This is a genomic window from Paenibacillus sp. CR_12 (assembly GCF_041953985.1).
In the GTDB taxonomy this organism is placed as follows: Bacteria; Bacillota; Bacilli; order Paenibacillales; family Paenibacillaceae; genus Paenibacillus_AQ; species Paenibacillus_AQ lautus_A.
In genome coordinates, this window is sequence record NZ_JAVFHO010000008.1 from 57672 (window position 1) to 115342 (window position 57671).

Consider the following 57671-nt stretch of genomic DNA (forward strand, 5'->3'; position numbering starts at 1 on the left):
ATAAACGTATTCTTGACGGCCGTAAGGAAGGTGGTATCGCTGAACAGGCGAATATAGTTGTCTATTCCGACAAACTGAAGATTGCTGCCCCTGCCCGATTTGAAGGATAGGATTAACGCTTGAACCATCGGATAGAAATAAAAAATACCAATCATGACGACCGGCACAAGGACGAAGAACCAGCCTGTCAAACGTATCCGTCTTTGACTGTTAAGGCCTTTGTGAATTTGCGGGCTTAGCCTGGCTTTTTCTGCATTCACACCACTCCACACCCTTCTGTTGGTCACAATTCTTACGGATAGAGATAATAAAACCCTTGCTCCCCTTCCTTCAGCAGATGTCCACTTTACAGGAGAAGAAGGAGCAAGGGCATAGATCGTACTGCCTAAGTGTGTTTAACGGATTTGCGTATCGGCTTGTGCCTGCGCATCTTTCAGAACGGTTTCCACGTCTTTACCGCCGAGATACGCCTGCATGGCAACGACCATAATGTCCTCGATGGCGTAAGTGTTCATGCCGTAGTTCACGTTAGGAATTTGTTCGGTCCAAGCGGCAAAGTCCGAAACGACTTTCTGCCCTTGGAAATACTCATCCGCTGCCGCGTAAGCTTCTCCGCTTGCGGCCGCTTTCAGGGTGCCGATGACCCCGACTTTTGTATTCAATGTCTGATACAGCTCAGCATCGGAAGCAAATGTCTTCGCGAGGAACTCCGCAGCTGCTTCTTTGCCTTCAACGTTCATCACATACCAGGAGCTGCCGCCCAGGTTGGATGCATGGACAGAGCCTTCTGTTGCCGCAAGCTTAGGCAGCGGGGCTACCGCCCATTTACCGGATTGGGAAGCTTCGGCTTTGATCGAAGGGGTGATCCAGTTTCCGGTCGGCACGGTAGCCACTTCACCGCTGTTGAATGCTCCGACGAATTGGCTCCAGTCCGAGTTCACCTTCACGATGCCGGAATCCATCATTTCTTTGTACAATTCAAAGGCTTCCTTCAATGGAGCATTGTCTGCAATCGTCGGCGTATTGCCGTCTTCCGCCGTATACCACGCCCCCGCGGATTGGATCATCATGCGAATAAGTCCCAGATCATTAGGATCCAACGTAATCATGCTTTTGCCGGTTTTCTCTTTGACGGCTTTGCCAATCTCGATGTACTGCTTCCAGTCGATGTCCTGCAGGTCGTCCAGACTGTAGCCTGCCTGCTCGAGATAATCCGTACGTACGTACATTCCCGTCACGCCGGAGTCAAACGGAACGCCGTACTGCTTGCCGTCGACGCTGGTCGGGCCAATCTTGTAATCCGCAAAATCGTCCACTTTCACGATGTCCGTCAATTCGTAGAAAGAATCCGGATACGCTTGCAAGAAGCTCTGTGCACGGTAATCCTCAATGAGCACGATGTTAGGCAACCCTTTCGTGGAACCGGAATTGAGCCCTGTGTTCAGCTTTTGGACGATATCGGCCTGTGCATTCTCTACCACATTAATCGTGACATCCGGATTCACTTGAGCGTAGGCTTCCTTGGCAACATTCATGGCCGCAATGTTAAATGCCGGGTCCCAAGCCCAAACCGTAATCTCTTTTGCCCCGGCACTGCCTTCATTGCCGGAATTGCCGGTGCTGTCCGATCCGCCTTCCGTACCGCCCGAAGAACATGCCGACAAGAGTACAACGCCAGCCAGTAGTAAGCTGATTAATTTTTTCAATGCGTAAACCCCCTTTTTAATCTAAAAAACAATAAAAGATGGAAGCGTTTTCTCTGTTACGCATCCATCTTATCACTTTGTATTCGTTTTCATTGGCACTATCTTTGTCAGCTTTGGTGCTATTATTGGATCCTGTTTTCGCTTTCATACTGGCTCTGGTACTATCTTTAGATTCTTGTAATATCTTTAGCTTTGGTCAATGGAAGCGTAAGGATGATTTTTGTTCCTTCACCGCGTTTGCTTGTAATGTGGACCCCGTATTTCTCGCCGTACATCAATTTAATTCGATCATCCACATTGCGTATCCCAATGCCGGAGAACAATTGGCGTTTGCTCATCGGTGCAGGCAACGAGTCTTCTATGGGCGGGTTCTGCTCAAGATTCATACCGTCCCCGTCATCTACGACTTCACACACAAGCTGGTCTTCCTGAACGGCAATCATGATCAAAATCCTCCCCTCTCCTTTGATGTTGAATGCGTGGAAGAATGCATTCTCAATAAATGGCTGAAGAATGAGCTTGGGCATATGATAATCCAGGCTATCCGGCTCCACGAAGTAATGGACGCGGATTTTCTCTCCGTAACGCACATGATTAATATACACATAATGCTTGAGCGTCTCGAGTTCCTGCCGCACAGGAATGGTGGAGTGAATATCGCTGACCGTATTTTGCAGGAGCGATATGAGCGCGTTAATCGTACCCGCCGCTTTTTCCTTGTTGCCCTGCTGCACCAGAAATTTGACCGAAGCCAGCGTGTTATACAAAAAATGCGGATTGATCTGCATTTGAAGCGCGGCCAGCTCCGCATTTCGCTGCTGCTTCTGGGTTTCCATCAATCGGTCTACATAATCATGCAGCGCATCCAGCATAAAGTTGAAGGCGTTCCCCAGTTCCTTCACTTCATAACTGCTGTTTGCAACATCGACATGATGATCGAACCCGCTAGTCGGAATGCTCGACATCTGTTCGACGAGTACGCGGAGCGACTGCGTCATTCGCCGGGTGATCAGAAAAACAATGACAAGCGATATCGCAACGATAGCCATGATCGTCAACGTGACAGCTTTTGCATTCACCATCTGTCCGGTCACGGCTTTCTTGTCGATCATATTCACCAAATAAAATTCGAATTCGGGCAAATATTCCGAGAACACAATTCGTTCGTTCCCCATTACATAGGCAGACTGATCGTCTTCTCCCTCGTCCTGATCCGTTACGACTTCCTGAAGCAGTCCCTCATCCGACATCCCGATCAATTCGGTCCTGTTGCTGGAAACAATGACCCCTTCCTTGTTCAACAGCACGACGTCATTGCCTTCGCTTGTAAAATTCGCATAGAAGGGCTTGAAATTCCGGTCGCGGATGACCACGTACAAGGTGCCGTAAATTCTGCCGGTAGACTGGTCAAAGAGAGCTTTGGAGGCGACGAGCATGGGCTCCTGTGCGTTAGCTTTAGGATCATCGCCACGATAGAGCTGGTACAGGATTTGTGCAGGATGGGCCATCGTTGTCTTGGTAATCGGGTGATCCTTCAGTTCCTCGGCCGAGACCGACCAATACCAAGGATCAGTAGAATAACTTCTGCCATTCGCTCCAACGATCATGATGCCGACGTCATAGGCGCTAAAGTTGGACTGAATCGACTTCATGCCCTCTGTCATCCGATACGTTTTCATCGCAAGAGCCACGGCCTCCGTTTCTCCGCCCGATAAATAGCTTCGGATCGCCGCATTCTGGGCGATCATGGTGGCACCGGTTGCTATAGCGTTATTATAGGACTCCAGGTTTGACTTCATCTGGTTCAACAGCTTGCCGTTCGTGATGCTGAAGGTCTGCAGAAACAACTTCTCCGACATGCTGATGGTAATGGACAGCGTCAGGAGGGAAACGGTAACGATGCTGATGAGGGTCACAAGAAACAGCTTAAGGAATAAGCCTTGTTTTCGCAGCTTGGTTATGACATTTCCGATCATGATTCCCGTATCTCCCGCGCGTCTTGCCTCCGAAACTGACTCGGAGAGATGCCTGTCTGCTTCTTGAACACCTTAGTGAAGTAACTCTGATCGGAGTACCCTACGCTGGCGCTGATTTCGGAAATCGTAAGTTCCGTTGTCAGAAGCAGCTCCATGGCTTTTTCCAAACGGATTTTATTGAGGTATTCACTGAATCCCTCCCCATTATACGAAGCAAAATAACTCGACAGATAAGAAGCATTAAAGTGAAACTGCCTGGCCACTCCGGTTAGTGTGATGGGGTCGGCATAATGGTCCTGAATATATTCAAGCAGCCGGTCCATATTGGGATTAACGGATGTATTCGTCTCGCCTATCGCACGTTCCGCTTCGCGGATGAACGCTTCGACAACGGCGATAGCTTCGCCGGCATACCTGGCTTCGTCTATTTTTCGGAAATAGTCGTATTTGGCATTCTCCAGGCTTCCGGTCTCGACCTTCATTTTTCCAAGCGTGGTCGCCACGTTAAATATGAAATTCCCCAACGACGATTTGAATTCGAAAATATCGGTACGATAATCCATCGAGCGCAGGCAGGCGTATTCCAAAAAGCCGGTGAAGGCCTTCCGGTACTGCTTGCGTTTCAACTGTTCCATGAGCTCACCCATGTCGTATTCGAGATGCGAATCCGGAAGGCCCGGCAAATGTTCGTATTCAATCAGCGTCCGATCCTTAAGGAAGAAGCCGTATCGCATGAGTTTCAGATAATTGTCATGGTAAACCTCGCCGAGACTTTTAAAGTCGGCGAAGCACTGGCTGATGACAAAATGCGTCTCACTCGTATCATGAGCCAGTTTGGGGATCAGTTGCCGGAGTTCAATGACAAGTTCGTTCCTCCGTTCGGGATTCACGTTCAGCAAAAAAAGAGCCGTATCGTTGACAAACTTCAACCGCATAAACACCAAGTCGGCCATCGCTATCTTTTGGAGTTCGCTTTCCAATTCGTTCCCGAAACCCCATCTGTCCCCGGACTCTTTCATATGCTTCATATCCGCACCGAAAAACAAATACTGTCCGAAAGGAAACCTCGAATGCAGCAGCAAGGGATCCAGCGAAGACTCATAACCCGTCATGAGTTTCTCGATGGCTTGCAGGATCTGCGCTTCCCCTTGATCCGCACGTGGATCGGCGTCCGGCTTCATGGCGACCATTTTGGCCGTAACCTTATTAAGGATGGACAACAGATAATCGGCTTCCAGCTTCGGCTTCAGGATATAGTCCGCTACGCCGCTCTGAAAAGTAGACCGAACATAATCGAATTCGCTGAAACTGCTAAGAACGATGATTTCAATGTGGGGATACTTCTCCTTAACGACCTTGACCAGTTTCTCCCCTCCCATGACGGGCATTACGATGTCGGTAAGAATGACATGAGGGCTCACCTCATTCATCAAATTCAGTGCTTCCTGACCGTTAGAAGCCTCGCCTACGATTCGGTACCCCTCCTGTTCCCAATCCAGAAGGTGCTTAATCCCCTGCCTGACAAGCATTTCGTCGTCTACGATCATGATCTTGAATACGGGTTTCATGTCGGCTCCCCCCTTGCAGCTTGCAACCTTCCGCAGTCATACACGGTATGAATACAATTTAAAAAAAGCCCTGAATTACCAGGGCACACCCCTTCTATCCCAGCCTTGGTTCCTAATGTAACCGTTTACGAATTCCCGAATATGACTTAACCTCATCCGACAATGGAATCCGCGTGGAAGAAATTAAGACATACTGTTATCATACACTGCAAAATAAAATTAAGAAATATGCTGTCCATTTCCATCGGCCGTTTGACCTTCCATTATCCTCTTTCATCTGAAACCATGTTCAACCAATTCAAGAGGATGGTTCAAAGTTCCACCATCGCCTTAATGACCTTGGCGGAAGGACGGAGCCAGCCCTGAAATTCTTGGATCAAATCGTCAAACCGGCATCGATGGGTGATGTACGTATCTACATCAATGCCGCCTTCCGAGATCCGCTGCATCACATCATGGAAATCATCCCTGGTCGCGTTACGGCTGCCCATCAGCGTCAATTCCCGCTTATGGAATTCGGGATCCTGAAATGAAATGTCCCCCTGAATCAGGCCTACATACACCAAGGTCCCCCCGTGTGCAACCATGTTAAAAGCGTTGATCATGGAGGGTTGGTTTCCCGTTGCGTCCAAAACGATGGAAGGAAATTCTCCATCCGTTAGCGCCGAAAGATCAGACAGTTCATCTCCAACCTGGATGGCATGATCCACCTTCGCCCTGGTTTTGCAGAAGGCCAACCGATCGGCGTTCATATCCATGGCGATAACGGTTGCCCCCAGCGCTTTGGCAAAAACCATGATCCCGAGTCCTATCGGACCGGCTCCGATGACTAAAACCGTATCCTTCGGGGTCACATTCGCTCGTTTAACGCCATGCGCGCCAATGGCAAGCGGTTCTACCAAGGCAGCCTGATCCAAGGTCAGCCCTTCCGCCCGCATCAAATGGCGAGTCGGAACGGAGATGCGCTCGCGCATGCCGCCGTCGATATGCACCCCCATCACCTTCAACGATCTGCAACAGTTTGTTTTGCCTCTAAGGCAAGGCATGCATTCCCCGCAGTGAATGTAAGGAATGACGCAGACGGTGTCTCCGGGCTTCAATCCCTCTTCGTTAGCTCCGACTTTTTCAATGATGCCGGATAGCTCATGGCCGAGAATACGCGGGTACGTAAAAAAGGGCTGATTCCCGCGAAAGGCATGCAGATCCGTACCGCAAATCCCGATCCGCTTGATGTTGACGATGGCTTCTCCTTCGAGCAATGGAGGCTCGGGCAAATCCTCCCGGTATTGAAATTTCCCGATCTCTTGACATACGATACCCTTCATCCCAGCTGCCTCCTCTTCTTCATCGGATGCCTTCATTGTATTCCGGGCGTCCACTTGTCCAAGTCCGTCCTTGTACGGGCTCCAAAATCTTCAATACTTCCGCTAAAAGGGTCTGATCCAGCGGCTCTTCGCTCCAAGCGGCATTACGTTGTATATTGTCGGGATTGGCCGTACTGACCAGCGTCGTCGGGATCTGTTCATTCGAAGTCGAGAATTGCACGGCTAACTTCGCGATATCCGTTCCGGCTTTAGCGCAATACTCGGCCGCACGTCTGCAGGCTTCCCTGATTTCCGTTGAAGCCGGATGCCAAGACGGCGCTCCTCGGGAACCGAGAAGGCCCATGGATAAGGGAGAGGCGTTAATAAGCCCAATTCCCTCCTCGTCAAGCAGCGGCAGCAAACCGGTAAGCGTCTGATCGTTCAAAGAATAATGGCAGTAAGAAATGATGGCGTCCACTTCGATTTGGGGCAGCAATTTTTCGAACAGCTGCAGAGGCAGACCGCAAATCCCTCCAAAACGGATTTTCCCCTTTTCCTTTAAGAGCTGGAGTGCAGGAAGGGCTTCCTCCATTACAACGGATGCGGGAACGAACTCAATATCATGCAAAAAGAGAATGTCCACATAATCGGTTTGGAGTCGCTTCAAGCTCTCATCGATACTGGCGATAATCCGCTTGGACGTGAAATCAAAATCATTCTCGCCATAACGGCCTGCTTTCGTAGACAGGATGAATTGGTCCCGGGGTAATTGTCGGATCGCTTCGCCCAGCACGGTTTCCGCCTTCGTCAATCCGTAATAAGGGGATACATCGATCAAATTGATGCCCGCATCCATGGCTGCGTGCACGGTACGGATTCCCTCGCTATCGTCGGTTTCCCGAAAGACGGAGCCTAGGGAAGACGCTCCGAAGCCTAATACCGAAACATCCAGACCGGTTCGGCCTAACTTACGGTATTTCATGATGAACACCATCCTTATCCAACTTATAGAACGCCTTGGCGTTCAGACCGAACAAACGCGCATGTTCCCGTTCTCCCCAATGCTTCGGCAGCGCTTCCGCCAATACGTCAACCACTTGGTCATATTCTGCCGATAGCAGGCACACGGGCCAATCGCTGCCGAATATGACCCGATCGGGACCGAACATCGCGACCACTTTATGTACATACTCATTAAAGTCTTCCTGGCTCCACCGGCGATGCTCCGCCTCGGTCACCATACCGGATAGCTTGCAGTAGATGCGCGGAAAACGGGCGATTTGCTTCATCAAGCTCTCCCAAGGTTCCATCTGTCCGCTTCGGATCGGCGGCTTGCCCAGATGATCGATGACGCCGCGGATGCCGGGGACCATCTCAATCAGCTTCAACAGCGTCTCCAGCTGATGACTCCGGACAAGAAGATCGATCGGAACGTCTTCCTTGACATATTCGTTCAATGCTTGGATAAAAGTCGGCTCCAGGATCACATTGGCTTCCGGCATATCCTGAATCATGATGCGAAAGCCGATAAATTTCGGATGTTTCCGAAATCGCTCATAATGCCGGCGGTGCTCCGGATCGAACAGGTCGATCCATCCTACTACTCCGACAATGGTAGCATCGCGATCCGCCAATGATAACAGATAATCCGTCTCTTCCAAGGTCGGTGCTGCCTGAACCGTTATGCTGCCGTCCAATTGATGCGAATCCAAATGCGGCTTAAGATCGGAGGGCAGGAAGTTTCGATAAAGCTCCGGAACCTCCGGCGTGATCCATTCATAATCTCCTCGCTCAATCAGCCAATAATGCTGGTGGGCATCCAATCTCATATACATCCCTGCCTTTTAGGTGTAGTGTTCGCTATCTTTATTGTACGTTCATAATCAGTGTACAAAAATAGCCAAGGATTGCATTTTTATAACCTATTTTGATATTGTTGTCCTTAATAGAGGATAAGGAGTGGTGTTCATGACTCCCCTGCGCAAGCCATTTCAAGGAGATCCCCTGTTTCCGATGGAATTGGTTTATCGGACTAAAAAAAGCCCTCAACTGGAGCTGCCTCATCACTTGCATGATCTTTACGAATTGGTATACGTGTACCAGGGAAAAGGCACGTTTTTTATTGAAAACAAGCTGATGGAGAAAAAAGAAGGCGACCTTTTCATCATACCCGGTAACACGATTCACAGCTCTTTCCCTGACCCGGACCAGCCCATTGTTTCGAGTGCTTTATTCTTTGCGCCTTCGCTTGTACTCGGCGCGAACGGAAGCGATTTGCAATACTCCGTCCTCAGCTGTTTTGAATATGCCCATAGAACAGGTTCCTATCGTCATCAATTACCCGAGTCGAACCAAGCCTATATCGAGGACATGCTGAAAGGAATCTCGGAAGAAATCCGGCTTGCCCAGCTAGGATTCCGCGAGGCGCTCGTGCTTCAGCTGCGCTCCTTGCTGCTGCATATCAATCGCTATATCAGCACCCTGTCCGCAGAACAGACGGCCCACTCCCAGATCGGCCCGGCCTGGCTGATGGATTCCATCCAATGGATTCACGAACATCTGGATCAGCCTATCGGACTAGCTGCTCTGTCGGCCAAAGCTGCGGTGGACCCCGCCCATTTTTCCCGCATGTTCAAGAAGTACACCGGTTTGCATGTGACGGGTTACATCCAGGCAAAACGGATCGCCCGTGCCAAAGAACTCCTGCGAAACCATGAGGAGTCTGTCGGGCAAATCGCTGAAATCTGCGGGTATGCCACGCTGACGCACTTTCATCGCAATTTCAAAAAATTGACGGGCATGACCCCGGGAGCATACAGGAAGCAGGCTGCTTCCCATCGTTAAGACACGCCAGCAAGCCCTTGCGTAGCCGTCCAACTAACGATTCAATATTCCCGCTTCATTTCAGTACTGTGCAGATGGCGTATCCAATATAATCTAGAAAGAAACACGGAATACGAAGCTTCTTCTATTTTAAGGTAGGAGGCAGGAATATGCCGATACGTCCGCCAATACTACAGAGAGGCGATACCGTTGGAATCGTTACCTTGGGCAGCCCGCTCGCGGCCAGCATCATTGATGCACGGATCGAATATTTGAGAGCAATGGGGTTCAATATCGTATTGGGTCAATATGTATATGCGCAAAACGGGTTTCTGGCCGGCACGGACGAACAGCGGGCATCCGATTTAATGATGATGTTCCAAAACGAGCAGGTTAAAATGATACTGCCTACCAGAGGCGGCACAGGCGTAGCCGGAATCCTCCCGTACCTGGATTATCAGGTTATCCGAAATCACCCGAAAATCTTGACTGGCTACAGCGATATCACGGTTCTATTAAACGCCCTGCATCAACTGGTCGATTTAATTACATTCCATAGTCTATTGCTTATTGACTTCAAACCCGAAACGCCAGCCTATAATTTCGATCAGTTTTTTGCGGCAACGTCCCTGTATTCATTAACGCGCCCCATCCTGAACCCGCCTGGTATGCCCCTGATCGGCCGGGTTCCGGGAAACGTTACGGGGCCGCTTGTAGGCGGTAATTTAACGTCATTCGTTGATACGCTGGGGACTCCCTTCGAAATCGATACACGGGGGAAAATCATCGTTCTTGAAGAAACGCATGAACCTACCAATACCGTCTACAGATACTTCAACGATTTGAAGCTCGCCGGAAAATTTCGTGACTGCATCGGCATCATCATGGGGGAATGTACAGGCTGTCAGACGGCTTACGGCAAAGCCTATGAGGATGTCATCAACGAGTTCATCGTGCCTCTCGGCAAGCCGTTGATCACGAACCTTGCCACGGGCCATGGTGTGTATAAAGCAGCCCTGCCGATTGGCGCAACCGTTAATCTCGATTCCATCCGTAATGCCATAACGGTGGTCGAACCCACGGTCAGCGTATAAAGTTCGTTTCCTAATGCCAGATGAATCAGCTGGAGCGGCTCCTGGCGGCCTAGCCTAAACATGATTGGAGGATATGGCGATGACTACTTTTCCAACGATCCCGGCAAGCCAATTGGTGCAGCGTCTGGAGCATCCGGGACGTAAAATCCGCCTGGTGCTGGATACCGACGCATTCAATGAAATCGACGATCAGTTTGCGATCGCTTACGCGCTGAAATCCGCGGACAACATGACCGTAGAGGCATTATATGCAGCGCCTTTCTTCAATGAGCTATCTTCAGGTCCTGCGGACGGAATGGAAAAAAGCTACCAGGAAATATGGAACATCCGCCGCATTCTGGGACGTGAAGACATCCCTGTCTATCGCGGCTCCACGGGTTACCTTCCTGCTTCCGACCAGCCGGTCGAAAGCGAAGCCGCGCGTAATCTCGTTGAGCGGGCCATGGCAAGCGATCCTGCCGATCCTTTGTATGTCGTTGCGATCGGTGCCATCACGAATGTTGCATCCGCCCTGCTCATGGAACCCCGGATCCTCGAACGGATCGTGCTGGTATGGTTAGGCGGGCATGCCCTGCATTGGAGCGATACGAAGGAGTTTAACCTTTTTCAGGATTTGCACGCATCCAGGCTGGTCTTGGACTGCGGCGTCCCGCTCATTCTCGTTCCTTGCCTCGGCGTGGCATCTCATTTGCAAACCTCGTTATCCGAACTGCGGGACTTCGTCAAAGGCCAAGGCGAGATCGGGGATTATTTATTCGAAACATATTTAAGTTGTTCCGACGATCATTTTGCTTATTCCCGGGTCATCTGGGACATTGGCGTTATTGCCTGGCTCAACAACCCGGAATGGTGTCCGAGCGCTCTGGTTCACAGTCCGCGCATATCCGAGGATTTCCGATGGATGCATGATCCGTTCCGGCACATGATTCGCTCCGTTCATTTCATTCGGCGTGACGAGGTGTTCCGGGATCTTTTCTTGAGGATTGCCCGATAGACATGGATAACTTATAAAAACGCCCTCATAAAGGATACATCCCCAAAAAACAGCCCCTTCTACTTGATATAGAAGGGGCTGCCGGCGCTCTTAGGAAGCTATATGCAAAACACATACAAATACCGATGATTTGGATTGACAACCGTTTGGGTTATCACCACTCCGCGATGCTTCCATCCGTATGCCGCCAAACGGGGTTTCTCCAATTGTGTCCGATATCGGCCATTTTTCGCACATGGTCTTCGTTGATTTCAATTCCCAAGCCAGGACCCTCCGGTATTTTCACGTAACCGTTCTCATACTCGAACACAAGATTATCCACAATGTAATCGAGTAAATCGCTCCCCTGATTATAATGAATGCCAAGGCTCTGTTCTTGAATAAATGCATTGTGGCAAGTCGCATCGACTTGAAGGCAAGAAGCCAACGCAATCGGTCCTAATGGACAATGCGGAGCTGCCGCCACATCAAACGCTTCAGCCATGGAGATGATTTTTTTGCATTCCGTAATACCGCCTGCATGGGATAGATCCGGCTGAATAATATCAACATATCCATCCATCAATATACGTTTAAACTCCCATTTGGAAAACATTCGTTCACCGGTTGCAATAGGGATGGCTACATGATTAGCGATGTCGCGCAGCGCTTCATTATTTTCGGGCAAAACCGGTTCTTCAATAAACATCGGGCGAAAAGGCTCCAGCTCTTTGGCTAAGATTTTGGCCATTGGCTTATGCACGCGACCGTGAAAATCAATGCCGATTCCAACATACGGACCCACCGCGTCCCTGACAGCTGCAATGCGTTCAATGACCTGGTCTATTTTCTCATAGGAATCGACATATTGAAGTTCTTCCGTACCGTTCATTTTTACGGCTGTAAATCCTCGGGAGACCACTTCTTTCGCCGATTTCCCGACATCTGAAGGACGATCTCCCCCAATCCATGAATAGACCTTGATGGACTCCCTTGCTTTTCCCCCAAGCAATTGATGAACGGGCGCGTTATAATATTTCCCTTTGATGTCCCATAAGGCTTGATCAATGCCCGAAATCGCACTCATTAAGATGGGGCCGCCCCGATAAAAGCCTGATCGATACATGAGATTCCAATGGTCCTCTATTCTTAATGGGTCTTTCCCTATTAAATTCTCCATTAACTCTTCTACTGCGGTTCCTACCGTTCTCGCCTTTCCTTCAATGACAGGTTCGCCCCAGCCGATAATGCCTTCATCCGTCTCCATCTTTAAAAACAACCAGCGGGGCGGTACCAGGAATAATTCGTAACCCGTAATTTTCATTATGAATCCACTCCTTAATCCTCGTTAGATTGTACAGCTGAAGCAAATTGTCTCGCTTTTTCTGTTAATTGCACGAAATACTCATCTGTTATCTCCAGCTGCGTATTCACGAGTGCGCTTCCAATACCACAACCAATAGCGCCCGCTTTCATAAATTCCTGAATATTGTTTAAACCTATGCCGCCAGTTGGCAGCAACGGAATTTGCGGAAGCGGTCCGCGTATATCTTTAATGAAGCCTGGTCCCAACGTCGCAGGAAACACTTTGATAATATCGCCGCCATTTTCATAGGCTGATAGAATTTCAGTCGGAGTAAAGGCACCCGGGATGCTTACTGCTCCGTATCGTTTTGCCATTTGTATCGTTTCTATGTCAACCGTAGGAGACAGAATGAATTTGGCGCCTGCTAAGATAGCGGCTCGCGCAGTTTCAGAGTCCAGAACGGTACCCGCCCCCACCACCACTCGATCTCCAAGTTCAACGGTTATCTCTTCAATGGCAGACAATGCGTTTGGTGAATTCATGGTGATTTCTAGAATGTTCACCCCGCCTTCGTGCAGCGCCTTTGCCATGTTCAAAACGTCTTTTGAATTGGCGCCGCGGATAATCGCTATTATTTTGTTATCTAGAATGCTGGACATGGTATTCATGAAGTTTATGCTCCCTCCTTACATTTAAAAGTATTTCGTATTCGCAATAAAAGAACTGATAGTGGAATGTTATATTTTGCAAGAAAAGAAGGCAGCCGATCGCCTGATCAGCTGTCTTCTCTTGTTAATTATGTTGCAGAAGGCTTATTCCCTCAAATGATTCACTTCACGTAAAATGTCGCATCCTTCTGATCCAATGTAGTCGTGATCGGCGAGATCTCCAACACGCCGTCCCGGTGCCTGATAAATGTTCCGGATATGTTATAAGACTCGAAGGAGGCCGCCCATGGACTTGAAAATCCGGTACGCAACTTCCATGTCGCATCCTGTTTAAACAGAGCGGTATCATTATTGGACTCCAGCCAAATCTTGCCGTCACGATGTCTGAGATATTGACCTGGAAAGGACACCGATTCGATGGAGACGGCGGATGGATCGGCCAATCCCGGAACCATTCTCCACTGCGATTCAGCGCTGTACTGCCCCCCGTCAATCTTCCCTCGGCCATCATGATAACGAACAAAACTGTTTGCGATGTTATAGCTTTCCAGCTGGTTGACCGGAATTTCCGCATCCACTCGCACCGCTTTCCAATTCTGCGTATCCAAACCATTGGCCGTCCATTGAATGACCTTGGTACCGGCCGGAGAACCGGCACCCGCATTGTCCAGCATCAATCCGCTGCGCTCGTTCATGCTGGTGTAGTATCCGTTGCCCTTGTGCGTAAATTTCCACCTCTGAGTATCCAATTCATTATTCGTCCACATGATCACGTTTGTACCCGGTGTCGTGGCTCCGTTGGGATTATCCAGGATCAGGCTGTTGTTTACATTCATTGCCCGGAAGAAGCCGCCGTTTCTGTAATCCAACCGCCACCACTGGGTATCTGCCCCGAGATCGTTCCACTGGATGACGTTTGTCCCGGCCGGCGAACCGCCGCCGGCATTATCCAGCAGAAGCTGGTTATTCTGATTGACCAGCTTATAGGTCCCCCCGGATACAATGGAGAATTCCTTATCCACCTGGGCTACATTGGCACGGATTTCATTTCGGCTCCCCACTTTTACGGTGTTGACCTCCAGGAGCAATGACGGGCCCAGCGGCAGCAGCGTTCCGCTCCAGGCTGCCGGCGTGCTCTGATTTGACCCTTTTACGGTCAGCGGCGCGTCCATTTGCGTCCAAGTCGCTCCGTAATCGGCGCTCGTAAACATTTTGTTAGCGGAAGAAACCACATCCGTCATGCCCCGAACGTAAAAGCGGCCATTCGCGGTTCCATCATCGATGTAAGCAACCTCCGGTGTCTGGGATGCGCGATATATTCCTGTTCCTACAACCTCGCCAAGATCCGTCGGACTTCCCCAATTGATACCATCAGGTGAGGTTTTGAACCGGACCGCAAAGTTAGGGGCTGCCCCCAGCATCTCGAAAAACATGAAATAGCTTCCGTTCTTCGCTTGTATTACCCGCGGCATCCCCGGACGCCAATTCCAATCTGCCTGATTACCCACAATGATGCTGTAATTTCCCCAGGTCAGTCCACCGTCACTGGAAATCTCCTGCGCGATTGCCTGGTTATACCCCGGTTTCCGCTCATCCGAGTAATAGCAGATCAACCGGCCATCGGCCGTGATCGCAAACTCCGGCTCCCATGTACGCTTTGTCCCCTCGGTTCCCCTTGCAGCCAGGTTGCTGTGAAACTGCCAAGTGGCGCCGTTGTCCGTGCTTCTCCAGATATGAATCGTATACGGTGCCGAGTTGTCCCAATCCGTGGATGCAAACAATAAGGTTCCTGCCGGATAATCCCCAACCTGCTGAGGCAGTACATACAGCGTTGTCATGCCTTGCTGATTCCGGTTCAGTCCGTAATCATTCGGATCAATTTCACTGAATAAGGACCAGGTTGCCCCGTTGTCCGTGCTCTTGTAAAAGGGAAAGGGCTGCATGCCGCTCCATCCTGCGTTGCCGGGAAACCGAGGGGTGAAGGTGGTCAGAATATCTCCATTATCAAGCTTGACCGCCCTTACATAATAAGGCTCCGGTTCAGCCGGATTACTATAAACAACCGTTCCGATAGCAGCCGCCTGCGCCGTTGGCACGGCTAAGGTTGACATGAACAGCATAACGATGACTGCAAGCAGCCCAAAACGTTTCAGCCTAGTATTCATCTCGATCCCTCCATAATAGATAATAGATAATGGATCATTTCATATGCAAACCTGTTTAAAGGCGTTCATTGATTACTCCCCCGATGGCACGGGCAGATGATGCGCATCGCTCCAAGGAACCCCGAAATCAGGCGTACCATCAAGTTTCCAGCCGAATTTCTGTATGCGCGTCGAGCGGATGCTCGCATCGGCGTCGGCTGAAGGAAGCGCATGGAAGACGATCCAGTCCTCTTGATCATCCGGAGACCTCGTAAAGCTGTTGTGGCCGGTCGCATAGACTCCGTTCTCTATACTTTTGCGAAATACAGGCTCCAACGACTTTTGCCATGAAGCCGGATCCATCGGATCGGCATCTTCATCCATCGTCAACATTCCCAGGGCATAATCCTCGGACCAGGTCGTGCTGGCGGAATAAACCAGAAAAATGCGGCCGTTCCTATGCAGCGTGACGGGACCTTCATTAATGGCCATTCCGCCTTGTTTTTCCCACGTAAGCGTTGGAGCCGTTAGCAAGCGGTGTTCCCCGGTCAATGTCCAAGGATTAGCCATTTGCGCAATATAAATAGCAGATCCGTATTCGGGAAAATGTCCGTATCCGGCATATAGAAAATAAAGCCGATTCCGTACCGTCATCACGGTGCCGTCCAAGCCCGGAACGGGAGTCTTCATCGCCCCTTTCCAAACCCATTCGCCCTCGAGCGGATCGCTATGTTCGTTCTCCAGCACGCATAGCCCCCGCGATTCGTCTCCTCCGCCATCGTTAGCCGTATAGTAGATGTACCATTTGTCATTCAGATCGTGTATTTCCGGTGCCCACAAGTTATAGCTGTAGGGGCCTCCCGGTTCCGGAGACCATATGGTCTTCCTTCGGCCCTCTGCAAGTCCGGTCAAGGTGGAGGATCGGGTAAGTTCCAGGCGACCCGGCTGCGTGGACATAAAGTAATAATAGCCATCCGTGTGCTTCAGCACCCAAGGATCGGCTGCGTTTGCTACGATTGGATTGCTAAACGTCGTTGTGCGATTTGGCATGCTCTCTCTCCTTTTATCCCTTCATTCCAGTCAAGGTAAAGCCTTCAGCGAAGTCCCCCCTTCGGTTTATTTCTTACTTCCATCTTTCAATTATCAGGGACGAATTCTGGGCAAACAATTATGAAAACGCTTTAGTATATATGCAAAATAAAGCAATACCGAATCGTTTTCGACGGTCGAAAAAGAAGAGGGCCGCCCTGACGGACGGTCCTCATAAACGATTCGATTCATGGATTCTGCTTACGCCATTCAAGCGGTGTGGCTCCATTCGATTTCGTAAAGAACTCATAAAACCGACTGGAAGAGGTAAAGCCCACCTCGGCGGAGATCGATTCGATCGCCTTATCGGTTTGTCGCAACAGCCGTTTAGCCTCCATCAAACGAAGGTTGATGATATACTGCTTTGGCGAGACGCCGAAGGATTCCGAGAACTTCCTGCGGAGATTGCTTTCGGAAATAAAATGGCGAGCTGCGAGCTCGTTAACCGTAATTTGTGTATGATAGCTGCTATGAATTTCTTTTAATATCGCTTCCAATACGACTTGATCGGTACCTGCCGTCGGCATCGACGTTTCCCTGTTACGCTGGAATATCAGCAAGGTTGTCTCAAAGGCAATCCGCATCATGTTGTAGGCATCGATGTCTTGCCTCTTGGAATTCCATTCTTTCTCCAGCTGAAAAAAACTGATTTCCGCCCACCGCATATCATCTTCGTGAAGATGGGCGCTCCGGATCCGATGTGGTTTGGACTCTATTTCATGAAAGAGGTATTGGCAATGGACCGGAAGCCTATCGTGGAAGAAATGAACGGATATCCCCTGCCAAGGCCTCGTACAAACGAAGCCGTGATGAAGCCGGGCAGGTATCAGGATAAGATCGCCGGCAGCTACCTTGATATTCTGTTCAGAAGAGCTGTAGTACCCTTCCCCATCCAATACCAGCGTCAGCTCATCGTATTCATGGGCATGTGACTGGAAGAGGCCCTCTCCCTGCTCGGCCTGAAAGGTGTGGGGCTTAAAGCGCTCCATACTGATCACAAAGCTCTTTTCACTGTTTTCCATGTTCCATCCTCTTTCTATGAGGCTTCTAATAGGCAGTCCTTCTCTATTCATTCTATGAAGTCCTCCGAACCTGGTCAATACATATCGAGGTACCCTGGTTCTTCTGACATGGCTTGGTGTGAAACATTGAAATAAATAAGACTAAAAACCCTTGATGATTCATCAAGGGTTTTCTTCTTGCGGAGCCGCGAACGAAATCGCTTCGCTATGAAATTCTCGAAGACGAATCAGCAGGGAATCTTAGCGCTGCAAAATGCCTCCAGCTCCTGACGAACGGCTTGGGGCGTGTCCAGGCGAAGAATGCGCTCCGCCAGATCGCGGCATTCCGCTCGCTCCAATCCTTCGAGCCTTTCCTTGATCGGGCTGAGTCTGCCAGCCTCCATGCTCCATTCGTCAAGTCCCAGACCGAGCAAGAGCGGCGCGGCCAACGGGTCGCCCGCCATGCTGCCGCACATGCCGGTCCATTTACCGGCCTTATGGGAAGCATCGATCACCGTTCGGATGAGCTGAAGCACGGCGGGATGGAAATAATCGTACAGGTGCGCTACGTGTTCGTTCATGCGATCCGCGGCAACCGTGTACTGAACGAGATCATTCGTACCGATGCTGAAGAAATCGACTTCGTCCGCGAAAAGTCCTGCCAACACGGCCGTGGAGGGAATCTCGACCATAATGCCGACTTCCATCTTCTCGTCGAACGGTACGCCCTCCTCCCTCAATTCACCCTGCACTTCCGCCAGGATGGATCTCGCCTGCCTCCATTCTTGCAAACCGGAGATCATCGGGAACATGACCTTCACGGTACCGAAGGCGCTGGCCCGCAGCACGGCCCGCAGCTGCGTGCGCAGCAGCTCCTGGCGGACAAGCCCTACCCGTATTGCACGGTAACCCAGGAAGGGATTCGTTTCCTTTGGCAGCTGCAGGTACGGAAGCTCCTTATCTCCGCCGATGTCCATCGTGCGGATGATCACGGGGCGGCCCTCCATCTGCCGGGCCGCTTCCTGGTACGCACGGAACTGCTCCTCCTCGCCCGGCATGGCCGTGGCGTTCATGAACAGGAACTCCGTGCGGAACAGACCCACGCCGTCCGCGCCCTGCCGGACGGCGGCCTCGGCTTCCGCGGCGCTGCCGATGTTCGCCGCGAGCTCCACGCGCGTACCGTCGGCGGTCACCGCCGGACGGTCAATGTATTCCTCGAGCGATTGCCTGCGCTCGAGGTCCTGCTGCATGCGGAGCCGATGCTGCTCCGCCTCCGCCGCTTCCGGCCGGGCGAGGCACAGCCCGGCTGATCCGTCGAGGACGAGCAGATCGCCGTCCTCGATGCCGTCGATCCCGTCTCCCGCGCCGACGACAGCGGCAATGCCGAGCGACCGCGCGAGAATCGCAGTATGCGAGGTTGCTCCTCCGGTACGGGTGATAAAGCCGACCACCAAGGCAGGGTCCAGCTGCACCGTATCCGAAGGCGTCAAATCGTCGGCAACGAGAATCACCGGCTCGGTGATTCCGGCAAGTCCCTGCGATTGCCCAGGCGACAGACAGGCGAGAAGACGGCCGCCGATATCGCGGATGTCGGTCGCGCGCTCTTTCATATAATCATTGCTCATGCCTTCAAACATGGAAGCGACTTGGTTGACAACCTCGGCAACGGCCCTTGGGGCCGTCTCCAATTTCTCCCGGATCCGCGCCTCCATCTTCGGGTAGAAAGCCGGATCGTCCAGCAGCTTTCGGTGTCCCGCAAGAATGCCGGCTTGCTCTTCGCCTACCGCTTCCTTCGCTTTCTCAATCAGCTTCTCCATTTGCTCGGCGCAGCCCGCTTTGGCTTCGCGAAGCTTATGAAGCTCGTCTTGGACCGCAGCCGAGGTATCGGGAATATAATTCCCTTCGGGGCTGCTTTGGCCGCTGGCCCCCGCCGAAGATTCGTAGATATAGGCCTTTGCAATCCGGATACCCTCCGATACGCCGATTCCTTGAATATCCAGCCTATTCATCAGGCTTCACCAAACTTGCTTTCGACGAGCTGTATCAGGGCTTCGACGACTTCTTGCTCACCGTCTCCGTTGGCTTCGATAGTCACGACGGCTCCTTGTTCAACGCCGAGCGTCATCAGCTCCAGCATGCTTTTGCCATCCGCCGAGCGTCCTTCGTTTGTCTTCAGACGAACCTCTGCTCCAAATTGTCCTGCTTTTTCCGAGAATAGCTGAGCCGGACGTACATGAAAGCCCTGCTCATTCTGTATGGTTACCGTTTGTGCGAACATGTCTTTCCTCCTCATCCTGTAACCGCCAGCCCGGGGCTGTTACTTACTGTAAAGTTGCGGTTTCTCTGTTGTTTCCTGCCGTTTATTCTTTCGACCCTTGTCAGGCAAGTAAAGCTATCCGGCCTTTATACGCCTCGACCAGCGCTTGGTTGTGCTCATCGGAGCCGTCGATATTTCCGCTAAGAAATACAGGGGGGTTAAAGCCTTGTTCAATCATAATCTCAATGGATTCGGCGAACAGGGCGTTCAAAATCAAGGCTCCGATCACTGTCGAGCTCGGGGTAAAGGGGACCTGAAGGCCGGGATGGCTCAATACCGCATCGCCCTTGACCGAGAAATTGTCGATCACCAGATCCACGGCATCCGCCAGATGCTTGCCGCTGCTGTGCCGGGACGGCATGCTTTTGGAATATTCCAGTGAGGTAATGCCTACGGTGAAGGCCCCCTTCTCCTTCGCCATCAAAGCGACATCCACGGGAACCGGATTGCGGCCCGAGGTGGACAGGACGAATACGACCTCTCCCTTGCGGATGTCCTGCTTGCTCATGAATTCGACGGCAAGATCGTTTTGTCTTTCCAGCTCGGACGAACGTACCGCGCCTTCATGCAGCATCAGCTTCTCTATGAGAATCGGACGGATCGGTACGAGTCCGCCTGCCCGGTAGAAGACTTCCTCGGTCAATATATGCGAATGCCCGCAGCCGAACAGATGAATAATGCCGCCCTGCTGAATACAGGCCGCCACCTTTTCCGCCGCTTCACGGATCGACTTGGCCTGCTCCGCTCGTACTTTGTCAAACAACCCGCCAATCACATCAAAATAGGTGTCCATCATCATCGCTTTCACCTCGTGGTTCCTGTATTTGTATAGATTTCTGTTTTTCTTCCGCGAGTGAACGGGTTCATATCGCTTTTTTCGCCCGGAGTACCATGTCGGCCATGACTTCCAAGCTTCGCTCAATAATCCGCTCTCCCTTTTCCCTCGTTGCCAACGTTGCATCCCCAAGCACCGCGGTAGCCGTCATTTCCTCCCAGGGTGTAGGCGTGAAGTCCGCTTCAATCGGGATGTGCGGAGCGCCGTCGATCGCCTTGCTCATGTCCACGTATTCGCCTGCAAGATACAGCATGTAGGAGGTCTCGATTTCATCGGCATGCATGTAACTGCCGTGAGCGGCCGAAGCCTCGCGTACTTCCGCCGTGATTTCCTTCGTGCCTGGATAAAAGAAGTAGAACACTTTCAATTCGGGTACCCGTTCGTATAAAATTCTCGCCGCTTCCTTCAGCGCAACCGCATTGCCGAGATGGCCGTTGACCATGATGAATAGGCGGAATCCCTGATGATATATACTCTCGCCGATATCGGCAAGCAGCCGGATGAGCGCTTCGTTCGACACGTTGATGCTTCCCGGAAAATTGCGCAGGCTCCACACTTGACCATAAGGAAGGGTCGGCAGAACGAAGCTGTCCGTCCGTTCCGCCAGTTTGTCCGCGAGCCTGGACGCAAGCAGGTTATCCGTGCCCAGCGGCAGATGGGGACCATGCGCTTCAACGGCCCCGATTGGAAGTATGGCCGCGCCGAGTTTGCGGATTTTCTCCTCCACCTCAACCGAATTCTCGAGTTCGAATTTCATGACGCTAAGCACCCCTTACTTTTTGAATGAGAAGCAGTCGGCCGGATTGCTTACGAAAAATTTCTCCACCAGCTTCCGGCCGTCAAAGCCGCTGCGATTCGCCTCGTCTACAAAGCGCGGCACCCATTTGGAAATAATGTACTCCAGCCCGAGACCGTAATCGTAATGCTTGTAGTAGGTTTTACGGGCGGTATCTCCGCTGATGAGAATCTGATCCTCGTAGCCTTTACGGACAAGCTCCAGAATCAGCGAGATGCGGGTGCTTTCCGGCGCATACTTGATTTTGCCGATACCGTCAAAGCTCATGTAGGCTCCGGTTGCGGCGATTTGCTCATGGTAATACGGGTCGGGGTTCCGGTCCATATGCCCTAAACTCAAGTAGGATAGATCCACGCCTTCGCTTTTTAGGAGTTCGATTTGCTCCAGCGCCATGGTGCCGACTTCCGTATGGGAGTGGATGGGGGCTTTTGTCTCGTGATGAGCGCGGGCTACAGCGCGCAGCGTCTTCTCCTCCAGCGGCGAGATGCGGTTATAGCCTGTCCCGAACTTAACCTGGCCTGCTTTGAATGGCGTGCCTTCCAGCCCTTCTTCCACCTCCCGGATGACGAAATCCGCCAGCTCGTTGATGCTTTTGGCCTCGATCCACTGCGCATAACTCTCATAATCGCCGATCAGCGGCTTCAGCTCCTCTTTGATTTTGGCATCCCACAGGAAGCTTTTATTGAAGCCCGCCGTTCCTACAATGCGAATGCCGGTTTCAAGCGCGATTTCCTGCACCGCTTGAACATCCCGTCCATAATCGACGGCTGTAGCATCCACGATGGAGCATCCGCCGTGTTGTTTGAAATCCAGAACGTCGCGCTTGGACTTCTCTTTATCATCCAGCAGCAAATCGTCCACTCCCCGTTCCTGCCAGTAGGCCGGACGGCATACGATATGTTCATGGGAATACGTAAAGCCCAATTCCTCTTTGCTGATATCTCCATGCAAGGTACGGATAAAGCCCATATCGTTTCTCCTCCACTCTCTATAGAATAAGAACCTGACCGTTTCATAAAAGTGCATGTTCAAAAAGCCGGCTTCTCTCAACGCCTTAGACCGCTTTCTGATCTATCTCGTGATCCAAAGCCGACTTTTTTGTTTAACCTCTAAAAGAACAGTTTCGCCAGGAAGTGCAGAATCGGTCCGATGATGAACATGTCGGAATCGGCTGCCCACATGGCCGTATCCGGCACCGTCGAGGCGATAAAGAAGCGGACCATCAGGAACTGACCCCAAGCGACTACGGTTGACGTGATGAAGCCGCCGATCACGGCGCCGCGGACACCGCCTGTCGAGTTCCCGAACACCCCTGCCGTAGCGCCGTGGAAGAATAGAACGATCATCGTCGGCACAAAGATGTAAGAAACGGTGTTGCCCAGTACGAGCAGCCAGATAATCGCGCCACCGAAAGCTCCCAGGAAGCCAAGCACCACCGCATTCGGCGCGTAAGGGTATACGACTGGCGCATCCAGAGCCGGTTTGGCGCCTGGCACGAGTTTGGTAGCAATCCCGTTGAAGGCCGGCACCAGCTCGCCGACAAACATCCGGACCCCCATAAGAACGATGGCGATTCCGCCTGCGAACGTGAACGATTGGATAATGGAATAGATGATAAAGTTCTGGTCACCCGATTGTTTCATCAGTTCTGCCGCAGCCGGCGTGCCCTTCGTCGAGAGAATAATGGCCCCGATCAGGAATAACACGCCCATGCTGAGCGCCGTGATGACGTTGGAATCGCGAAGAAATTCGAAGCCTTTCGGTACTTTGATTTTCTCGGAATCGTTGTTTTTGTTGCCGAGCAATTTGCCGAACAAGGCAGCCAATAGCGCAACCGAAGCCGACGTGTGTCCAAGCGCAATGTTATCGTTGCCCGTGATTTTACGCAGGAACGGCTGAACCAGCGCCGGCTGGAACGTCCAGTACACCCCAAGAACCACGGCGATCATCAGTACCAGCTTCCAGATCGGAATTCCGCTGGACGCATGGACGATGACGCCCGCAAAAACGGTCGACGTCCAGAACATCATGTGCCCGGTCAGATAAATAAATTTAAACCGGGTAAAGCGTGCCAGCAGAACGTTGATAAGAAAGCCGATGAGCATGGCAAGCGTAACGGCGCTGCCGAATTTGGAATTGAATGCCTCCTGCCCCATAAAGGTACCGAGGGATCCGCTTTCCAATCCGAAGACTTCTTTCCACATCGGCTCGAATACGTTCAAGGCTTTTACGATAACGTCGGAGCCTGCGCCGATGATGAGGAAGCCGATGATCGCTTTAAAGGTGCCGCTTACGAGCTGACTCGTTGATTTCTTCTGCAGCAGCAGGCCGATCAGAACGATAAACCCGAGCAGAATGGCCGGCGTTCCAAAAATGTTGGTAGCGATCCAAAAAAGTACGTCCATAAGCCCTCTTCCTTTCTAATGGTTTACAGCACTTCTTCCAGCTTCTGTTTGATCTCGTCGTTGTCAAAATAGTTGTTGACGATAACGACCTTGGCTTCATGCCCTTGCAGGCTTTGTGCCAGCTCGTTGCTTGTAATGATATAATCGGCTGCGGTTCCCGATGCCGTCGAAACGTCCGTGTGCTCCACGTCGGCGTTTACTCCCATGCCGTTCAGCACATTCTCCACATTCATTCTCAGAATCAAGCTGGTTCCTTGTCCTAAACCGCATACGCATAAAATTTTCATTGTTCGTTCCCCCTAATTAGTTGTTGGATTGACTCTACATCAGATGCCTGCTTGAATAGCTCCACGTTGTCCGGATTGCTGAGCAATGTCGTCAGCTTGCGCAGCATGGCGATGTGCTCCGAGCTTGAGGAGCCGCCGAGCGCGAATACAAGCTGGACCGGGTCATTGGCGGCATGGCCAAAAACGACGGGTGTCTTCAATCGAAGCAGCGAGACGGAGGCTTCCCTCACCCCGTCCTCCGCACGGGCATGCGGTAGGGCGATGTGCGGCGCAAGAACAAAGTACGGCCCTTTGTCACGATACGATTCCACCATGGCATCGGCATAACGTTCTTCCGCCGCTCCGGCATTCGCCAGCAGCGCCCCTGCCAAACGGATCGCTTCTTCCGCCGTCTCGGCCTCAACATCCAAGGCAATTAGTGACGGTTCCAAAAATTTCATTCTCATCTCTCCCAAATCCGGTATTCTGTTCGGTGCTAAGGACCGGTTTGTAATTGTTGAAGTATCTGTTCTTTCGTCCTGGCCTCTTTCAGTCGGATCAGGTTTTCCTTATCTCTCAGCAGGAGCGTCAGCTCCGACAGTGCTTTCAGGTGGGATTCGCCGTCAATCGCCGCCAAGACCAGAATGATCTGCACCTGGTGGCGCGCTTCCTCCGAGAAGGCGACGGGCTGCTCCAGCCGGAGCAGACTGATCCCAAGCCGCCGGACTCCATCCTGCGGCTTGCCGTGCGCGATGGCGATGCCAGGTGCTACGACAATGTAAGGGCCGAGCGCTTCCACTTTGGAGATCATCGCATCAATGTAAGCCTCTTCGATGCGTCCATCCTTCAGCAGCGGTTCGGAGGCTTCGCGTATGGCGCTCCGCCAATCTGCCGCTTCTCTGTTCATCCGAATCATTTGCCCGGTGAGCAGATCCGTCAGAGATGGCTTCCGAGCCTCGCTGAGCCAAGTTTTCCCTAAGGACATGTAGCGGTTAAGCTCCTCCGCAAGTCCGGCTTCATCCCTTACCGCCGCGTATTTATGGACGATGTCCAGCAGCGCTTGTACCGTGTTGGCCTGGGTTCTTGATTTGCGTCCGGAAACCATGTTGATTTGGTTCAGCAAATGCTCCTTATCCTTATCGCTCAGAATCGGATTCACCAGGAGAACGGGCACTTTGCTGTCCGGGAGCGGTACCGTCGAGAATATAAAATCGACATCTTCTTCGCGAAACGACTCATAATCGCGGAGCGACAATACGGCTGTGATGTCCACTGCCGAGAACAGGTTCTCCAGCTGCGATTTCAGCATCCGCGATGCGGAAATGCCGTTCACGCAGACGATGGCGGCCTGCCGCCTTACGGCCGGCTTCGTATTCTCTCTGCGCAGCCAACCGCCGAAGTGCATGGCGAGGTATCCGATCTCGTGATCGTCAAGTTTACGTCCAACCAACTGCTCGAACGGTGCGGCGGAACGGCGGGTAAGCTCGAATACTTCCCCGTACTTGGAACGGATATTTTCGAGCAGCGGATTTTCCAGGCTGAGACCATACAAGATCCGGTAATAAGCCGGTTTCAAGTGGACCAGCAGATTCTCCTCCATGGCTTCCCGGTTCGGCAGAAATACGCAGGCATACCGTTGAAAATGGTCGGTCATCTCCGTCGTCACGTTCCGAAGCTGCTTCAGCACTTCTTCGGAACCCGTCATCTGTTCCATCCGATTGACTCTCGCCCCCAGCAGATGCATCGCGAAGTAGCAGACTTCATCATCCGGAACGGAAACGCCGAACATTTGCCCGAGACCTTCCGCAATACGCGCGGCAGCTTCACACTCTGGCGTCCTCCGCAGAACGCTTCGTTCATCATCGTCGATCGAGACCCATTGCGCGGTTTGAATCCGTCTTACATACAACAGGAAGCGGGCGGTCAGATGAAACAGCATCTCATCCGTCAAATCTACGCCCAGCGTGATCTCGCTATCCGAGATCAGGCGATAGACTTGCTCCAAACCTCCCTCTTCCATAGGCGGAAACAGGAGTGGGGCAAGATCGGGAATTCCCGATTCCGGGTTCAGGTTGAATGCCTGTTCCCAGCCCGCATGACCGAAAATCTGCCCGAAGTAATGGCTCAGCGTCTTCCGCTTGTCCCGCTCCTCCCCGTGTACGCCGTACCCCCGCTTACGGTCGTAGGTTACCTTGAGTTTTACGGACTTCATCTCCGAGCGGACCATGTTCAAATCCTTGAGCACGGTGCCGCGGCTAACCTGCAGAAGTTCGGTCAGATGGTGAACGAAGAGCGGACTCTCCGCCGACAGCAGGTAGAGCGACATCCAGGCCAGTCTTTCGCGCGGAGACAAATAATACTGCTGTGCATGGGGCTTTTCATTCAACTGCGGAAGCCCCGCCCGGCTTTCTTCAGGCAAATAGTAGCCTGCTGTCCTGACATATTGGACCGATGGAAGTTGAACCGCTTTCAACCAGTCGTTTATTTTGTCCATATCATAGTAAACGGTTCGTCTGGAGATGCCGAGCTTCTGCATCAGTTCTTCCAGCGATACATAATCGGCTGCCTCATGGAGCAGCGTCAACATCTTGGTACTGCGTTCATCCAGAATACGGCATCAACTCCTTTGCCGTTAGTTTCGTGCTTTTTGCAATTTGATTATACCTATAGGCAATTGTTCAAGGACAGTTCAATTCATGGAGCCCGAATTGTGCAAAAATGTACTCTAGTGAAATGGGCAAAAAAAACAGGCCCCATGGCCTGTATAAGATATGGTTCAACTTTGCGACTGCCCTGTTCATCGTGTCTTGGCAAAATCGCATCCTTTCATTCGGCACGGTCAGTTTTCACGAACCGGTCATCATCGGTGTTTGCGGATCGATCCCCGTAGAATCTAACTAATTCGCCGGCGTCATGATTGGCAGGGTGACGATGAAGGTCGCTCCTTGGCCAGGTTCGCTTTCCACTCGGATATCGCCTTGATGAAGCGATACGATCTGCTTAACAATGGCGAGTCCCATGCCGCTGCCCTCATATTTACGACTGCGGGAACGGTCGGATTTAAAGAAACGTTCGAATATGCGCTTCTGATCCTCAAGGGAAATACCGATGCCCGTATCGGATATTCGGACGGTCACGTTATTCATGTCTTGTTTGATGCTGACGTTAATCACGCCGCCATCCTTTGAGAATTTGATGCTGTTGCCAATGATGTTCGTCCATACCTGGTTTAATTGATCATGATCGGCCGTAACTCTAACGGGCTGCAAATCAAGCTCAAACTGAATGCTGCGGGCAGCCCATTGCGGCTGGAGCGCCACGATGACCCGTCTGATCTGTTCATCCAGGCTGAGCGTGCTGAGCCCCAGCTGCTGTGACTGGGATTCAAGCAAACTCAGCTTGAGCAGGCTGTCGCTCATTTTGGACATCCGCTTCGCCTCAGCGATGATAATATCCAGATAACGTCTTCGCTCGTCATCCGAGAGATTTACCTGCTTCAGCGCTTGAGCATACCCAGAAATCGAGGTGAGCGGCGATTGCACCTCGTGCGACACGTTCGTTACGAATTCCCTGCGCAGCTGCTCCAACTGCTGGAGCTCGTGCATCATGTCTTCAAAGCTGCGAGCCAGCGTACCCAGCTCGCTTGTTTGCTTAATATTCAGCTTGACGCTGAAATCTCCGGCTGCAATGCGTCGGGTCGCTTTTGTCAGCTTTTTGATCGGCCTTACCAAGTAGATGGAGGCAATCAGGATCAATAAACTCCCTGTAATCAACGAACTGGTAGCAAAGATCGATCCCCATTTGACGACAAAAGAGGCAGAAGGAGGGGTGAGCATTTCCAGGAACATCGCTTTCGTTCCCGTTTCCGTTTTCAACGGCAGCCCTAAAAGCACCGTAGCAATGCCTTTCTGCGTGTCTTGAACAACGCCTCCTCCGATTACTTGCTGTAGTTTATCCATCGTTACTTCAGCAGGCTTGTGTCCGTTAAGCTTGCCGTAAGCCTGGAACTGGCCCGCCGCTTCGTAGATGCGGATATAATAGGAATCGAGCTGCTTCATTTCACTAACGTACAAGTCGGCTTCGCGTAACGGCAGTGTCTTGTATATCCGGACGACGTCTTGACCGAAGTTGCGTAAGTTGATTTGCGCGTTCTCGTTCAATTGTTCCTTGAACATCCAAGTAGACATAAAAAACGAAAGGATCGTGCCCCCGATGACGGACACTAGAAACGTCAGGACTACTCGAATATATAAGGATCTGATCATTCATAGACCTCAAGCCGGTACCCCAGCCCGCGCACCGTTTCGATCCGGAAATCCGGCGTCGTTGCGAACCTTTCGCGAAGACGTTTAATATGCACATCCACCGTTCGATCATCTCCTGCGTAGTCGATTCCCCAAATCTGATCGATCAGCTGCTCGCGTGTATAGACTTGTCCGGGTGTTCCAGCCAGCTTGTACAGCAATTCGAACTCTTTGAGCGGCAGCGTGAACGTCTCCGGCCCGCTGCTCACCTTATAGGTCTGCCTGTCGAGAATGACGTTGCCGAACTGGATCGTCTGCGTGGAGCCGATCCGATATCGTTTCAGCAATGCCTTAACGCGGACCGTCAACTCCAACGGATCGAATGGTTTCGTTAAATAATCGTCCGTCCCAAGCTCGAAACCCTTTACTTTTTCCCAGGTTTCGCCTCTCGCCGTCAGCATAAGCAGCGGCAAATCCGGATTGGCTCTTCGAAGCTCCTTGCATAACGTCCAGCCATCCATCATCGGCATCATAATATCAAGCACGACAAGATCGACGGGCGTCGAGCCATAGACGCTGAGCGCTTCCTTGCCGTCAGCCGCCTCGACTGTGGTGAATCCGTCATTGCGTAGAAATAAACAGACGAGTTCGCGAATGTTCGCGTCGTCGTCAGCAACCAGTATAGTAGGCATAGGTTCCCTCTTTCTTTCATTTCCATCCCATATTGTGTAATAACTATATACTATTCTATATACAAGGGTTATGGGGATTGGTTCAAAGGTGCGGCAATTGTGCGTCTAATTTGCATTCTAGCCTACGCTAAAAATGGCCGCGCATTCCGCGGCTTTTTGTTCGTCCAATCCCTTGTCTTCAGCCCTTATTCTTAGCCAGCAAATGAAATCTCGAGCCTCGAACCGGCCGCATCATCTCCAGTCTTTTCCATTGAATGGGAAAGCTATCGAGTGATGCTTAACCAAGTTTAATCAAGGAAGATGAACTGCCAGTGACATCAATATGAACGGAACATGAACAAACCATGTGCATAGCCCCCTCTACGGCATACCAAAAAAGTCGGCCAATTCAGGCCGACTTTTTCTACCAATTCGTTTTGCGATGTTTTTGGTTGGCATCCGATTCGCTGCAGGACGATTTCAAAACACGCATTCCGTGGCGATCGACGGACGCTTAAGCAATTCCCAACCAGTCTTGGCGGATATAAAAGAGGCAAGCTCCAAGCCCATTCGGTAATGCGTCTGATAGCCGGGATGATATCGGCCGCCCCATCCTTCCACCTCCGGATGTATCAACCCCAGATCAACCACGAATACCTTCCCGTTTCCGCTTTGACTGAAATAGGACACGACCTTATTCACGCTGGCAAGATAGTTGTTATTCATAGTTCCAACACAGCAAAAGACATAGGGATCGTTATACTTTTCCAGGATAACCTGGATGAATTCAATATAAGCGGCAATATACGCCTCATCATCAATTGGCGTAGAATAATCGTTCTGCCCCAAATTAATGACGATTCCATCAGGAATATAGCTGGAAAAGTTCCATGATGCCGTCCCTTTGCCGAGCGACCCCGAAAAATGTTCCGGCAATCCTTGCTTGTTCCCTACCGCATCCTGCCAAACGCCGATCCCGCAAATGGCCATCGTATGATATTCCGCATTCAACATTCTGGCGCTGATTCCGACATAGGACATGTATCCGTCGTCAAGATGCGGAGCTTCAGCGAGCACATGCGGATGGCCGATCCCTGCTCCATCCGTGATGGAATCCCCGAAGTACTCAAGCCGGAGTGGTTTAGCCGCGGGCGGGGCAAGGAAACTTCCGCCGTCAGGCAGTGAAAACTGATGAAATGCTATACTTCCGGTCAGGATCCCCGTTCGCTTGTGGATCTCTAAAGTGTGTTCACCCTCCGGCAGTCCCTGTTCGATTATGTATTGATGAACCCCCTTCTTCAAGTTGATCCAATTACGGGCGACACCGTCCACTACGATTTCAACGTAATCCTGGCCGTCGGAATCCTCAGCCGTCATCGAGACGGCCGTACCTCGGAAGGCAAGAAAAACCGCGCTGTTGACCCAGGCGCATTTCGGCTTCTCTCTCTCGGTCAGATCAAATCTCCCCATCAGCCTGGCAAATTCGGCAAAGCTAAACTCCAACATAATTCCTCCCTTCAGCTTTTGCATTGACTGTCAAAATTGAACTAGCGAATAATAAAGTATACTTTATCTTATCAATAAATCTATATTTATATTATCAATTCATATGAATTCAGTCAATTATAAGGCAATTCTCTACTATGAATATATATATATATAACATAATCATAGATTGCAGGCTTGATTTTAATATAGTTAATAAAGTATACTTTTACATAATCATTTAACATGCCAAACTTATCATCAGTTTGTAAAAAGAGGAGAATGATTGTGAACGAGCCGAAGTACATGACGGTTAAACAAGCGCTGCTGCATCAGATTCAAGTCGGCAAGCTTCGACCCGGCGATAAACTGCCGAATGAAGAAGACCTGATGAAACAATTTCATGTAAGCGGAATAACGATTCGAAAAGCGATGACGGAGCTGGCCAACGAAGGCGCAATCACCCGAATCAAAAGAAAAGGCTCTTTTGTAAACGGAGCTCAAGCCGCGGACCATTCGAGTCACTTGATCGCGTTTATCTTATCGGCAGAGGACAATTACGATGTATCGTATATGAAAATCATCAAGGGCGCGCAGCAAGTGGCAGCCGAGTTCAATTACTCCTTAATCGTGGAATGGAGCAATGAAAATTTGGCCATTGAACAATCATCCATTCAGAAAATGCTGGACCGGAAAGTCGACGGCTTCTTGATTTATCCGTTCGATCCGATCCAGAGCAAGGATAACTACCTATTCATCGAACAAAACAACATCCCCTATCTGTTGGTAGACCGGTACAATGTGGATCATCCCAGCTATTTTTCCGGATGCAACAATTACGACGGGGCGATCCTGGCTACCCGGGAGCTGATCCGTCTGAAGCACACCAAAATAAAGTTTGCTAGCTACCACTTTTTTCTCCACTCCGAGCAGGAGCGGTTCGCCGGCTACTGCAGCGCCATGCGTCAGGCAGGGTTACCGATAACCGACGATAACTTGCTGACCCGCGTGGACTATGACGCACTAGCCGACAGTATTTTGAAGCGGAATGTTACCGCTTTGTTTTGCTGCAATGACAAGCTTGCCATCGAAATGATCGAGAAGCTGACCGACCGCGGCGTTAGAATTCCGCAGGATGTTTCCATTATGGGATTCGACGATTGGGACCATTCCAGCAACTTATCGATCGGACTGTCTACCGTCCGGCAAGATTTCGAGGAAATCGGCAGAAACGCTGCGAATTTACTTCACCAGGTTATTCTAGGCAAAACTCATGGACGCAACACGAAAATATTGTCGGGTGTTTCTTTGGTGATCCGGGAGTCTACTTGCGAGAACCCTTATGCCTAACGTTGTCAGCTCAAATAGATCAATGAAAGGAAGGAATGCGTTATGAAATTCGACTTTTCGACTTCCAGTCTGAGACACGGGCTCTTTCATCAAGAGCCGGATGGCATCTCTTGTTTTCTTCCCGGCAGTGCGATAACCGTGCGCTTTCATGGACGGGAAATAACGGCCGAGATCGAGGATGTCAACGGAGAGGGGAATAGCTGGCTTAACGTCTATATCGACGATCTTCCGGTAAGGGTGATGAGAATCGATCCGGATAACCGGCTGTACCAGCTTGCGGATGACCTTGAAGACGCGCCCCATACCTTAACGCTGCAGAAGCGTACGGAAGCGGCATTCGGCAGCATTAAATTTACCGATTTGACGACGGAGAACGGAGCTTTTCTGAGCCCGCCAGCCCCTCTTCCCCATCGTCTGCTCGTCATCGGCGATTCGATCACCTGCGGCTTCGGCAACGAAGCGCAGATTCCCTGCGACTGCGATGCTTCTCGCGAAAATATCGCGCTTGCTTACAGCTCGCTGACCGGTCAACTTCTGAATGCCGAAACATTGATTGTGGGCGCGTCCGGTACGGGATGCTATCAGAATTTCGGCGGTGGCAAGGAAGGCCGCATGTCGGATTATTTCATGAAAACCATCTGTCCTGATCTCGATCAAGAAGCCATGGACCCGTTTCATCCTGAGTTCGTTGTCGTAAATCTCGGGACCAATGATTGGTCCGCGCCCATCGAGCCTGCGGATTACCTTGAACAATATCGCAAAATGACGGGTTTTATTCGCAATAGATATCCGTCCGTCCCATTGTTCTGCGCAATCGGTCCGATGACCCTCGGCCCCGCCCCCCATTTGAAGGCTCTCGTCAAAAGCCTTAACGAAGAAGGCGACAACAATATTCATTTCGTCGAATTCCCGCTCATTAAACGGCCGGAAGACGGCATGGGAGGCTGCGGACACCCCTCCGTCAAGAAGCATCGGCAAATGGCCGAACACTTGGCTGCGACGATCCGTCAGGTTTGTTCCCTGTCCCCTCCCAACTGCTAGAACATAACGAAAAGGACCGCTCCGTATAGGAAGCGGTCCTTTTTTTCGTATCGCCGTTCTCAATGGACAGGGAACCCTTTTATTTTGCCAAGAAGGCGTCTACCTGATTCTGTAGTTCAGTCTGGATTTGCTTCAGCACCGCTTCGCCTTCCGTTTTGAATCTGGCGAAGTATTCGTCCGGATCAAGCGCGCCGTTAAACAATCCGCTATAATATTTGGCCTGAATGGTCGCGAACTGGGCCACTTCGTTCTTCACCGGCGTCGGATCGAAAGTGAAGCCGGTCATGATATCCTTCGTGAAGTTGTCGGCTTGCGTAATGAATTGACTATACTCTCGGGTCTCTTCGTCGATACCGGCCCACTCCCGCTCTAACGTTGGATTCAACATGAGCTGGAACGAGACAATGCCGCCATCGTTGTTCAGCGTGTCGTATTGATGCTCGCCGACCGCTTTCCAGTTCACGCCTTCGATGCCGTGCTCCAACAAATCATAATTCTCCTGCCGGTTGGCCCAATCGAGGAACATCATCGCACGGTCTTTATGTTTGCTCGTCTTCACAATACAGATGAAATTATCCATTTTGTAATTGGATAGGTTCTTTCCAGGCGTCAGATCGAATAGACGGACGGCTTCCAGCTCTCCATCGGGCACGACCTGCTTCAACTGGTCGTTGTACGTTTTGGGAATGCCAAAGGCCATTTGGGGCGTGGCCGCAACTTTGTTCTGGAGCTGCATGTCTCCCGGGCTGCTTTTATTCGTCAAAACGTCCTGCGACATGACTTTGTCAACGAACAGCTGGCGGACATCCTGGATGCCGGACCAAATCTTTGGTTCCTGGGTTTCAAAGAAGTTATAGACCTTGCCATCGTTGCCCTTGTAATACAGCATCAAGCTGGCGCCAGCAAAATTCGTTGGACGAATGTTGACGCCGGTATCGTCCCGTATCAGCCAGTTGACCCAGCTGTAGGTGACGTCGTCAGCGCCCGCGAGGAGCGGCGTGATGCCGGAGTTACTGTCACGAACGGCGTAGAGATAAGCTTTTAGATCTTCATACGTCTTTACGGGCGGCAAGTTTAACTGCTCCCTCAGGTCCTTTCGTATGAAAATCGATCTCTGTTGGGTATAGGCGCTTCCCAAGGGAACACCGTAGATGTTACCGTTAATTTTGTTCGCGTCCCACATTTGTTGCGGCCTCGTCTTTTTCACATTAGGGCCGTATTGCTCCAGCAGTTCACTTAATTCTTCGTAATAGCCCTGGGAAGCCATCGTGTCCAAATGCAGCCACGGGGCATCAAACATCAAATCCACGCTCTCTCCCGAAGCCAGCATGACGTTGGTCTTCTGATTTAGATCGGCAAAGTCGACAAATGTAAATTTAACCTGCGTATTGATTTCGGCTTTTAATCGCTTGTTGACTTCGGTCAGCACCTCGTCATAGTTAGCTCCCTTTGCCCCCGGAATGACAACCTCCAAAGTGACCGGTTCAAGGGACGGATCGCCAGTTTCCCCTGCATCGCCCGGCGCGGAGGCATCCCCGCCGGATCCGGAGCATCCGGACAAAGCGATGGCTAGTCCGAGCAGCGCCGTCACCAAGAATTTGCGTTTTGATTTGGCCATGTAAATGACTCCCTTCAACTAATCAACTTATGTATACGCGGCTGGGCCAATCTATAACGCGCTCAGCCATTTGCGTAGAGCCCCAATCTTAACCTTTCACCGAGCCGAGGGTCAGACCTTTGACGAAATATTTCTGAACCATCGGATAGACGAGTATAATCGGGCCGATCGTCAGGCATACCGTTGCCAACTTGACCCCTTCCGCCGGCGGCAGCGTCAGCACATTCCCGTGATTGAGCGACGTGAGCTGCATCTGCGACATGAGCTGCCGAAGAAGCAGCTGCAGCGGGTACATATCGCTGTTGTCGATAAACAGAAGCGACAGCCACCAATCGTTCCAATATTGCAGCGCGTAGAACAAGCTGATCGTCGCAATAACCGGCGTTGAGATCGGCCGGATAATTTTGAAGAAGATCGTCCACTCTCCGGCGCCGTCCATGTTAGCCGATTCGTTCAGCTCATAAGGCAACGAGCGATAGAACGAGACTAAGATAAACGCAAAGAACGGATTCATGACGTAAGGGAGCACAAGCGCCCACAACGTATCTTTCAGATGCAGCCATTGAACGACCAGAAGATAGAAGCCGACGAGCCCCGAGCCGAAGACCATCGGCACGTAGGTCATGAACGAGAGGAAGCCGCCGTACCGGTTCTTCGGATGGGCCAGCACGTATGCAAACAACGCGGTGACAACGAGGCCGATTACGGTTCCGATGGCTGTTACCGCAATGGTGACGCCATAGCTGGTAAACATTTGCTTGCCCTGGAGGAGGAAACGATACGACTCCAGCGTAAATTCATCCGGCCATACGGAGTATCCGTTCACCGCCAAGCTTCGGGTGCTGGAGAACGAATTGATGACCATCAGCCAAAAAGGAAACAAACAAACCAGCGCAAATAGAATCAAAAACAGCCCGAACAAGAACACCGCCATTTTATCGGAGAATCCGTTTGTCCGTCGGACTCGTGGGGGCGGGATCAGAGCAACCGGACGATTCATTCGGAATTCACCTCCCTTTGAATTTCGCTAAATTAATGCGGTGAGTTCAAAAAATCAGTTCAAGATTCGATGTCGAGTCCACTTTCATGATTCGCTTCGTCTTGGAAAGATGACCTTTTGAGCAACCTCTTAAAATAATCTGGAGTCTTTATCGATTCTCCGAACCAGCGCATTAAACGAAACGACGGCGATAAGCCCCATAATGGACTGATAGAACACGATAGCCGATGACATGCTGAAATTACCAAGCTGCCTTAACGCCCGATAGGAATATGTATCGATGACATCGGTCGTCGGAAATAGAATCCCGTTGTCCCCGATAATTCCGTAGATCATGCCGAAATCCCCGTAGAAAATCCGTCCGACTCCCAAGAGGACGAGAATGATGATTTGCGGCTTCAGCAAAGGCAGCGTAATGTATTTCATCTGCTGCAGCCTCGTGGCTCCGTCCAGGCGGGCGCTCTCATAATAGTCGGAGGAGAAACCGGTTATGGCAGCGAGCAGAATAATCGAGTAGTAACCGGCACTCTTCCAGATTCGCGTTATGGTTAGAATAATCGGCCACACCCACGGGGTCTGGTACCAATCGACGGCTTGAAGTCCGCTCATGCTCAGCACACGGTTAATCAGACCGTCCGTATTGTTGAATAGAATGAATGTCATATACCCAACGACGACCCAGGAAATGAAATAAGGAAGGAAGACGACGGATTGGATCGTACGTTTAAACCATTTCAAGCGAATCTCGTTCAAGAACAGCGCAATGAGAAGCGCAAAGACCATTTCGAAAATAATGAACAGCGCATTTAAATAAACCGTATTGACCGTAACTTGAATCCAATCCCGATTGGAGAAAAAGAAGCGGAAGTTGTCCAGCCCCACCCAATCACTGCCCCATATGCCTTTGCTGATCTGAAAGTCCTTGAACGCTAGCAGATGTCCGGACAGAGGAATATAGGAGAAGACAACGAGAAAGATGATTCCCGGTATCGCCATCGTATACAAGCCCCGGTTCTTTACAAGATCCCTGAACATTCTCAAATTATAGTATCCCTCCATTCGAGCTGGTCTGTCCGATGTGGCCATATCCTGACAGTGTTTATTATGTACGGAAGGAGGCATTCGGAATAGTCCTCATTGTGTCACAAAGGGTACTCAACCTAAGGATTGTGCGGCAATCGGACGTCCGGTATCATCTTAATTTCTACTTTGTCAAAATGAGGACTTCACACAAGGGTCAGGATATGATTGAGTAAGGAGGTCCCGGTTCGTTTCTTCTATGGAACCGTTACGTTATGCCCTTAAACCGTCAATCCATCAGCAAGGGGTGCTGGCATTATATGAAGATCAAACCCATTTTACAGAAGACCTATTTTCGAACCTTTCTTTTACTGACCACCGTTCTGATCTGTTCCATTATTCCTTTCGTCTATTTACTGTCTGCGGAATTCGCAAAATATACCATGCTGGAGGTTCGCAGCAATTCGCAGAACGAAGTCAACAACCTGGCTTCGAAGGCCGAAATGATTCTCGGCAATTTGAAAGCCAACGGGCTCAGCATGTACGCCGATCAGAATATTCAGAACTGGTTCTTCAATACAAGCAACGATCCGCTCATCAACCATGCTGCGCTCGTCGCCCAATCCAATTTCATGTCCACCGAACCGCTCATCCAGCGATCCTATCTGATTAATTTGAAGCACGATCTTGTCGTCGATTCCAAAGCCGGAATCGTCCGCAATGAATCCTTCGCCGACCAACGCATGCTGGAGCGCGTGGAGTCATTCCACCCCCAATATTTGCGCTTCTTTAATCATTCGCTGGATGGCTCGGACTCCCTGGCTCTTATTCTGCCTGCAACCCCCGAGAAGCCGTCCGACTACTATCTCGTGCTGCTCGTTGATAAACCGCTGCTGTCGAAGCTTCTGTTCGGCCAAACAGTCTCTTCGGAGCAAGACATTCGGATACTCGACGAGCAAGGGCAACTTCTATTGGGCGCGTCCAATCCCGCGCTGAGCGGACTGCTTTATCAAGCGAGCCGAGAGCAGCAGGTTAGCGATTTCCAAGTTCGGCTCCCCCATCAGAGATGGTTCGTCAATACAGCCAAGCTGACTACTGAAAATTGGTCGGTATACTATTCGAACGAGTATCATATTTTGACACGCCATATCTCCTTATTCCAACAAAAATTGATAACGTATACATTGCTGCTACTGGCACTCCTCTCCTTGTTGTTCTTCTGGAGTTCTCGCCGTTCCTTGCACTCCATCACCTTCTTGTCGGAAAAGCTGAAGGGAAAGGTTGCGTTCGCAAACTCCACGTCTGATGCCAAGCCGGATATCCAATGGATCCACGACGGCATCGATATGCTGCTGAACAATGTGGAACAGCTTCATGAATCCATGAGAAACCAATCCGAGCTCGTTCGAACGGAGCTTCTCGCCCAGTGGATGCTCCACGGGACGCCGGGTACCAAGAGCTATGAATATATTCAGACCAAGACCAAACTGGCCTCCTGTGAATCTCTGTTTTTGGCCGTCCTTCGGATCGAAGCCTATACCGTCTTTTGCGAACGTTACGATTTCCCCTCCCGGAAATTGATCAAGTACGCCATACGCAATATTAGCGAAGAAGTGATTGGAGCAGGTTCTTATGCGGCCGAAGGCTTGGATATGGGCGGCGACCATATCATTCTGGTCATTGGGGGCCATGCATCCGGTGAGCTTCAACTACAACGTCTTCTGGAGGAGACCCAGAATCAGGTAGCATGCATCCTAAACGTTGATACAACCGCCGCAGTCAGCAATGCCTATGACTTTGGCGCCAATATCCGAAATATCTATGACCATATCTACGAATTGACGAAGCTGCGATTTCTTAACGGAGAGAAGCAAATTTTTCTGGAGAGCGATTATGAAGAGTTCATGGCAGGGTATCCTACTGCATCTGAGGCGCTGGCGACAGCCGAGATCATTAAGGCGATTCGCCGCGGCCGCCCGGAGACCGCGCTCGTTCTGCTGCGTCAGCAGATGAAGCATGTCCATGAGATGCCTTATCGCGACTGTAAGCTTAACCTGACCTACTTTACCTACGATCTGCTCAAGAACTTCAACAAGTCCAGCGTCCTGCACGAAATCAGCAGCATCCAACAATTGCTGGAGCGGTACAGCACGCTGTCCGAGTTTCAAGCATGGCTGGAGAGCATCGTCACGATGCTCGCATCCGAGACCGAAGTTCCGAAATCCTCGAGCCGCAAGGAAGAGATCGTCTTGGAGATCAAAGAGTATGTGGACAACCACTTGCAGGATGCGCAATTGTCGATCGAACAGGTAGCCGACAATTTTTCCTTCTCCGTGAGCTATATCCGGCAGCTTTTCAAAGAGATCATGAACGTGTCATTGTCCGAGTACATCCTTCAGGAACGAATCGGGAGAGTGAAGGAGAAACTGATATCCAGCCAGCTCTCGGTGCTGGAGATCGCAGATCAATGCGGCTTCATATCCAAAGGGCATTTTTTCTCCGCATTCAAGAAGTTCACAAATCTCACTCCGAAACAGTATCGGGAAATCCACGGAGACTCCGCCGGTAAAGATGTCGCTTCTCCCAGCTTATCATGGAGAAGCGGCAGCTAAGTATGCTTGTTCCGCAGAAACAAGCTCAAGTCGAAAAGGACCTCTCCGGTAGAGCTCCACGGCGCATACGGAAAGGTCCTTATTCGTTTATCCAAAAAGCTCCGGCGCTATTTACCGGTCGCTTCTTGAACCGGCTCCAGTCCTAGCTTCGGATTCGCCAAGTCCAGTTTATACATGACTTGATTGTAGTTATACCGCGGCGTTGGGACATGATTCGTGAATGTATTCGTGTAGGTTCCTTCAAAGTAGATGATTCGGCCGCCGTCCTTGTTGAATTGTTTATGCTGGGCTACGTTATAAAAAGTATAGTCGTTATGCGTAACGATATGCTTGGCATTGGTCCAAGGACCTTGAGGCGATGGCGCTTCCGCGTACCAGACTTCCCCAAGTACCGATGTCTTGCCTAGTACCTGCTGCGCGATCATCACGTAACGCTGCCGATATTCATTCCATTCAATGGAGCTTTGGGCGATTTGAACGTCTTCACCAGTATCGATATCCTTCAATTGATAATAACGCGGGTCGTCAGCTTTGATCAGGCCTAATTGGATCAGCTCTTTCTCTTGTTCTTGGTTGAGCGGCTGAGTGTCCTTTTTCCAGCCCCATACGAGCTTGCCGTCCGCGTCGCGTTCCAGCGACGTTTGAGCCCCGTTGTATGTCGTTCCCGGCGTCAGGCAAGTAAACGCTTCGTACTCGGTATAGTCGATGATGGCGTCATAGCTGGCAGCAACGCGCAAATTGGGAATTCGGTGTTCGGTAAAGAGCCAATATCCCTCCCCGCCCTCCTCGTAGTAGGTCGCCTGTCCGCCCGGATGGCGCCAATCGTCTTTGGAAGGGAACTGGACGACCTGCTCAAACTCCTTCGTGGTGTCGTTAAAGACGAGAATACCGAAGGCGGTGGGTTCAGGATTGTGCGTGCTGTAGCCGGCGAGCAGACGCTCCTGTCCGGTGCTATCTTTGGCAGTCATCAGACCGAATACCCAGGCTATGCCTGCACCGTCAGGCAGTGGCGGCACCAAACTTTTGACGAAACCGTCTTGATTCGTAAAATAGTCCAGATTCACGCCGACATCCGGGTCCAGCCCCCCTTTACTCGGAAGCTTGGAAGTCGCACCCGTCACGCGGAAGTTCCCCAGTGGATAGGCCGGTCTGTCGGTATCGCCCCAAAACCAGTACAGCTTATTGTTGTACTCAATCGTCTGAACGGAATCCTGTCCCATGACCAGACCGTTGATCAGCGGCTCCTTAATGGGCGGCTTCTGCCCAACGAGTAAGCTGTCGCGATAAATGCCTTGGCCTGTCAGCCGGTACAGCCGCTCTGCAATGTTGATCCGATTCATCTCGAGCGTTACACTGCCGTTGGGCTTAACCTCTACAGCCTGCCCCCGGTTGCCAAACATATCGGCAGGAATGTCGTAGCCGTCGCTCGACATATGGAAGAAGACCGTCTGATCCATCAGACCCGGCTCGTCGAATGCCACAATTCCGGCACTGTCCGTATAATACAGCACACTGTTCGTCGTCTTCAGTTGGACATGAGGAATGCCCCTGCCCGTCTCGGCATCCACGACCTTGATCATGAATGGAACCTGGACTTTCATCTTCTCACTGCTCACATTCTGCTCGGCGCTGCTTCCGGCCGCCTGCGCTGCGATCGCGGCGCCCGGCGCCGTCGTGGCCATCAACAGGATGCAAGTCCATATCCCCGCACGTTTCCACTGTTTCAGTTTCATTTCTCTTACCTCCAGGTCTTTGTCGTTTTAATAGAAAAAATCATTGCACTGTCCCGATACCGTCTGTTCAAACCCTATTTCTACAGCCATGGTTACGAAATACCTCTGGATGCGATTGATCTATCGCGGCCAAGCGATCGAAGCGACGCTGAGTCTCATCGCTTCTCCGTTGTTGGACTCCTCACTAACCACCTCCTTTCGCAGTAAGGAGAGCAATACAAAAACGTAGGGAATCGAGCAATAAAAAGCGTCTATCGACGTGCTTATTCAATGAAGCCAGATTATATAGCACCGGAACTTTTCTTGCGGTATGAGGAAGCCTCGTCTCGAAGCCTATAATGTAAGCGAATACATAATTCTTTATGTGTAACAGCCGCTCAAGCTGCGCGGCTGTTCTCTGTGAAGAAACGTCTTTTGAACCCATAAATCTGCTTATGAATATCGCGCGAAGCGGCTCAGGCGAATAGGGCAGGTCCGCTTCGAAGAACTTCGCAGAACTTTGCATAGATCTCGGAATGCATATTGCGGATAACCTGCCCATGCTGATGAAGGAAGCACCGGTTCCCTTTTCCCCCAATAATATAGTAGAAACTCTACCAGCTAAGGACAGTTGACGTGAGGATCCCATTCGCATGCGCGACCAATCGAACCCGATCGCCTCCCGTATGGATACTTACGCTCACAGACCGTGATCGAGTCGCCGATCATGACCAGGGGCTGCCCTTCGTTCAGCCTCATCCCCTATTCCTCCCCTACGGCCGGAGCCTGATCGTCTTCACCTCGAACGGACGGAACTGAAGCGATACCTCTTCGCCCTCGTGCGGCAAATCAGCCAACTTCGCCTCCAGCATATCGGTCTCATAAACCGCCGCAACGGACAGCCCGAAGTGAAGCCCGCACGCTACGGAAGCTCCCTTGCTCTCGTACAGACGCACGATCCAATCGCCCGATCCGTCTTCGGCAAGCTTGACCGTCTCCGCGATCACATTGGCTTGATCGATGGAGAGCAACGATTGCGCCTCCCGGCCTCCTCCGGACACGAGGCTGACAGGATAGTTCAGCTCGTAAGCTTCCCGCACGACAGGACTATCCAGGAACGCGTCGTTCCAGAACGTAAATCCATATGTAAAATGGTGCTTCCCTTGATCGGACGTCTCATCCGGCCACGTCGGAGCCCGAAGCAGCGTTAGGCTCATCGTGTTGTCGTTGACGGAAATCCCGTATTTGCAATCGTTCAGCAGCGCAAAGCCGCGGTTCGCCTCCGCAAGCGCCGACCATTTATGCTGAACCACTTCGTAACGATCCGCATCATGCGGACGCGAAGCATGATTCGGCCGCTTGACGTAACCGAACTGAATTTCCTGCAGCGACTCGTTTGTGTGAACGCGAACAGGGAAATCGACTTTTAGCAGCTTATTCTTCTCGCGCCAGTGAATCGTCGTATGGAATTCCACGCGGCGGCTGCCGGCACTTAGCCGGATATCCTGGATCAGGGTCGATTGGTTCAGTTCGCGCTCGACCCGAATATTCGCGAAGAGCGGGCCGTTCGCGGTAACGGATACTTTGGCGCTCGCATTCAGCTCGACGGGTGCCAAGCGGTAGCGCCGATCGATCTCCCAAGCATCGAAATCCGAATTTTGATCCCGATACATCCGCATGACGTTGCAGCGATCCGCGGCCCATTCCGTGCCGGTCTCCTTGTCAAAAATAGTCGTTAACTCGCCCCGTTCGTTTATTTCGAGCGCAATCCATTCGTTCTCCAGACGCGATTCCGTCGCAAGGACCGCCGACGCTGCTGGAGCACCCGTCGTTTCCGCTTCTTCAGCCCTGTACGTCGACCAGCCCATGGAAGGCACCTCTACCTCGGCATAGCGAACGCCTTCGTGCAGTTGCACCGGCAGAATCGCTCCGTTCTCCTCCGCAATGCCATGAATGCCGACAGGCAACGCGACCAGTTCCTTTCTCGGCCAGGACAGCGAATTAAAGACGGTAACCCGGGAGGCATCGCCGTCCGTGAGCGCATCCAATGTATCCGAAGCCAAGTCGTACACGTTCTCATTCAATTTCTTCAGCTCCATCTGTGCCTCTTCATGGACGCGATGGATGGAGGAGCCAGGCAGGATATCGTGGAACTGATGCAGCAGCAGGGTCTTCCACAACCGTTCCAAGTCCTCGTAAGGGTAAGCCCGGTTATTAAGCAGCTCCGCCGCAGCCCCCCATAGCTCCGCCTCGCGGAAACCGATTTCCGCCCTCCGGTTCAGCTTTTTGATGATCGCTTGCGTCGTATACGTCCCGCGGTGAGCGGGATAATAGAGCTCTCCTACATATTTGGCTTCAGGAATACCTCTTTCGATCTGATCCTCAAAAAATTCGATCGGCGAGCCATGTTTCGTCTTGGGGACGCCTTCCAAATTGCTAAGCCTGCGCATAAATTCGAGATCATCCCGATTGGAGCCGCCGCCTCCGTCGCCGTGTCCGAACTGCGTGAGCCGCGTGGAAATTCCTTCAAGCTGGACGCGATCGCTCCACTGATGGATCAAGAACGACGGGGTGATCCGAATTGGATAGTAATCGCCGTAGTTCATCAGATGCGTCAAAATTTGCGAACCGTCGATCCCTTCCCACAGGAACGTATTATGCGGGAACGGGTCCGCTACATTATCATAAGTACCGAACAATTTTGTAGACGCGAAATAATGGATCCCGCAGCCCTTCATAATTTGCGGCAGGTTCCCGGAATAGCCGAATACGTCAGGCAGCCACAGCATCTCGTTGTCCACGCCGAATTCGTCCTTGAAGAACCGCTTGCCGTGCAGCGCCTGACGGATCAGGCTCTCGCCGCTGGGCAGATTCGTATCGGGCTCCACCCACATGGAGCCTTCGGGAATGATCCTCCCTTTCTTTACCGCCTGTTTGATGCGCGCATAAAGCTCCGGATACAGCGTCTTGACCACCTGGAACAAATACGGCTGGCTCTGGGTGTACATGTATTCCGGATATTCGTCCATGAGCGCCAGCTGATTGGACATGGTCCGCGCAATCTTCCGCTTCGTCTCCGCGATCGGCCACAGCCAGGCGACATCCAGGTGGGACTGTCCCATCAGGTACAAGGTCGGCGCCGTCGAACCGTTCACGCAGGCCAAGAGGGGCTCCATCAACTTCCGACACTGCTTAGCGTTCTCACCGAGCGATTCCTGCCGGAGGGTCAGGTCGATCGTCGCGAACACCTGAGTCAGGCAACGATCAATCTCCGCCACGCGGAGGGATTTGGAATCCAGATGATTGCGAAGATCGTACAAGCATTCCAAGTCGATGAAAAACTGATAGACTTCCTCTTCAAAAACGCAGAGCTGCGACTCTCCGAACGTCGGCCTGGAATCCGAATGTCCGGCGTACGCTTCCGCGACGATTTCAAATGACTCGCCGGCTTTTGCCGAACGGGTTAAAGTTACGTGATGATGGTTTAGGTCCTTTGCGCCGCTCACGCTACCGTTAATGTATACGGTCGCTTCGGATCCGAAATCAAGCATCGCCACAAGCCGTTTGCCATCGGCCTCTTTGGGAACGATGATGTTGGAGCGGAACCAGCCGTACCCCCATTTTTCTCCCCACCGCTGACCCGGAGCGAAACTCTCAAACGGTTGTCCATCCATTTCATGAATGAACAGTTGTTCCATTGTCGTAAAACCGGAAAAATTTATAGAAGTAAGCTTCGTTATCATAGATGGATCTCTTTTGTTTAGCAGCTTTTCCACATGGAATAAAATCTCTTTTTTTTCACTCAAGGTTTCTCACATCCTATGATTTCGTTATCTTTGTTTTGATCCTATCGTTTTGCAACATAACCGCCCCTCCGCGGTAAGCAGCGGAGGGACGCTCTCTCTATTCGTTTCCTAGCGCTCTTTGTGCAGCATCATTATAGATTTTCAGCGCTTCATCAATGTTGCCCATTTTTTTGACCTTATCGATGAATGCCTGCCAATTGTCGAAGCTGTTCTTGCCTGCTACGAATTTGGCTTGTTCTTCCGTAACGAACGTCTTGATCGGGTTCATAATCTCCGATACCCGCTGGCTTTCGCTCCCCGTGAGTTGAATCGACGGCTCGCTCAACCAGGAAGGAACATAGTCGTTCTCGGGCATGGGCAGACTCGTCAGGAATTCCGCCTTCTCAATCGGCACCTCTTCATATTTGCCGTTGAATACCGTATAGTCTGTCGCGGCAAAATCCACGAACGCTCTTGCGTCGCTTACCATCTGCAGACCGGGGTTATGGTTTCGGCTTGCGCGCATGCCGTATTTATCCCCCTCCAACCAGGGATCCTTAGCCGTTTTCAGCGAGTCGACAAAGGTCGGAACGCCGTCTTCTCCGATCGTATAGGTCGTGCCCTCGATTCCCCAAGTGATGAGCTGGATCATTTCATCCGAATATTGATAATCGATGAATTTGATCAATTCTTCAGGGTTTTTGACTTTCGAGCTTACGCCGTAGACTCCCCAGCCCAAGTCAGGGGTATTGCCGTTCACAACCTCCTGCCAGGCTTTTCCGTACTTCGGATTGTCGGGATACAACGAAACCGCGAAAATCTTCCCGTCGTCGGCCGTTCTCGTATACTCGGCCGGCGTCGTAAACCACTGCGTCAGCCACATGAGGTTGTCGCCGTTCAGCGCTTTTCTTTTCAGCGTATCGTCTGTATCTATGGTATACTCCGGATCTAACAGCTTCTCCGCATACAGCTTATTCGCAAATTGGAGCGCATCTTTATATCCTTCATCCAGAACTCCGTATACGTATTTCTCGCCGTCCCAGAAAATTTCATCCCGGATATGGTTCGCGGAGAACAGCGATCTCAAGCTGTTCCATTTAGTCGCAACGGGATATTTGTCGGGGTAGAGCTCTTTAAGTTTTTTGGCAGCCCCATAAAATTCATCGAGCGTTTCCGGAATTTTGATGTTATTGGCCTCGAACACGTCATAGCGGTAAGCAGACGTATTCTGGATGAGCATGCCGCGATCCTCGGGGAATCTGGGCGTGGAGGTTTCTTTAAAGGTGAACATGTTGCCTTCGGCATCCGTTACCCGCTTCATCCCGTTTTTTACCTTGCCAATGTAGTTCATATAGTTCGGCATTAGATCTTTATACTGGCCTAACTCGAGAAGCTGGCCTTGTTCGGCCATTTCGGTCGTATCATAGAATAAAGGCGTCACGAAGAAATCCGTCAGATCGTCGCTTGCGATCATAAGTTTGACCTTCTCGTCATATTCGGAAGACGGAATATAGTTATATTCAATCTCTACCTTCTTGCCCATATAAGCTTCCATGCGTTTATGCCATTCCTTGCCTACCAGGCTGTTCGGATTATCCACACCGTTCGCAGGCAGCGTGACCGAAAAGCGCATGACTTCTTGATTCTCTTCATGGGTATCGGTTTTTTTGGAATTATTCGAACATCCGGAAAAAACCATCAGTAGGGCCAGTCCGAGGACAAGCATTTTTGCCAATTTGTTCATTCCATTTCCCCCTAATTTGCACAATGAACCGCTTCTTCTTCAAATCCGCTATTCGTTACTGGTCATGAATGACTGCACACTCAGCTAACTTGCACCGCCGCATCCGCTTCTCTAGCCTTTGATGGAGCCGACGAATATCCCTTTGGTGAAATGCTTCTGGAAGATCGGATAAATACACATGATCGGAAACATGGTAATAATGATGACGCTCATTCGTACCGCCTTGGGATCAAGCGTTTCCCCCGGAGCATTGATGGCGACCGCGCCGCCTCCTACCCGCCCTTGAATCGCAGTCGTATCCAAGGTAAACAGGTAGTTTCGAAGCACCATCTGCAAGGGATACTTGTCCTGATCCCGCAAATAAATCAAAGCCTCGAACCAACTATTCCAGCTTCCGACAAGACCAAATAAAGCAAAGGTTGCAAACAGCGCTTTGGACAACGGCAGAATGATCCTGAAGAGAACCACCAAGTCACTCGCCCCATCGATATAGGCGGAGTCCTTCAGCTCAGAAGGAATATTCAGAAAGAAGGTCCGAAACAGAAACACATTATAAGCACTGATCGCACCGGGGAGAATCATGACCCAGACCGTATCCAACAGGTTCAAACCGCGCATAAGCAGATAGGTCGGAATTAATCCGCCTCCGAAAAACATCGTAATCATGAGAAAAATGGTCAGAAATTTCTTGCCCGCAAATCCCGGGATCGTGAGCGGATACGCCATCAGTGCCGTAAACAGCAGCATGATGCCCGTAGAGCCGGCCGCATAAATGATCGAGTTCAGATATCCTTTGAAAATGTAAGGATCCTGAAACACCGTCGTGTACGCTTCCAGATTAAATCCCTTGGGCCAAATCGTTACGCTCCCCGAGGAGATGTAACGCGTTCCGCTAAGCGATGTCGCGATAATGTTCAGAATCGGATACAGCACGACAATCAGGATGAATAGCATGATAACAACATTGAATACATCGAAAGCTCTGGAACCTAAACTAGCCTTTTTCAACATCCCACCACCTAGAACAAACTCGTCTCTGATACTTTCCGGCTTAACCAATTGGTCAAGTAAAGGATCGTAAAGGAAATAACCGACATGAATAATCCGATGGCCGTCGTGTACTCGTATTGTGCGCCCAGTATACCTTGACGATAAACATAGGATCCGATGACATCCGCTACTTCGTAAGTCTCAGGCGAATAGAGCAGAATGATCTTCTGGAAATCGCTCCCGAGGATTCCTCCGACGGCAAAAATCAGCAAAATAATGGTGGTCGGCTTGAGCGACGGCCATGTGATGTGCAAGACTTTTTTCCACCGGCCTGCGCCGTCTACATCGGCTACGTCATACAGCGTAGGATCAATTCCGCTTAATGCAGCAAGGTAGATGATGGTGCCGAACCCGACGCCCTGCCATATGCCGGAAGAAATGAAGATGGTCCGGAAATAGTCAGGTTCGAGAAGAAACATGATCGGGTCTCCGCCGAAGAATCCGACAATATGGTTAAACAAACCGTCTCTTGCCGTAAATTCCTTAAGCATCCCCGCAACAATGACGACCGAAATAAAATGCGGAAAATAGGAAACCGTCTGCACAAGCTTCTTGAAGCCCTTGTTTTTCAATTCATTAAACAACAGAGCCAATATAATCGGTGCCGGAAATGACCAAAATAAAGTATACAAACCAAGAAGCAAAGTATTCTTTAATACCCTGAACGCCATCGGATCGTTAAAAAAAGAAGTGAAGTATTTTATACCTACCCACTCGCTTCCCCAAATCCCCTTGGAAGCATTGAAATCTTTGAAAGCGATTAATATTCCGTACATCGGAAAATAGTGAAAGATTAACAGCGTCAGAAAGCCGGGAAGCACCATAAGATAGAGATAGCGGTGCTTGATGATCCTGGCCACCAGCCTGTTATTGGTTGTTTTCAAAGGAACACCTCCTGACTGTTAACACGTTGTAATCGGATACAGCTGGTGTTATTGGTCCAGGTCGTATGAGCCTGGCCATTTGGTTCGTTCTGTATGTAAGCGCATTCATTTTCACCCCCAGACTGTATCCTAACGTTCGCCGAAAACGCATTTGCTTTCGTCTACCGTCCCCTATAGATATGATTATCATGTTGTCTCACAACTTGTTATGCTAAGTAGAAAATAACACATACTATTTAAGTCGTCAACAGATAAAAATGTTTATGTACCCCTCGTTAATTCGCATACTATCTCCGAATCGTGCCGAACTGACGATACCGATGCGGCGTTAAATTATGCCTCCGCTTAAATAAGTCATAGAAGTAGCTGACATTGTCAAGTCCGATTTCAAGGCTGATGTCCACGATATCCATATCCGTGTTCATCAGCAAATTCTCGGCGTAGGACATTCTCAATTCGTTAATGTACTGGGTCGGGGACATTCCGAGGTGCTTCCTGAACATTCTGCATACGTAGGCATGCGATTTGCCCGACAGCTGGACAAGCGCAGCCGTTCCCCGCGTGAAGTGCTCTTTCTTTTTTGCCTCTCTGCATAGGGACTTAAACCATTCCGGTTGACCGGTAAGTTCAATCGGATCCGCGTCAGCCTTGATATACCTAGAGAACAGGTCGGTCATGACGGCTCTTACCTCCGCTTTGACGGCCAGCTTCTTCTCCTGCGGGATCAGACTGAGCTGGTCCAGCCGGTACCGCACATATTCCTTTTCCATTTTGGACAGCAAGGTCGACGGCGGCATGGCCGGTCCAAGCAGTCTTTCGCTTGGAAACCCTTCCCCCAAGAAAGCCATGAGGTCTTCCAGGACCTCGCGGTGGAAAGACAAATTGATGAACTGGCAATCGCTGTCCGTCGTTTGCTCATAATAATGAACGTCCCGGTCCCGTATGAATACGAGTGTATTTTCCTGCAGCAGCTGCCTTGTGCCGTTAATGACATGTACAACGCTTCCTTTCAGGATAAGAAACAATTCAAAGAAGTCGTGCGTATGCATGCCGATCGTGTCGCGCACCGAAGCGATCAGCCGATAGTGCGCCTGAATTTCAGAATCAATGCCGTCTGCCGCATAAAGCTTCAACATGGGCGTTATTCCTCCTAGTTCGTATATTGACTAGATTCCTCCGATGTCAAAACACCATAAAGCATTCCAAAATAGAGCAAGATCGAGAGCAGTACTTTCGATTAGGATAGAGATGATATTAAAGCCTGAAAGGAGATTTGCCGCGAATGAACTTACTGGAACAGCGTCAGCAATTCGATGCAAACAAACGCATTTATGAAAGCACCAAGCTTGTCTTCCGCGGAGTCGAAGGTTTCGATGTCTACAATCCTTCCATTCCGTTCGCATGGAACGGCAAGCGCTACATTTACGGACGCGTGGAGAAACGACATGAGTGGGCAAGGTCCTGGGTTCGCTTGTTCGAGCAGAGCGGTCCGGACGAGTGGACTGCCGTGCCGAATACGATGATTTATCAGCTTGAAGACCCTTATATTAGCGTGATCGACGAACAGCTTGTATTAGGCGGCACGCATGTCCGTTACAAGCAGGGACGGCTTGATACGTTCTACGGTTATTTCTACAAAGGCAGCGATCTTCACGATCTCTTCTACTTCACGACCGGTCCGGATTATATGAAGGACATTCGGCTCGTAGAGCTCCGGGACGGGAGAATCGGCGTCTTCTCCAGGCCGCGCGGCGAAGGGATCCGCAAGGAATTCGGCAGCGAGTCCTTGGTGGGATTCACCATCATCGACAGCCTTGACGATCTGTCACCGGAAATCATCGAGAACGCCCCTTATATCCGAGGATTATTCAGCAAGGATGAGTGGGGCGGCTGCAACCAGGCTTACTTGCTCGAAAGCGGGAAGATCGGCGTCATCGGCCATATCTGCTATGCACAGGGAGATACGTCGACTTACATGAACATGGCTTTCGTACTGGACCCGCGGACGAATCAATTTTCGGATTTGAAAATCATCGGCACCCGGCCTTGTTATCCGGATGGCCCCGCCAAGAAGGCACATCTGACCGACTGCGCGTTCACTGCCGGCATCGAAATGCGTCCCGACGGCAAGGTCAATCTTTACAGCGGCATCGGCGATACCGAAGCGGCTCGCATCGTCATCGACTACCCGTTCGAGAAGGAAGGTGCCATTGTAACCTTATAATGCATGTTCAAAAAATCGGGTTTACAGGACCGAGAAGGTTGGATAAAGCTAGGGACTGAGTAGCGGAGCGTACATAGCGGGTACGTGAGCAACGGAAGGCCCGGCTGAATTCAAGATTCGATGTCGAACCCGCTTCCTGATCTGCTTCGTCCTGGAAAGACGACTTTTTGAACAACCTCTTATAGTTGTAATTCCATGATCGAGCTGCTGGATTACCCGGCGGCTCATTTTTGTATCTGGTTGCGGTTTGGTATAGAACCATTCATTTTATGCAAGGTGTCCCTTAAAAAGTTATTATTATAAGTTAATAAAAACACATACTTTATTCGACCCTATCGTAATACAGAGCTTCACATAATTCAAACTTTTTATATCATTTCGCTTCTTTTTTGCTTGATTCCTGAAATTTCTTCATCTATTCGACAAAATCTTTTCCGATTCACACTCCAACTACGTATACTTTTTAAACTGATGTGCGCTATAATTGAGGAAATGTTTATACGAGGTGAACTTACTTGAACAAGAAGGACTTGGCTCTGCCAAAGTACCAGATGGTAAAAGACTATGTCTTATCCCAGATCGAGAATCGGGAATTTACGAAAGACGATCGGATTCCTAGCGAGTCGGAGTTCTCCAAGCTGCTGGATGTCAGCTCCATCACGGTGCGTAAAGCGCTGTCCGAGCTGGTGAACGAGGGCGTGATCTACCGCGTCCGAGGTAAAGGAAGCTTTGTCGCCAGCCAAGCTGACGCCTCGGAGAAGACCTCCACCTCCAATCTGGTGGCCTTCGTCATCTCCGGCGTCGACCTGTACGACAGTTCGTATATGCAGATCATGAGAGGCATTCAGTCCTTTCTAGGCCAGCATGGCTGCAAGCTCATCATCGAATTCGTGGAGAACGACTTCGAACAGGAGCGCGAGCTCATTCTGGGACTCATTCAAACGGAGCTAAGAGGCTTACTCATCTATTCCTCCGATCCCGAAGCTGCAAAGGGCTATCTCGGAGAGATTCGAAAAAAATCGATTCCGTTCGTGATGTTGGATCGTTCCCCTTCCGGCTATCCGGTTAACGTTGTCACCTGTAACAATCATGACGGTGCTTATGAAGCAGTAGAATACTTGATCCAGCAAGGACATCGGCGAATCGGATTCGCCGCTTACGACTATCATCTAAGCCCGGAGGTCGACCGATATAACGGTTATTGCAACGCTATGTCGAATGCTTCCATTCCGATACCCGATTCCCTCTTGTTCCTGGATAAGGAACTGGACTATGCTGCACTTGTGAGCCTTATCCAAAACGGAGAGCTGACCGCGCTGTTCTGCGCGAACGACAAGCGGGCCCTGGAGATAATCGAACAGCTCACCGCACTTGACATACGTATACCCGAACAAGTATCCCTCATGGGCTTTGACGATTTCGAGAGCTCCAAGTTCGCCAAGGTGGCCTTGAGCACCGTGAAGCAATATTTCGACGTCCTCGGCTATGAAAGTGCCAAACTGCTGTTCGAAATTACCGAGGGCTCATCTTACGGCAATAAGAAAGTCATGTTGCCTACAAGCTTGGTCATACGCGACACGATCAAGCCGTTCCAAGGTTAGAGCAACGCCAAAAAGGCAATGGATTCCGGATTGTACTCTGGAATCCATTGCCTTTCAAAATGCTGCCTATCTGCTTGGTACTATTCAGCGCGCTGACGGATACGACACCGCCGATTACTCGCCAAGGCCTTAGCATACTGCATGTACCCTAAAACGAAGAAGTAATCCTCTCTAAGTTCAAATCCGAATGCAAATCATTCCCTGTCTGTGTCCGATAAGCGCTGAAGTCATCATATTCTTCGCCTTTCCAGATCCAAAGTGATTGGTTTTTGCTGCTGTAGTGATTAAAGTCCACTATGTTCCCTTCATTTTGGGTGAACTCGTTGGTGATCATTAGCCCATCCTCATTCGCTATGATGGAGTTATAGCGTATTTCATTGTTCCTTGTATCGAAGGCCAAATTGATTTCACCGTAACCAAGATGCTTGGTGTTGTTTTCAGTGAACTCATTCTCTTTAATGATACAATTTTCCGTCCTTCCGCGATCTTCGTCATAACCGCCAAGCGTGATGCCTGCCGCGCTATTGTTATAAATGCGGTTAAGTGACACCTTTACATTTGAAGTTGAACCTCCGGCATGCTCACTTGCCAATTCAATCCCAAAATCATTGTCGTGAATGTCATTGTCGATGATTGCGATATCTTTGCCACCGTCAACATAGATACCAGCGGCGGAATAGTCGTTTCCATATGCGGGATTGCCATAAGAGGAGTTGCTGTATACCTGATTCTCCTGAATAACACCGTTTCGCGCCTGATCTAGAACGGGGTTCGGTCCGGTACCTTCAAACCCGATGATGTCGACCCCGATATTGTTGTTATGATGCACGAGGTTCTTCGTAACACGAAACCCGTCCACGTTTCCATTAATCGCCATGGCCTCGCTGGCTCCCAGCTTCAGGTTGTACAGCTCATTTTGAGTAATAGCAATCTGCTTGAGCGGAGCCTCCGAGTTACCGTAAACTGCAATGCCATGGGCATTACCGCCGCCTGCCTTCTGACCCGCATGGGTCCCCATATCGTGAACGCGATTCCCTATGATTTCGATATTTCTGCCGCTGCCGCTCACATGAATGCCGATGGGAGTGACATCAGCGGAACTTGTATCGTAATGGCGTATTTCCAGCCCTTCCACGCGTACATAGCTGGCATTGTCAATATGGATGACGCCATTTTCAACGGGTTGAACGCCTTTGCCGTCCATGACTGCCGTATGTCCCTTTGCACTGCGCAATGATATGTAGCCCTGGTCTGACGATCCTGATTTTTCGATGCTCACCGTTTGGTGATATACTCCTTCAAGAAGGATGACGGAACCGCCCGGCTTGACTAATTCGATTGCTTTCTGGATGCTGTCTAGCGGCGCATTCATCGTCCCCGGATTAGCGTCTTTACCTTGCGGCGAGACATAATAATCCCTTGCCGATGCTTCACCCGCCGCTCCCGCAGTCATGATCCCTGTTGAATCAGTTCCCGATTGTTCGGTGACAGAACTAATTGCATCACTAGGAAATATCTTAGCAATGAAGTAAGTTGTACTTACCAACAACAGAATGAGGAAACTGGCACCAAGAATAATCGAGATATTTTTTTTACGAATGATACCCACATCCTTAAAACCGAATAGTTAGTAGTATTTTATCAAGGCCGGGGTATTACGGCCAGCACGAGCTCATTCTTGTCCTCCGTGAGAACGATTGTTGAGCGGCTTTTTATTCAAGGAACCTGCCAGATTGAATCTATGGGAAAAGGGAAAAAGACTAGCATGATCAGCGATTCTGATCATACCAGCCCTTTTTAGTTCGTCTCTTTTATATGAGTGAGGGTACACCATGTGTTCCTACTGCGTCCTACTCCTTCTTGTTATTGCTTACATAAAGATAAGTTGCGATACTCATTCATTTCCTCCCTAACGTCCCACCAACTGGATAGCCAAATCCATCGTAAACGGGTGAACACTAATGCTGCTATTACACCCCATATCCAAAAAAGATGTCCTAAAAAACAGCTCGTCGTTTATTCCACAGCCCCCGTCGCGCCGATCCGAAGGTCGACCTCTACGTGAAATTGAGCTCGGGCAAGCTCTTCGCCCCAGTTATCCTGAGCGGCCTTGTATAACGGATAATGATATGCTCTTGCATACAGGCCGAATCCTGCCGGGTCAATTTTGTGCTTCTGAAATTTATCGATAAGCTTCTCAATGCTTTTCTTCATTTCCTTGCTTAAATTACTTGCCATTTCCTCGGAATTCTCCAGAAGCTCATATTCAAGAAATTTTTCCGTAATGCTGATAAACGAGTTAATCTTAATGTAGTAATGGAACCTGCCATCTTCATGGGAAGATTTAACCTTCACCGAAATGTCCCCTATGCTAAAACTCACCAAATCGGTGTTAAACGGCAATCGTTCCCGCACCCCCTCAACAGGAAAAGTGAGGCTGACTCCTGGTTTAGCTTCTTTTTTTAAAATTTGGAGAAGCGAAGTTTCTTGATAGCTAAGCGAATCCCGGTACTGTCCTTCTCGAGATAGCAGCGTCGAGCCCTTGAGCAAAATCTTTCCATTCTCGATCATGATCTCCGAGATGGCAGGGGTTATTGCACGGTCATGAAATTGTCTATGCATCTCTTGAGCCGTCGTCTTTACCGTTGTTGACCTTCTGCTTCCGGAATCGATCAGCGCTCTTAAAAACACGGAGGTTGTTGGCTGATCCAGTGCTTGATAATGAATGACATCGGCAACGGGACCGTCATAAGCAATGATGCGGTTAGTAGTCGTATTGCGAGGGTCGCGGAACGTAACATCGAGCACTTTAAACCAATCCTTATATTGAAGCAGCTTCTTCCCTACAACGATCACCTGGAAATTACGGCCGGCAACCGCTCCTGGAAACTGGGCGTCTTCCTGGTTTCTTGCTTGTCTTAAACCTTCTGCTATTCCTTCCCCTTCACGGCTTTTCTTCTTAATGTCTTTGCTAAATACCGGCGCTGACAAATAATAACGAAGCCTTCCGTCTTTGACATCCAGACCGAGGGCTAAAGGTACGGTTGCATCTTCAAGATTGGTTTTGTCATTACTGCAGCCTATCAGGGCAAGCAGCAGCATGCAGCCCATCACCGCAGCAGAGAATGTTTTAACCCCTCTCATGATCGCCTCCCCCTCTTACCTTGTTGGTCATGGCCACATACAGAAGAAGGCATACAGGCAAAGCGAATTCCATCACAAAACCAGTGAGGTTCAGGAAGTTATTCACTCGAGCAGCATCGATAAAGCTTGGCCTATAGATGAAAAAACTAACCGCAACTGCGAAACACCAAACGGCTAGGTGACCCCTTTCGTTGTCTTTTCCCAATAGCCATGCCGAATTCATGGAGACAAGATGCATGGAAGGGATCCATATGCAAGAGAAGACAAACAAGTAGAATGCAATAAAGGGAACTTCTATCCGCTCAATAAACCGAAGTTCGATCGATTTCATGATGCTGATGACCGGTTCATTGAATTCGCCGATTTCATCAGGACTGAAGTACACATAACACACAAGGGTGATTCCCAGGTAAACGAGGCAGGTGATCGTGTTCGATATCACCATGGCCGTCAAAGCTTTTTCTTTTTTAACGAGATGGGGATAAATAAAGAACGCGAGTCCGATACCCAGCATCGGATAGAACATGATTTTTACGGTTGAGAGCACCGGAAGCCAGCCCTCTTTTAAGACAGGCAGCAAATAAAGCCAGCGGGCATGGCGCAATGTAGATAAATAAACGAATGGAATCCATATGGAAATAAGCGCCACGATTTCGCTATATCTCCCGATAGCCTGAAAACCATGCTGCGCAATTTGAAACGTAGGAATGAGCAGCAGCAGCACTAGAACATAAATATACGTGCTGGGCAATAACCAAAGCTTGATAACAAGTGAAGCAATCATAAATCCGTCATAAGCCAGCAACAAATAATAGGCCATGAATATGAAGGCAGCCAGTTTAGATGCCCAGACTCCCAAATAACGCTGAATCAACTCTAGTATCGAACCATTCGGACTATTTTTCATCACCTTAACGAGCGCTGCGGATGCCAATGTAGCCATTCCCCAGCCAAAAAAAATCGCGATCCAACCATCTGTTCCCGCTTGCCTGGCCAGTTCTCTAGGAAGGGAGCAGCAGTTTCATGGGGATGATCTCAAAATGATAGGAGATGACCGAAATATAAAATCCCGGCAAAAAGATAGCGATAAAAAAGGCAAAGATTCGCAAAATTCGAAGGAAGGACGATATGGACCAACGAGAGCTGTAATCATCCACCGTCTGAAAAAAAGACATAAAGGTTGCAGGCGCCACCAAAACACTGGGCGAACCGTCCACAACAACGACGCAGCGCCCTTGCAAAATATGTGAAGCGGCCGTATCCGGCCTTTCGGTCGTAAGGATCTGCGGAAGCAGCGCAAGAGGCTGGTCTTCAATGAATTCGGCTAGCTCGCCGGTATTAATTATGGCATCGACATCGATGGATTGAATGCGCTCCTCAAACACCTTAATAATTTCCGGTTGAGCGACATCTTCCAAATAAATTAACGAAACCGCCGTTTGTCCCCTTCTTCCAACGATGTAGCGCCTTAGCTTCAACTCCTTGTCTGGGATATAACGACGGATCATGGCAATATTTTGTGAGCCGATTTCAATGAATCCTTGATGCGCCCCTTTGAGTGAGGGCTCCTGCTGCGGATCTTCGATCGCGCGTGTAGGCAGTCCTTTGGTGTCCAGTATATACGCAATGCCGCGACCTTCGATGAACAACACGCTGTTACCGAGCATAAGGTTCAGCCTGAGTTTAGTCCATAAGGATTCAGGCTTTACATACCCTACATTTGTAATAAAGTCATCGGACGGGTTCCCGGACTCAAGCTGAAGCGGAGCAAGAATATCGTGATTGAGGCATGTCTTATCGGTCAATTCCTCCATATACACGATTGCCGCTTTTTCCCCGGTTTGTTTAATGGTTAGTTTTCGTACGATCAGGTCGGGAGTATCCGTGAACATGTCTTGGATTCTGCCTATTGATTCGTTTAGACACGGAGTAATTTGTTCCTCTTGCTCATGGTTGGCAGAATGTTCCTTCATCATGTCAGGCTTTATTCCTCACTGGATGTTTTTCCTTATTATGTTGATTTTGGACACGGTTATGCATTCCCGCCAGGTTCATAACCCGTTACAATACGGGAATACTTCGAACTTGGCCAGGATTAAGCAATTAGGCATCGCTTGGAGTCAAATCAAAAAGGCGGATGGGACAAACGTCATCCAGATCCGCCTTAAGTTTTTCTTTGTATTTGAATTTTTCACCAAAGCCGGTGTTCAGGGAA

Annotated in this window: 46 protein-coding genes (1 of these 46 only partly in view); 8 read left to right on the forward strand and 38 right to left on the reverse strand. The window is 50.4% G+C overall.

Annotated features, from left to right (window positions below; all coding sequences use genetic code 11):
- The 7 genes from RB297_RS24040 to RB297_RS24070 form a co-directional block, all read right to left on the reverse strand.
- Positions 1 to 155 carry the beginning of a carbohydrate ABC transporter permease gene (locus RB297_RS24040; protein WP_375121762.1) on the reverse strand. 661 nt of this gene lie to the left of the window's left edge, so 155 of the gene's 816 nt are visible here — the first part of the coding sequence; its start codon is at positions 153 to 155; its stop codon lies off the left edge, out of view.
- Positions 156 to 395: 240 nt separating this feature from the next.
- Positions 396 to 1706 carry an ABC transporter substrate-binding protein gene (locus RB297_RS24045; RefSeq protein WP_213579494.1) on the reverse strand — a complete coding sequence of 437 codons (1311 nt, stop codon included), beginning with the start codon at positions 1704 to 1706 and terminating at the stop codon, positions 396 to 398.
- Between the two features lie 167 nt (positions 1707 to 1873).
- Complete coding sequence (locus RB297_RS24050; RefSeq protein ID WP_375121651.1) at positions 1874 to 3682, reverse strand: cache domain-containing sensor histidine kinase; 1809 nt, start codon at positions 3680 to 3682, stop codon at positions 1874 to 1876.
- Complete coding sequence (locus tag RB297_RS24055; RefSeq protein ID WP_375121652.1) at positions 3679 to 5250, reverse strand: response regulator transcription factor; 1572 nt, start codon at positions 5248 to 5250, stop codon at positions 3679 to 3681. The genes RB297_RS24050 and RB297_RS24055 overlap by 4 nt, the downstream gene beginning before the upstream one ends.
- A gap of 311 nt (positions 5251 to 5561) precedes the next feature.
- Positions 5562 to 6575, reverse strand: a complete 1014-nt coding sequence (locus RB297_RS24060; protein ID WP_375121653.1) for a zinc-binding alcohol dehydrogenase family protein — start codon at positions 6573 to 6575, stop codon at positions 5562 to 5564.
- Between the two features lie 19 nt (positions 6576 to 6594).
- The gene (locus RB297_RS24065) at positions 6595 to 7536 is read right to left on the reverse strand and encodes an aldo/keto reductase (protein WP_145037031.1); all 942 of its coding nucleotides are present in this window, start codon (positions 7534 to 7536) and stop codon (positions 6595 to 6597) included.
- Positions 7523 to 8383: an amidohydrolase family protein gene (locus RB297_RS24070; protein WP_375121654.1), complete on the reverse strand. Its 861-nt coding sequence runs from the start codon at positions 8381 to 8383 to the stop codon at positions 7523 to 7525. Before RB297_RS24070 ends, RB297_RS24065 begins: the two co-directional genes overlap by 14 nt.
- A 139-nt stretch (positions 8384 to 8522) precedes the next feature.
- Here RB297_RS24070 and RB297_RS24075 point away from each other — a divergent pair, with 139 nt between their 5' ends.
- The 3 genes from RB297_RS24075 to RB297_RS24085 all read left to right on the forward strand — a co-directional run bounded on the left by RB297_RS24075 (position 8523) and on the right by RB297_RS24085 (position 11465).
- Positions 8523 to 9398, forward strand: coding sequence for a helix-turn-helix domain-containing protein (locus RB297_RS24075; RefSeq protein WP_375121655.1), 876 nt, complete (start codon positions 8523 to 8525; stop codon positions 9396 to 9398).
- A gap of 149 nt (positions 9399 to 9547) precedes the next feature.
- Positions 9548 to 10471 (forward strand): S66 peptidase family protein, encoded by a 924-nt coding sequence (locus RB297_RS24080; protein WP_192570899.1) that lies wholly within the window; start codon positions 9548 to 9550, stop codon positions 10469 to 10471.
- Positions 10472 to 10550: 79 nt separating this feature from the next.
- Positions 10551 to 11465, forward strand: coding sequence for a nucleoside hydrolase (locus tag RB297_RS24085; protein ID WP_375121656.1), 915 nt, complete (start codon positions 10551 to 10553; stop codon positions 11463 to 11465).
- A gap of 154 nt (positions 11466 to 11619) precedes the next feature.
- On the opposite strand, the gene dgoD is transcribed toward RB297_RS24085, so the two are convergent.
- From dgoD to RB297_RS24170, 17 genes are all read right to left on the reverse strand, one after another.
- On the reverse strand, positions 11620 to 12768 hold the full coding sequence (dgoD, locus tag RB297_RS24090; protein WP_009593299.1) for a galactonate dehydratase: 1149 nt from the start codon (positions 12766 to 12768) through the stop codon (positions 11620 to 11622).
- A 14-nt stretch (positions 12769 to 12782) separates the two neighbouring features.
- Positions 12783 to 13418 (reverse strand): bifunctional 4-hydroxy-2-oxoglutarate aldolase/2-dehydro-3-deoxy-phosphogluconate aldolase, encoded by a 636-nt coding sequence (locus RB297_RS24095; RefSeq protein WP_375121657.1) that lies wholly within the window; start codon positions 13416 to 13418, stop codon positions 12783 to 12785.
- A 161-nt stretch (positions 13419 to 13579) separates the two neighbouring features.
- Positions 13580 to 15583, reverse strand: coding sequence for an AbfB domain-containing protein (locus RB297_RS24100; protein ID WP_096776221.1), 2004 nt, complete (start codon positions 15581 to 15583; stop codon positions 13580 to 13582).
- Between the two features lie 72 nt (positions 15584 to 15655).
- Positions 15656 to 16612, reverse strand: coding sequence for a glycoside hydrolase family 43 protein (locus RB297_RS24105; protein ID WP_375121658.1), 957 nt, complete (start codon positions 16610 to 16612; stop codon positions 15656 to 15658).
- A 227-nt stretch (positions 16613 to 16839) separates the two neighbouring features.
- Complete coding sequence (locus tag RB297_RS24110) at positions 16840 to 17673, reverse strand: helix-turn-helix domain-containing protein (RefSeq protein WP_375121659.1); 834 nt, start codon at positions 17671 to 17673, stop codon at positions 16840 to 16842.
- A 227-nt stretch (positions 17674 to 17900) separates the two neighbouring features.
- Positions 17901 to 19661 carry a phosphoenolpyruvate--protein phosphotransferase gene (gene ptsP, locus RB297_RS24115; RefSeq protein WP_375121660.1) on the reverse strand — a complete coding sequence of 587 codons (1761 nt, stop codon included), beginning with the start codon at positions 19659 to 19661 and terminating at the stop codon, positions 17901 to 17903.
- The gene (locus RB297_RS24120; protein WP_036659680.1) at positions 19661 to 19930 is read right to left on the reverse strand and encodes an HPr family phosphocarrier protein; all 270 of its coding nucleotides are present in this window, start codon (positions 19928 to 19930) and stop codon (positions 19661 to 19663) included. The genes ptsP and RB297_RS24120 overlap by 1 nt, the downstream gene beginning before the upstream one ends.
- 100 nt (positions 19931 to 20030) lie before the next feature.
- Positions 20031 to 20765 carry an SIS domain-containing protein gene (locus RB297_RS24125; protein ID WP_096776685.1) on the reverse strand — a complete coding sequence of 245 codons (735 nt, stop codon included), beginning with the start codon at positions 20763 to 20765 and terminating at the stop codon, positions 20031 to 20033.
- Between the two features lie 67 nt (positions 20766 to 20832).
- Positions 20833 to 21561 (reverse strand): creatininase family protein, encoded by a 729-nt coding sequence (locus RB297_RS24130; RefSeq protein WP_375121661.1) that lies wholly within the window; start codon positions 21559 to 21561, stop codon positions 20833 to 20835.
- Between the two features lie 15 nt (positions 21562 to 21576).
- The gene (locus tag RB297_RS24135; protein ID WP_375121662.1) at positions 21577 to 22569 is read right to left on the reverse strand and encodes a phosphotriesterase family protein; all 993 of its coding nucleotides are present in this window, start codon (positions 22567 to 22569) and stop codon (positions 21577 to 21579) included.
- 140 nt (positions 22570 to 22709) lie between these two features.
- Complete coding sequence (locus RB297_RS24140) at positions 22710 to 24005, reverse strand: PTS ascorbate transporter subunit IIC (protein WP_015736907.1); 1296 nt, start codon at positions 24003 to 24005, stop codon at positions 22710 to 22712.
- Positions 24006 to 24028: 23 nt separating this feature from the next.
- Positions 24029 to 24292 (reverse strand): PTS sugar transporter subunit IIB, encoded by a 264-nt coding sequence (locus RB297_RS24145; RefSeq protein ID WP_009593269.1) that lies wholly within the window; start codon positions 24290 to 24292, stop codon positions 24029 to 24031.
- Positions 24289 to 24732, reverse strand: coding sequence for a PTS sugar transporter subunit IIA (locus RB297_RS24150; RefSeq protein ID WP_036659685.1), 444 nt, complete (start codon positions 24730 to 24732; stop codon positions 24289 to 24291). Before RB297_RS24150 ends, RB297_RS24145 begins: the two co-directional genes overlap by 4 nt.
- Before the next feature lie 35 nt (positions 24733 to 24767).
- Complete coding sequence (locus RB297_RS24155) at positions 24768 to 26858, reverse strand: BglG family transcription antiterminator (protein WP_375121663.1); 2091 nt, start codon at positions 26856 to 26858, stop codon at positions 24768 to 24770.
- 310 nt (positions 26859 to 27168) lie between these two features.
- On the reverse strand, positions 27169 to 28536 hold the full coding sequence (locus RB297_RS24160) for a sensor histidine kinase (RefSeq protein ID WP_096776226.1): 1368 nt from the start codon (positions 28534 to 28536) through the stop codon (positions 27169 to 27171).
- Positions 28533 to 29207, reverse strand: coding sequence for a response regulator transcription factor (locus RB297_RS24165; protein WP_375121664.1), 675 nt, complete (start codon positions 29205 to 29207; stop codon positions 28533 to 28535). Before RB297_RS24165 ends, RB297_RS24160 begins: the two co-directional genes overlap by 4 nt.
- A 459-nt stretch (positions 29208 to 29666) precedes the next feature.
- Entirely contained in the window at positions 29667 to 30692 is a 1026-nt protein-coding gene (locus RB297_RS24170) for an SGNH/GDSL hydrolase family protein (RefSeq protein WP_096776228.1), read from the reverse strand.
- A gap of 261 nt (positions 30693 to 30953) precedes the next feature.
- On the opposite strand from RB297_RS24170, the gene RB297_RS24175 reads away from it, so the two are divergent.
- Complete coding sequence (locus RB297_RS24175) at positions 30954 to 32021, forward strand: GntR family transcriptional regulator (protein WP_375121665.1); 1068 nt, start codon at positions 30954 to 30956, stop codon at positions 32019 to 32021.
- A 42-nt stretch (positions 32022 to 32063) separates the two neighbouring features.
- Entirely contained in the window at positions 32064 to 33062 is a 999-nt protein-coding gene (locus RB297_RS24180) for an SGNH/GDSL hydrolase family protein (RefSeq protein ID WP_375121666.1), read from the forward strand.
- A gap of 79 nt (positions 33063 to 33141) precedes the next feature.
- Here the strand turns inward: RB297_RS24180 and RB297_RS24185 are convergent, their stop codons facing one another.
- The 3 genes from RB297_RS24185 to RB297_RS24195 form a co-directional block, all read right to left on the reverse strand.
- Positions 33142 to 34680 carry an extracellular solute-binding protein gene (locus RB297_RS24185; protein ID WP_375121667.1) on the reverse strand — a complete coding sequence of 513 codons (1539 nt, stop codon included), beginning with the start codon at positions 34678 to 34680 and terminating at the stop codon, positions 33142 to 33144.
- Between the two features lie 88 nt (positions 34681 to 34768).
- The gene (locus tag RB297_RS24190; protein ID WP_213579513.1) at positions 34769 to 35680 is read right to left on the reverse strand and encodes a carbohydrate ABC transporter permease; all 912 of its coding nucleotides are present in this window, start codon (positions 35678 to 35680) and stop codon (positions 34769 to 34771) included.
- Between the two features lie 129 nt (positions 35681 to 35809).
- Positions 35810 to 36721, reverse strand: coding sequence for an ABC transporter permease (locus RB297_RS24195; RefSeq protein WP_375121668.1), 912 nt, complete (start codon positions 36719 to 36721; stop codon positions 35810 to 35812).
- A gap of 299 nt (positions 36722 to 37020) precedes the next feature.
- On the opposite strand from RB297_RS24195, the gene RB297_RS24200 reads away from it, so the two are divergent.
- Complete coding sequence (locus RB297_RS24200; protein ID WP_375121669.1) at positions 37021 to 39312, forward strand: AraC family transcriptional regulator; 2292 nt, start codon at positions 37021 to 37023, stop codon at positions 39310 to 39312.
- Between the two features lie 107 nt (positions 39313 to 39419).
- On the opposite strand, the gene RB297_RS24205 is transcribed toward RB297_RS24200, so the two are convergent.
- From RB297_RS24205 to RB297_RS24235, 7 genes are all read right to left on the reverse strand, one after another.
- Positions 39420 to 41045, reverse strand: a complete 1626-nt coding sequence (locus RB297_RS24205) for a hypothetical protein (RefSeq protein WP_375121670.1) — start codon at positions 41043 to 41045, stop codon at positions 39420 to 39422.
- Positions 41046 to 41645: 600 nt separating this feature from the next.
- Positions 41646 to 41783: a hypothetical protein gene (locus tag RB297_RS24210; protein WP_375121671.1), complete on the reverse strand. Its 138-nt coding sequence runs from the start codon at positions 41781 to 41783 to the stop codon at positions 41646 to 41648.
- Positions 41784 to 41797: 14 nt separating this feature from the next.
- Positions 41798 to 44722 carry an alpha-mannosidase gene (locus RB297_RS24215; protein ID WP_375121672.1) on the reverse strand — a complete coding sequence of 975 codons (2925 nt, stop codon included), beginning with the start codon at positions 44720 to 44722 and terminating at the stop codon, positions 41798 to 41800.
- 205 nt (positions 44723 to 44927) lie between these two features.
- Complete coding sequence (locus tag RB297_RS24220; RefSeq protein ID WP_036659698.1) at positions 44928 to 46553, reverse strand: ABC transporter substrate-binding protein; 1626 nt, start codon at positions 46551 to 46553, stop codon at positions 44928 to 44930.
- 111 nt (positions 46554 to 46664) lie between these two features.
- The gene (locus tag RB297_RS24225; RefSeq protein WP_015736932.1) at positions 46665 to 47561 is read right to left on the reverse strand and encodes a carbohydrate ABC transporter permease; all 897 of its coding nucleotides are present in this window, start codon (positions 47559 to 47561) and stop codon (positions 46665 to 46667) included.
- A gap of 11 nt (positions 47562 to 47572) precedes the next feature.
- Positions 47573 to 48487, reverse strand: a complete 915-nt coding sequence (locus RB297_RS24230; RefSeq protein WP_009593214.1) for an ABC transporter permease — start codon at positions 48485 to 48487, stop codon at positions 47573 to 47575.
- Between the two features lie 287 nt (positions 48488 to 48774).
- The gene (locus RB297_RS24235; RefSeq protein WP_096776235.1) at positions 48775 to 49623 is read right to left on the reverse strand and encodes a helix-turn-helix domain-containing protein; all 849 of its coding nucleotides are present in this window, start codon (positions 49621 to 49623) and stop codon (positions 48775 to 48777) included.
- A 146-nt stretch (positions 49624 to 49769) separates the two neighbouring features.
- Here RB297_RS24235 and RB297_RS24240 point away from each other — a divergent pair, with 146 nt between their 5' ends.
- Both RB297_RS24240 and RB297_RS24245 read left to right on the forward strand, forming a co-directional pair.
- Positions 49770 to 50711 (forward strand): MTP-1 family protein, encoded by a 942-nt coding sequence (locus RB297_RS24240; RefSeq protein ID WP_096776236.1) that lies wholly within the window; start codon positions 49770 to 49772, stop codon positions 50709 to 50711.
- Positions 50712 to 51226: 515 nt separating this feature from the next.
- Positions 51227 to 52312, forward strand: a complete 1086-nt coding sequence (locus RB297_RS24245; protein WP_192570880.1) for a substrate-binding domain-containing protein — start codon at positions 51227 to 51229, stop codon at positions 52310 to 52312.
- A gap of 148 nt (positions 52313 to 52460) precedes the next feature.
- Here RB297_RS24245 and RB297_RS24250 read toward each other — a convergent pair whose 3' ends face one another.
- The 4 genes from RB297_RS24250 to RB297_RS24265 all read right to left on the reverse strand — a co-directional run bounded on the left by RB297_RS24250 (position 52461) and on the right by RB297_RS24265 (position 57432).
- On the reverse strand, positions 52461 to 53921 hold the full coding sequence (locus tag RB297_RS24250) for a right-handed parallel beta-helix repeat-containing protein (RefSeq protein ID WP_375121673.1): 1461 nt from the start codon (positions 53919 to 53921) through the stop codon (positions 52461 to 52463).
- A gap of 407 nt (positions 53922 to 54328) precedes the next feature.
- Positions 54329 to 55456 (reverse strand): Ger(x)C family spore germination protein, encoded by a 1128-nt coding sequence (locus RB297_RS24255; protein WP_375121674.1) that lies wholly within the window; start codon positions 55454 to 55456, stop codon positions 54329 to 54331.
- The gene (locus tag RB297_RS24260; RefSeq protein WP_375121763.1) at positions 55443 to 56453 is read right to left on the reverse strand and encodes a GerAB/ArcD/ProY family transporter; all 1011 of its coding nucleotides are present in this window, start codon (positions 56451 to 56453) and stop codon (positions 55443 to 55445) included. Before RB297_RS24260 ends, RB297_RS24255 begins: the two co-directional genes overlap by 14 nt.
- 4 nt (positions 56454 to 56457) lie before the next feature.
- On the reverse strand, positions 56458 to 57432 hold the full coding sequence (locus RB297_RS24265; RefSeq protein WP_255250629.1) for a spore germination protein: 975 nt from the start codon (positions 57430 to 57432) through the stop codon (positions 56458 to 56460).
- Positions 57433 to 57671: the final 239 nt, after the last annotated feature.

What these genes read in the sequence shown, in the direction of transcription:
- RB297_RS24095 (WP_375121657.1), bottom strand. Translation starts at nt 13,418, where the DNA reads ATGAATACCATGTCCAGCATTCTAGATAACAAAATAATAGCGATTATC.
- RB297_RS24105 (WP_375121658.1), bottom strand. Translation starts at nt 16,612, where the DNA reads ATGCCAAATCGCACAACGACGTTTAGCAATCCAATCGTAGCAAACGCA.
- RB297_RS24065 (WP_145037031.1), bottom strand. Translation starts at nt 7,536, where the DNA reads ATGAAATACCGTAAGTTAGGCCGAACCGGTCTGGATGTTTCGGTATTA.
- RB297_RS24060 (WP_375121653.1), bottom strand. Translation starts at nt 6,575, where the DNA reads ATGAAGGGTATCGTATGTCAAGAGATCGGGAAATTTCAATACCGGGAG.
- RB297_RS24100 (WP_096776221.1), bottom strand. Translation starts at nt 15,583, where the DNA reads ATGAATACTAGGCTGAAACGTTTTGGGCTGCTTGCAGTCATCGTTATG.
- RB297_RS24200 (WP_375121669.1), top strand. Translation starts at nt 37,021, where the DNA reads ATGAAGATCAAACCCATTTTACAGAAGACCTATTTTCGAACCTTTCTT.
- RB297_RS24190 (WP_213579513.1), bottom strand. Translation starts at nt 35,680, where the DNA reads ATGAATCGTCCGGTTGCTCTGATCCCGCCCCCACGAGTCCGACGGACA.
- RB297_RS24150 (WP_036659685.1), bottom strand. Translation starts at nt 24,732, where the DNA reads ATGAAATTTTTGGAACCGTCACTAATTGCCTTGGATGTTGAGGCCGAG.
- RB297_RS24185 (WP_375121667.1), bottom strand. Translation starts at nt 34,680, where the DNA reads ATGGCCAAATCAAAACGCAAATTCTTGGTGACGGCGCTGCTCGGACTA.
- RB297_RS24220 (WP_036659698.1), bottom strand. Translation starts at nt 46,553, where the DNA reads ATGAACAAATTGGCAAAAATGCTTGTCCTCGGACTGGCCCTACTGATG.
- RB297_RS24075 (WP_375121655.1), top strand. Translation starts at nt 8,523, where the DNA reads ATGACTCCCCTGCGCAAGCCATTTCAAGGAGATCCCCTGTTTCCGATG.
- RB297_RS24125 (WP_096776685.1), bottom strand. Translation starts at nt 20,765, where the DNA reads ATGATGGACACCTATTTTGATGTGATTGGCGGGTTGTTTGACAAAGTA.
- RB297_RS24080 (WP_192570899.1), top strand. Translation starts at nt 9,548, where the DNA reads ATGCCGATACGTCCGCCAATACTACAGAGAGGCGATACCGTTGGAATC.
- RB297_RS24255 (WP_375121674.1), bottom strand. Translation starts at nt 55,456, where the DNA reads ATGAGAGGGGTTAAAACATTCTCTGCTGCGGTGATGGGCTGCATGCTG.
- RB297_RS24215 (WP_375121672.1), bottom strand. Translation starts at nt 44,722, where the DNA reads ATGGAACAACTGTTCATTCATGAAATGGATGGACAACCGTTTGAGAGT.
- RB297_RS24210 (WP_375121671.1), bottom strand. Translation starts at nt 41,783, where the DNA reads ATGAGGCTGAACGAAGGGCAGCCCCTGGTCATGATCGGCGACTCGATC.
- RB297_RS24085 (WP_375121656.1), top strand. Translation starts at nt 10,551, where the DNA reads ATGACTACTTTTCCAACGATCCCGGCAAGCCAATTGGTGCAGCGTCTG.
- RB297_RS24055 (WP_375121652.1), bottom strand. Translation starts at nt 5,250, where the DNA reads ATGAAACCCGTATTCAAGATCATGATCGTAGACGACGAAATGCTTGTC.
- ptsP (WP_375121660.1), bottom strand. Translation starts at nt 19,661, where the DNA reads ATGAATAGGCTGGATATTCAAGGAATCGGCGTATCGGAGGGTATCCGG.
- RB297_RS24160 (WP_096776226.1), bottom strand. Translation starts at nt 28,536, where the DNA reads ATGATCAGATCCTTATATATTCGAGTAGTCCTGACGTTTCTAGTGTCC.
- RB297_RS24130 (WP_375121661.1), bottom strand. Translation starts at nt 21,561, where the DNA reads ATGAAATTCGAACTCGAGAATTCGGTTGAGGTGGAGGAGAAAATCCGC.
- RB297_RS24050 (WP_375121651.1), bottom strand. Translation starts at nt 3,682, where the DNA reads ATGATCGGAAATGTCATAACCAAGCTGCGAAAACAAGGCTTATTCCTT.
- RB297_RS24145 (WP_009593269.1), bottom strand. Translation starts at nt 24,292, where the DNA reads ATGAAAATTTTATGCGTATGCGGTTTAGGACAAGGAACCAGCTTGATT.
- dgoD (WP_009593299.1), bottom strand. Translation starts at nt 12,768, where the DNA reads ATGAAAATTACGGGTTACGAATTATTCCTGGTACCGCCCCGCTGGTTG.
- RB297_RS24140 (WP_015736907.1), bottom strand. Translation starts at nt 24,005, where the DNA reads ATGGACGTACTTTTTTGGATCGCTACCAACATTTTTGGAACGCCGGCC.
- RB297_RS24205 (WP_375121670.1), bottom strand. Translation starts at nt 41,045, where the DNA reads ATGAAACTGAAACAGTGGAAACGTGCGGGGATATGGACTTGCATCCTG.
- RB297_RS24175 (WP_375121665.1), top strand. Translation starts at nt 30,954, where the DNA reads ATGATTGTGAACGAGCCGAAGTACATGACGGTTAAACAAGCGCTGCTG.
- RB297_RS24170 (WP_096776228.1), bottom strand. Translation starts at nt 30,692, where the DNA reads ATGTTGGAGTTTAGCTTTGCCGAATTTGCCAGGCTGATGGGGAGATTT.
- RB297_RS24155 (WP_375121663.1), bottom strand. Translation starts at nt 26,858, where the DNA reads ATGTTGACGCTGCTCCATGAGGCAGCCGATTATGTATCGCTGGAAGAA.
- RB297_RS24265 (WP_255250629.1), bottom strand. Translation starts at nt 57,432, where the DNA reads ATGATGAAGGAACATTCTGCCAACCATGAGCAAGAGGAACAAATTACT.
- RB297_RS24165 (WP_375121664.1), bottom strand. Translation starts at nt 29,207, where the DNA reads ATGCCTACTATACTGGTTGCTGACGACGACGCGAACATTCGCGAACTC.
- RB297_RS24180 (WP_375121666.1), top strand. Translation starts at nt 32,064, where the DNA reads ATGAAATTCGACTTTTCGACTTCCAGTCTGAGACACGGGCTCTTTCAT.
- RB297_RS24235 (WP_096776235.1), bottom strand. Translation starts at nt 49,623, where the DNA reads ATGTTGAAGCTTTATGCGGCAGACGGCATTGATTCTGAAATTCAGGCG.
- RB297_RS24240 (WP_096776236.1), top strand. Translation starts at nt 49,770, where the DNA reads ATGAACTTACTGGAACAGCGTCAGCAATTCGATGCAAACAAACGCATT.
- RB297_RS24070 (WP_375121654.1), bottom strand. Translation starts at nt 8,383, where the DNA reads ATGAGATTGGATGCCCACCAGCATTATTGGCTGATTGAGCGAGGAGAT.
- RB297_RS24120 (WP_036659680.1), bottom strand. Translation starts at nt 19,930, where the DNA reads ATGTTCGCACAAACGGTAACCATACAGAATGAGCAGGGCTTTCATGTA.
- RB297_RS24135 (WP_375121662.1), bottom strand. Translation starts at nt 22,569, where the DNA reads ATGGGCTTTATCCGTACCTTGCATGGAGATATCAGCAAAGAGGAATTG.
- RB297_RS24110 (WP_375121659.1), bottom strand. Translation starts at nt 17,673, where the DNA reads ATGGAAAACAGTGAAAAGAGCTTTGTGATCAGTATGGAGCGCTTTAAG.